This window comes from Sinomonas humi, assembly GCF_000802235.1.
Classification (GTDB): Bacteria; Actinomycetota; Actinomycetes; order Actinomycetales; family Micrococcaceae; genus Sinomonas; species Sinomonas humi.
The window spans coordinates 1-57,671 of record NZ_JTDL01000149.1 but is presented as its reverse complement, the minus strand read 5'-3'; the positions used below and the strand labels follow the sequence as shown (position 1 = coordinate 57,671).

Genomic DNA, 57,671 nt, shown 5'->3' with positions numbered 1-57,671 from the left:
TACCTCCTGTATGACATCCAGTCAGCGCAGGAGACCCTCGACGAGATGCAGAACGTCCTGTGGTTCGGCGGCGTGTTCCTCCTCCTGCTGATCGGCGCGATCGTGTGGATCGTGACGCGGAGCCTCGTGAGCCCGGTGAGCCACGCGGCCGCCGTTTCGGAGAAGCTCGCCGCGGGGCAGCTCGAGGAGCGTATGGCGGTCGAAGGCGAAGACGAGGTCGCTCGACTCGCCAAATCCTTCAACCACATGGCGACGAGCCTTCAGGAGCAGATCAACCAGCTGGCTGCGCTCTCGCAGATGCAGCAGCGATTCGTCTCGGACGTCTCCCACGAGCTGAGGACCCCCCTTACGACAGTTCGCATGGCTGCCGAGGTCCTGTACGACGCGCGCGAGCAGTTCGACCCGGTGAACAAGCGGTCCGCCGAACTCCTGTACAACCAGGTGGAGCGCTTCCAGGCACTGCTCAACGACCTTCTCGAGATCTCGCGATTCGATGCAGGGGCGGCCCGCCTCGACGTCGAACCGCAGGACATCGTCGCCGTCGTGCGCGCCGTCATCGAGACGGCAGCCCCCATCGCCGTCTCCTGCGGATCAGAGGTCCGGCTCTATACGAGGGCGGGGAGCATCATCGTGGACATGGACGCGAGGCGTATCGAGCGAGTGCTCCGCAATCTCCTCCTTAATGCGCTTGAGCACGGCGAGGGCAAGCCCGTCGAGATCTTCGTCGCGGCCAATGCCGACGCCGTAGGGGTTTCGGTCCGCGATCATGGCATCGGAATGTCGCCGTCGGAGGCAGCCCGCGTCTTCGACCGCTTCTGGCGCGCCGATCCCGCGCGCGCACGCAAGACCGGCGGCTCCGGCCTCGGATTGTCCATAGCCACCGAAGACGTCAAGCTTCACAACGGCTGGCTGCAGGCTTGGGGACGGCGGCGCGAAGGCTCATGCTTCCGGCTCACGCTGCCCCTGCACGCCGGCGGGACGATTGTGGAATCGCCTGTAGCCCTCGACCCCGGCGGGGCACTTCCCCTCGTCCGCGGGGCGACGCGCGACGTCGTCGTCGGTACGACGACGATGCTCAATTCAGGACCAGCGACCGCCTCGCCGGGCGTAGAAGCCCCGCGCCTGGAAGCCCCACGCATAGAAGCACCCCCCGAATTCGGAGGCCGAACGCCGTGACCGAGCCCTCGTCGTCGTCCGTCTCGCGGCGCCCTGCCACCGTGCTGATGCGCGCGGTCCGCTGGGCGGCCCTTGCCCTCGTTGCGCTTCTCACTGTGTCCGCCTGCGCTCAGATCCCGACCGCTGGCCCTGTCGGGACGAGCAATGACGGCGGTTCGGCGATCGGGAACGCGCCGCAGTACATCCCCCCGGGGCCGCAGACGGGAGCCTCGCCCCAATCGATCATCGAGGGCTTCTTCAACGCAGGCTCGGGCTATCAGAACGACTTCACGGTCGCACGGCAGTTCCTCGCGCCGGCCAATGCCGTCTCGTGGAAGCCGAGCCAGCGAACGCTCGTCTATCGGGGCAGTGCGACCGTGGTCCCTGGGGGCCGCCCGAACGCTTATCGATATGAGCTCGATGTCGCGTATTCCGTCGACCAGGACGGAATCATGACCCAGTACCCCCCGGGGACGAAGCAGTCCATTGATGTGGAGGTCGCACAGGTCGATGGCCAGTGGCGGCTCTCCAAGATTCCAGACGGCACGGTCATTCCCGAGGAGACGTTCAAGGTCTTGTACCGAGCCTTCTCGATCTACTTCTTCGACCCGACGTTCACCGTCCTCGTCCCTGACGCGCGGTGGTTCATCGACAATTCCGGCATCGCCAAGTCCCTCGTGAGCGCACTCATCGCAGGACCTGCGCCGTATCTCAAGCCAGCCGTCGCGAGCGCATTCCCACCGGGAATTCAGCTTGAGCGTGAGTCCGTGCCAATTGTCGGAGGGGTCGCCCAGGTCGACCTGACGCCTGAATTGCGCGACGCATCCTTCACCGATCGGCAGCGAATGCACAGCCAGCTTGTGCGGACGTTCGCGGCACTTCCCTCGGTGGGGGACGTATCACTGAGGACCAATCAGACTGAGGTCGCGATCCAGGATCCCTCCGCGCCGCGGCCGCCGGAGCCGCTCGTGGATCCGAAGGTCCCGTCATGGCAGGTCGGCATCGCTGGCGGACAGCTCGTTCAATACGGCTCGAAACAGGCTTCGAAGATCGACGGTCTTTCCTCGGTCTCGCAGTTGGATCCGTCGGATCCCGCCGCTGCTGCATCCCAACACGTCTACGCGTTCCTGGGCGACGACGGGAGGAGCCTGTATTCGATCGTCCCTGGCCAGCCCGCGCGGCTCCTGGATTCCGGGCAGTCTCTCGCGCCGCCGTCGATCGCGCCCGATGACTGGGTCTGGTCCGCCTCGCCGGATTCGGGTGCAGCGGGACAGATTGTCGCCTTCAGGCCGGTCGGCACCAGCCCGAGCGCGACAGTTCCGCGCGCGAGCGTCTCCGCGCCGTGGCTCGCAGGGCGGACGGTCAAGTCCCTCCGCGTTTCCCGTGATGGGGTCCGCGCACTGGTTCTCTCCGAGGCCGACGGCCAAACCCTCCTTCAGGTCGCTGGCATTGTCCGCGGTGCCGACGGCGCGCCGCATTCGCTGACAAACCCCATCACCCTCCCCGTCACAGCCAAGAACCCCGACATCGCGCTTTGGGTCGACGAGTCGACGATCGTGGTTTCTGAGACCTCGTCCACGGCTCAGGTGGCCCCCGAACTCGTAAGCCTTCAGGGCGGGGAACCGCGCCAGATCTCCCCGTTGACGGGGATCCAGTCGCTCTCGGCTGGCAACGGAGATTCCGCGATCTATGCAATGACTCCAGATGGCATCTTCCTCTTGGTCCGTACGTCGTGGACCGAGCAGGGCAAGGGGGCCACGCAGCTCGCGTTTCCGGGCTGATTGTTCCTCCACAGATTGTTCCTCCACCGAGTCTGCTCAGGCGCTTCGTCCACATCGTCCCTGGATCGGCGGCCGCTCAAGGCACGCGCAGGGCAGCATGGGGTGGTGAGCAGTCCCTCTCGTCACGTCGCTCCCGTGGCCGGCGCCCTTCGTCGGTGTCTGACGGCCGCCGAACGAGGCAGCTCGGCACTCCTTTCGCTCCTCGTGCCTGTGGAATGCGCCGCCTGCCGCGTCCCCGACACGGTTCTCTGCGGGGATTGCGCGCGGAGCCTTCGGCGGGCGACGTCGGTTCCCGCCCGGTGCGAGGAGCTCGCCCCGGCACTTCTTGAGTACGACGGCGGCGTCCTCCTCGCCGCGGTGGCGGCGGGCCTGTATCGGGGCGAGCTCGCGCAGGCATTGCTTGCCTTCAAACGCCATGGGACTCCGGCCCTCCGTGACGAGTTGGCGGCCGCCCTGGGCAGAGCCCTGAGGGCAGCGCTGCCCAAGTCCCGCCCCCACGCTGCAGTCTGGCTGGTGCCCGTGCCCACGACCAGCGCGGCTTTCATCCGCAGGGGTTTTGATCCGGTCCAAGAACTCCTGCGGTGGCTCTCCCGGCACAGCCTGCTGCCGCCCGGGGCGCGACCTGCGCCCGTTCTCGGGAGGCGCCGGGCGGGTTTCGCAGCGACCCTCCGGAGCCTGGCGAGTACGGCGCTATTCGCCTCGCGAGGAGGCCAGAAGGGCCTCGGACGAAGGGACCGAAGAGCGCGACTCGCGGGGAGTTTCTGTGTGCGGATTCCGCTCAGCGCGAGATACCTCGGGTTCTGGCCCGTGGCTTCGCTCGGAAGGAGCCGCATGTCAGGCCGATTGACGGGCCGGCGCGTCGTCATTGTCGACGACGTGCTCACCACGGGCGCTACCCTTCGAGAGGCCAAGCGGGCTCTCGAGGACATTGGTGCAGTCGTGCTTGGCGCGGTTGTCGTCGCCGTGGTGCCCGAAGCGCCCCGCCAAGCGGGTCCTTTGGTGCTCTGAGCGGACATGAAGTGAATTTCAGGGCAAGAAGGGGTGTGCAAACGGTGACGATCAACTAACGTCGGTACTAGGTTCCAGGCTGAGGGGAACCTCTCGATAGCGGCTCAGGAAAGGGGCTCGACTGTCAAGCAGCGGCCCCCACGAGCCCCCGTCGGGCTGACCGAGTAGTCTTCTGGAGGGCACCATGGAGTTCAAGATCAGCGGGCGCAACCTGACTGTGTCGGACCGGTTCCGCGAGTACGCCACCGAGAAGCTCGAGAAGATCGAGAACCTCGCCGACAAGGTGCAACGCGTCGATGCAAAGTGCTCGAAGCAGACGAGTGCCCGATCAGGGGGCGATCAGCTGACCGTTGAACTTACGGTCACGGGGCGCGGTCCGGTGATCCGGGCCGAGGCGACAGCCCCCGACAAGTTCGCGGCCTTCGACCTTGCCTACGGAAAGCTCCTTGAACGTTTAAGGCGGGTGAAGGACAGGCGCAAGGTGCACCACGGCAAGCACACGCCGGTGGCCGTGAAGACGGCAACGGCATCGCTTCCCGTGGTCAGTGGGAGCATCCCTATTTATGCTGGAGAGCCCCTTCAGACCCAGGACCATCAATCCGAGTCCGATGGCCAGTCGCCCTATGAGGTGGAGAACGATATCCCAGCAGGCAACTCGCCCGTTCTGATCCGCCGTAAGGTCTTCCCTGCGGCGACGCTGACCCTCGATGACGCGGTTGACAACATGGAGCTTGTCGGACACGACTTCTACTTGTTCATCGATGCCGAAACCAACACGCCTTCTGTCGTGTACCGTCGTCGGGGGTGGACTTACGGCGTGATCAGCCTCGATCAGGCGTGCGAGCCGGGCAAGGCCGCGGTCGAGGACCGCATCCTTGCCTACCGTTCTGACGATGAAGGAGCGGTCGTCCACTGACGGTGCGAAAGGAGAGCCGATGGGCGGTGGCCTGAGCCTTTCGCAGGGCCGACGCATCGCCCTCTCGGCACAAGGACTTTCAGGACCACGGCCCAAGGCCCCCGCCACGGCGAGGGCCTTGGGCCGGACCTTTGACAGGCTCCAGCTGGTTCAGATCGATTCCGTGAACGTCCTCGTACGCAGCCACTACCTGCCGTTCTTCTCAAGGCTCGGTCCATACGACCGAGAGAGTCTCGACCGCCTGTCGTCGCAGAGCCCCAGAAGAATGGTGGAGTACTGGGCGCACGAGGCGAGCTTCATCAAGCCAGAACACTTCGAGGCGCTCAGACTCTGGCAGAAGCGCGACTGGGTGGGCGCATCCCGCCTCGACCCCGGAGTGCGCGACGAATTGACGGAACGGATTCTGAGCACATTGGCATCGAGCCGCCCGCTCACAGCCGCCCAGCTCACGCAGCGCCTCGGACACGTCGAGGAACGGCGTACCGACAACTGGGGCTGGAACTGGAACGCCGTCAAGCGCGTAGTCAGCCACCTGTTCGAGCAGGGCGTCGTGAGCTCGGCCGGCCGAACGGCGTCGTTCGAGCGGCGCTACGCGCTCACCGCCGCGGTCATGCCACCCGTGGCTCGGGCGACCTCGCCCGAGGCCGAGACGAGCGCGGGTCTCGATCGGCACGAGGCGGCACTCGTCTTGACTCGCGCCGCGCTCCGGGCCCACGGCATCGGTACGGTCCGGTGCTTCGCCGATTACTTTCGCCTTCCTGTGAAGGCCACCGAGGTGGCGCTCGCGGAACTTGTGCGCAGGGGCGAGGCGGAACCAGTGCAGGTTCACGGCTGGGGCGATCGGCTGTTCAAGGACGCCGCGGCGAGTGTCCCGAGGAGTGCTGGGGCAAGAGCGCTTCTGAGCCCATTCGATTCGCTTGTATTCGAACGACGACGGCTCGAGAAGCTCTACGGCTTTCACTACCGGATTGAGATCTACACGCCCGCCGAGCGCCGAAGATACGGCTACTACGTGCTGCCGTTCCTGCTTGGCGAGACGATGGTGGCGAGGGTCGATCTGAAAGCCGATCGTGCAGGCGGAGCCCTCCTCGTCCACGCCGTCCATGGCGAGGCAGACGCCCCCGCAGAGACTGCCGTCGAACTCGCGCAGGAGTTGCGCCTCCTTGCCGATTGGCTCCAACTGTCGGACATCGTGGTCGGCGACGAGGGAAGCCTGGCAGCGGCAGTAGCTCAGGCCCTTGAGGTGAAGCCGCTCGAAGAACAGGCATTCGAGGCGAGGGAAAGGGCTGCCCAGCCCGTTGAGGTTCGGGCAGTGGGGAACCCGGATACGCCCCTACGCGTGTCTCCCGTAGACTAAAAGCCGCCCGCAATACACGGCGTTGCGGGCTCACGCCATTGACAAGGGAGCGAAAGCCACGTGGCAAACCTTCTCGAGAAACTCCTCCGGAGCGGCGACCGCCGGATCCTGAAGCAGCTTCGCGTCTACGTTGACGCGACCAACGCTCTCGAGGAAGAGTTCAAGGGATTCACGGATGCCGAACTCCGGGAGGAGACCGATCGGCTCAAGGCACGCTATGAGGACGGCGAAAAGCTCGACGACCTCATTCCTGAGGCATTCGCAGCGGTGCGGGAGGCTGCCGGCCGTACGTTGGGAATGCGGCATTTCGATGTCCAGCTCATGGGCGGCGCAGCTCTGCACCTCGGCAACATCGCCGAGATGAAGACCGGTGAAGGCAAGACCCTCGTAGCGACGGCTCCCGCTTACCTCAACGCGCTCACCGGCAAGGGCGTCCACGTGGTCACAGTCAACGACTACCTCGCCGAGTATCAGTCTGAGCTCATGGGGCGCGTCTACCGCTTCCTAGGCGTCTCGAGCGGCTGCATCCTGGCAAACATGGACCCGGCAGCGCGCCGGAAGCAGTACGAAGCCGAGATCACGTACGGGACCAACAACGAGTTCGGCTTCGATTACCTGCGCGACAACATGGCGTGGGACAAGAACGAGCTCGTCCAGCGTGGACACCATTTCGCTATCGTCGATGAGGTCGACTCGATCTTGATCGACGAGGCTCGGACCCCGCTCATCATTTCCGGGCCCGCGCAGGGTGATGCGAACCGGTGGTACTCGGAATTCGCCAAGGTCGCGCTGCGCCTTTCCGACGACGGAGACTACGAGGTCGACGAGAAGAAGCGGACGGTCGGCGTCCTCGAGCCCGGCATCGAGAAGGTCGAGGACTACCTCGGCATCCACAATCTCTACGAGTCGGCGAACACCCCCCTGATCGGCTTCCTCAACAACGCCATCAAGGCGAAGGAACTCTTCAAGCGGGACAAGGACTATGTCGTCCTCGACGGCGAGGTCCTCATCGTTGACGAGCACACGGGTCGCATCCTCCCGGGGCGCCGGTACAACGAGGGCATGCACCAGGCCATCGAGGCCAAGGAGGGCGTCGAGATCAAGGCCGAGAACCAGACTCTCGCTACGATCACGCTCCAGAACTACTTCCGCCTCTACGAGAAGCTCTCAGGCATGACCGGTACTGCTGAGACTGAGGCAGCCGAGTTCATGAGCACTTACAAGCTCGGCGTCGTGCCGATTCCGACGAACAAGCCGATGGCACGCGTCGACCAGTCTGACCTCGTCTACAAGAACGAGGTAGTGAAGTTCGACGCGGTCGTGAAGGACATCTCGCGCCGCAACGCGAAGGGCCAGCCGGTCCTTGTCGGCACGACGAGCGTGGAGAAGAGCGAGTACCTCTCACAGGCTCTGGCCAAGGCCGGTGTGCGCCATGAAGTGCTCAACGCAAAGAACCATGCTCGCGAAGCGGCGATCGTCGCCCAGGCCGGGCGCAAAGGGGCTGTGACCGTCGCGACCAATATGGCCGGCCGAGGCACGGACATCATGCTCGGCGGCAACGCCGAATTCATGGCCGTTGCGGAGTTGGCCTCTCGCGGACTCGATCCCGAGGAGGACTCGGAGGCCTACGAGACTGCGTGGCCTGGGGCGCTAGAAGAGGCTCAGAAGGCTGTCAAGGAGGAGCACGACGAAGTCCTTGAGCTCGGTGGACTCTACGTCCTCGGCACCGAGAGGCACGAGTCTCGGCGTATTGACAACCAGCTTCGAGGGCGTTCCGGCCGTCAGGGCGATCCGGGGGAGTCTCGCTTCTATCTTTCGCTCACCGATGACCTCATGCGTCTGTTTGGCACTGGCGGCGCCGAACGCCTCATGGCGAGCAGCCTCCCCGACGACACGCCACTCGAGTCCAAGCTCGTTTCGCGCGCGATCCAGTCGGCGCAGGCGCAGGTCGAGGGCCGAAACGCCGAACAGCGCAAGAACGTCCTCAAGTACGACGACGTCCTGAACCGTCAGCGCGAAGCGATCTACGGCGACCGCCGCCGGATCCTTGAAGGCGACGACCTGCACGAAAAGGTCCAGTTCTTCATTGAGGACACCCTCACCGCGATGATCGAATCCTCGACCGCGGAGGGCAACGGTGATGACTGGGATTTCCACGGCCTCTGGAACAATCTCCGCACCCTCTATCCGGTGACGATCACGCCGCAGGACATCATCGAGGAGGCGGGCGGCAAGGCTCGCGTGACCGTCGAGATGCTCAAGGAGGAGATCCTCTCGGACGCCAAGCTGGTCTACCAGCGGCGCGAGCAGGAGGTGGGCTCGGACAACATGCGCGAGCTCGAGCGGCGCGTTGTCCTGTCCGTCATCGGCCGGAAGTGGCAGGAGCACCTCTACGAGATGGATTATCTCAAGGAGGGCATCGGGCTCCGCGCCATGGCTCAGCGTGATCCGCTCGTCGAGTACCAGCGCGAGGGCTTCGCGATGTTCCAGACGATGATGGAGGGCATCCGCGAGGAGTCCGTGAGCTTCCTGTACAACCTCGAGGTCCAGGCCGCACAGGCAGTTCCCGAGGGCGCGCAGGCACAGGCGTCGGGGGTCGAGGCGCCGGAACGCCCCGCCCAGCTCCAGTACAGTGCGCCCGCCGAGGACGGCTCCACCGAAACCCACGTCGAGCAGGCACGGTCAGCGAAGGCCTCTCAGAACGGCTCGCGTGGCAACCGGTCAGGTGCCATCGGACCGGCGTCCGGCCAGCAGGCGCCTAGGCGGGCAAAGAACCGCCGCCGCTGATTCAACCGATTTCGAGAGCGGTGACACGCCACCCGCTCCCGCGGACGTTTTCGAGCCGGAGGGCGACGGCGCGGCTTCGCAGCCGGTCCGAGACGACAGCCGAGGCCTCATAGACGCCGGGTGACACGAGCGTGGCGCGAGCCGAGGTCACGGTCGAGGCCCGGTGGGCTCGTGCGGACCGGGACGGGGTTGGCGCTGAATCCATCCGGCCGAGATTCGCACGCAGCTGGAGTCTCGCCAGCAAGTCGCGTGGGAGCCAAGGCGCAAGCTGCGCGACTGGACGCTGCCCAGCGAGGACTTCGACGGCCGCACCCGTGATGCGCGCCGCGAGCTGTTCGACGGAGTGGCGTTCGGCGCTTGAGCCGGCCGCATGGAGGGCGCGCGGAGCTAGGGGGACGGGCAAAGCTGCGAGGGCTGAAGTCCCGTCGATCCCTACGGCAGTCTGGGGGAGTGCGGTGATTCCCGCAGGGAGCCGCGGTACGTCTTGGGTCATCATGATTCCTTCGTTGTCGGGTGGCTATGGCGGCTGGAGGCTGTTGGGCGCATTAATGTGGTGGCATAAGCAGCTGACCCGGGCGCAGGACGTTCGGATCATCACCGATCACGTCCCGGTTCGCCTCGAACCACCGGGGCCAAGTCGCGGCCACCTCGACGGCGCCAGCTCCCGGTCCCAGATGACGGGCTGCGATGCTCCAGAGCGAGTCGCCCGGGCGCACTTCGACGGCGGAAGGAGGGTGCGCCGTCGTCCGTAGCTCGGGGCGCGCCAGAGGACCGGGTGACACAGGCTCGACGCTCGGCGCCCATGCCTCCGGCGAGCTGTTCGATTCGGGCCTGGGAACGTCAGTGCGAGCCTCGGGTGGAGCAGTCGAGGGAGCGACGTGGACGGGGGAAGTTTCGATCGGGGCGCTGGCCTGCCATGCCGGATCGAGAGGCGGCTCAGCTGCGTAGGCCGTAGGACCGATGGCGAGAGTCACCCCAAGGACGGCCAACGCCAGTCGCCGCATGAACGGGGGAGCCGCCGCTCCAGTCCACCGAGCCGCGCCTTGACGTCCGGCCGCGTGCAATAGGGCGGCGGTCACCGAGAGCGTCATGGCGAGAAGCCACCATGCCAGGATGACCAAGCCGAGAGCGCTTGCACCTAGTCCGACCAACGCTTCGGCATTCGAAGGGCTTGCGGTCGAAGCGATGGCGTGGCCCGAAGCTGCGAGGATGATCCCGGCCACGAGGACGAGGCCGGCCACCACCGCGTCGTTCACTGCTTGCGCTTTTGCTGACTCCACGGCTGTCCTCCAACATTCCGCCTTATTCAGTGAAAGTGACACTTGATGCTGTTTGGCATCGTTTGGTGTCTTCTGACTTGTTGGAGACAGTCTGACCATGCGTGACAAGCAGTGTCCACTGCCACGGCTCGAGCGATTGCTCCGCAGGCCCGCGCTCCCTAGGGTGAGCCCATGCGTTGGGGGAGGCTTTTTGATGACCTGGAAGCACAAGTAACTGCGGCCCAAGTTGTGGCTTTCGAGTCCGGCGTGAACGAGCTGGTGCGAGCCGAGCAGGGAGCAATCCCTCTGGCTAACCGCCTCAGGGCGCAGTCCGGGCACGTGGAATTCGTCCTTCGCGGCGGCATCCGGTTCCGGGGTCGGATCGTAGAGCTGGCCGACGAATGGTGCGTGGTCGAAGAGGTGCATCGCAGCGTTCTCATACCGATGCGGGGAGTTGCGGCGGTGAGGGGAGTTGGCCGGGAATCGGTAGGGGAAGCCTCGCTGGTCCGCCGCTCGCTCAGCATCCGGTCCGCTCTCAGGGCGCTCGCTCGGGACCGCTCATGCGTCGCCTGTCATCTGGATACGTTCTCCGGCGAGCCACTCGCCGAGCGCGGCCTGATCGACCTGGTGGGGCGCGACTATTTCGAGCTCGTCACTCTCGGTGAAAATGGGTCACGAAGGGGTAGGCGCAGTAGCACGCTTGTTCCGCTGGACTCGCTCGTCGCAGTGGTTTCGCAGCTGTGAGGCCCGGAAGCCGGTGACTCAGGGACGTGGCGAGCGAGAGTCGCGCTGGTCGGCGACCATCCGCTCGGTCTTCGCATAGCTCTCTTGGATGTACTCCTCGAGCTTGACCTCTTCGACCCTCCACTGGCCACGTCCGCCGACCTGAATCGCCTTGAGCTCCCCACCGCGGACCAATGCGTAGGCCTGAGCGGAGCTGATCTGCAGTTGTTCGCAGACGTCGGCGAGAGTGAGGAAACGGGGCATATGGCAATCCTGTCATGCTGGGACGCGTTTTGACCGATATGCCCCTCGTTTGGCGTGATTTGACCCTCTATGTAGGCTCTCCAAGCCTTCAGCTGCACCATGGTCTCCGGAGCCGGTATCGGCCTCTTGAGCATGCTGTTTTGGGGGAGCGCCGCATGAATGCTGCTGGAACGCCGTCGTCGGGACTGAGATTGCGCAGGCCCTCATGGAAGGATCCGAGACTTCTTCTCGGCGTCCTTCTGGTCCTCGCCTCGATGGCCGGCGTCGTTGGCCTGGTGAAGGCCGCAGAGACGAGCATCGTGGTCTACGCAGCCAAGGACGACATTCCCGTGGGCCAGTCCGTGAGTCTGGAACTGCTCATGCCCGTCGAGGTGAAGCTTGGCGCAGTGGCTTCTCGCTATTTGACGGAGGGAAGCGTCCAGACCGGACGGGTCGCGGTCCAAAGAGTGTCCAAGGGCGATCTTGTCCCGGCGTCCAGTCTGGGATCAGCAGACTCCCTCGGCCGGAGTCCTGTCTCCATCAGCCTCCAAGAGCCGCTTCCGGCAGAGGCAGTGGCAGGCACGCGCGTGGATATCTGGATTGCCTTGCCGGACGGGCGAAACGGATTCGCCGAGCCTCGCCTCATCATTCCCGCTGCAGAGATTGCCCATGTGCAGACCGCTGCTTCAGGTCTCGGAGGCCCCAGGGAAACGCTCGTCCATGTGCTTGTCGAGGCCGAGAAGCTGCCCCAGCTGCTGGGAGCACAAGCCAACAAGGCAAAGGTTTCAGTCGTCTGGAATCCGTCAGGTCGCGCGCGATGAGGCTTCCCATAGCGGTCATCGGCAGGGACTTCAGCGAGGTGGGTGAGCGGGTCAACCAAAGCGGCAGCTCCGTCACCGTCGTCCGGGAATGCGACGAACTCGCGGAGCTGATAGCCGCCTGCCAGAGCGGAGCGGCTCGAGTCGCGGTGGTGGCTGGCGGCACAGACGAAGTCACCATGACGCTCGTAGACCGGCTCCTCGCCGTCGGCGTGGGTACCGTCGGCCTATCAGACGACGACGGTGAGAGACGCAGACTCGAGGGGTTAGGCGCCTTCGCCGCTCCCGTCGATGTTGCAGCCGAACAGTTCGAGGAGCTTGTTGCCGTCGCGGCCGACCATGCAGTCAAGTCGGCAAGCGCTGACGCGAGGCGGCCTTCTTCTTTTTCCCTCGCCGGCGCCTTCCCGGGGGTGCCCTCCGGAGCCCGGTCTCACCGTGAGGCTCAAGGTCCGACGGCACCGGGCCAACCGGCGGTCGATGAACCGGGCGCGAGGCACGGCGGGATCCTCGCGTTCTGGGGACCCATCGGCTCTCCGGGGTGCACGACGCTTGCCGTAAACGCGGCGGCCGAGCTCGTAGCGCAGAACCGGAAGGTGATCCTCGTCGATGCGGACACGTACGGACCGAGCGTTGCGCCGCACCTCGGACTGCTCGATGAGTCTGCGGGCCTCGCCCAGGCGTGCCGGCTCGCGGATCAAGGTCAGCTCGACGCTCACAGCCTTGAGCAGCTCGCCGTGCCGGTCGTCACCCAGGGCGGAGAGCTTCGGGTGCTCACAGGCGTCACGAGGGCTGACCGTTGGAACGAGCTGCGCGCCGCCTCCCTGTCAGCCGTGCTCGAGGCCTCACGTCGCGCGGCGGATGAAGTCGTGGTCGATGTTGGGTTCTGTCTCGAAGCGGACGAGGAGCTCTCCTTCGACACCATGGCGCCTCGGCGAAATGCCGTGACGCTTCGCGTGCTTGAAATGGCGGATCGGATCGTAGCAGTAGGCTCGGCCGACACCATTGGCATGCCTCGGCTTGTTCGTTCCATCGATGAATTGGCTGCTGCAGTTCCTAGCGCCGCCCCGGACATTGTCTTCAACAAGGTCAGGAGGAGTGCTCTGGGACGCTTCCCAGACAGGGCTCTGCGTGAGGCCTGGGAGCGTTTCGGACCTACCCGTCCCATAGTCGGGCTAGTTCCGTTCGAAGGTGAGACGGTGGACGCGGCGCTTTTTGCCGGGCAGACCCTGCTGGAAGCTGCGCCTCAAAGTCCGGTTCGGAGGGCCATCGCAGACCTCGTCTGTTCGCCCGTCCAACGAAAACGAAGATTCGCTGTACCAAGTGCTAGGGCAGGCATCAGGGGAGCGCGCTAGGCTCGAGTCAGCGCTGCAACGCGGCAGCGCAGAACTCGTTCCTCTGGAGGCGATTTTCACCGTGTCGACCGGAACCGCGCAGGAGACACCGTTCCCCACGGCCGAGCAGGAAGCCCGCTTCCTGGCGGACTATTACGAGCATCTCGCCGAAGAAGACCGACAGTCGTATCCGGCAAGCACTCTTGCCCAGCGAGCTCGCCATCACCGGTCCCTAGCGGAGGAGAGACGCCCGGGCGAGACCAAGGTCGAAGTAGTCGATGAGGGCGGCCGGAGCGTCGTCTACATCGTGACGGACGACATGCCCTTCCTCGTTGACTCCGTCAGCGCCGAACTCGTGCGTGAACGCTGTGCAATCCATTTGGTGGTGCACCCCATGTTCGTCGTCACTCGGCAGCGGAATGGGGGCTCTCTCGTCGAGGTCCAACGTGTCCCGGCCCAGTGGGGGCTCACGAGCGGCGACACGGCTGCGCTCCCGAAACTCAGCCATCTCGTAGCGGATAGCGACCTCGTGACCCATATGGAGTCGTGGATCGCTATTGAGATCGACCGCGTCCCGGGTGCCCGCAAGACCGAACTCAGAGAGGGGCTGCTCCGTGTCCTCGCCGACGTGCGGGCAGCCGTCGACGATTGGCAAGCCATGCGCTCGAAGGCCCTCGAGATAGCTCGCGGCCTCGACAATGTCGTCGGCGGCGAGGACATTCCCGACCTGAAACCGACTCAAGAGCTCCTGCAGTGGCTCGAGGGCGGGAACTTCACGTTCCTCGGGTACCGCGAATACGACCTCAAGAAGGAGAACGGTGAGGACGTCCTCGAGCTCGTCGATGGCAGTGGCCTCGGCTTGCTGCGGGGGGATGGCGCCCACGCCCTTCAGCACCTCACGGCCGAGGGTCAGGCGCATGCGCGCGAGCGGCGCGCGCTCGTGATTACGAAGGCGAACTCGCGCAGTACCGTGCATCGGCCCGCATACCTCGACTACATCGGCATCAAGCGCTTTGATGCTCAGGGCAAGGTCGACGGAGAACGTCGATTCATCGGCCTCTTTGCTTCCTCGGCCTACACGCAGTCAGCGAGTAGCGTCCCGATCGTCAAAGACAAGATCGAAGCGGTCATGCGCCGCTCCGGGTTCCCGGCCGATTCCCACTCAGGCAAAGACCTCCTCGCGATCCTCGAGACCTACCCGCGCGACGAGCTGTTCCAGATGAACGCGGACCTGCTCTTCGACACGGTCACCCGGATTCAGCTCCTACAGGAGAGGCGCCGCACCCGTCTCTTCCTCCGTCCTGACGTCTACGGACGGTTCATGAATGCAGTCGTCTACCTGCCGAAGGATCGGTACAACACGGCTGTTCGGCGGAGGATCGAGGCGGAGCTCGAGCGGGAATTCCACTCGGATCAGATCGACTACGACGCCCACCTCAGCGATTCTGCCCTCGCTCGGCTTTACTTCCGCATCCGCCTTCCCAAGAACGCTGACGTCGCCTCCGCGGACGCCGTGGCGCTCGAGCAGCGGCTCGTCACGGCTACTCGGTCATGGGCAGAGGGGATCGCCCAAGCCCTGCACGAGAATCGGCCCCTCGACGAGGCCGAGCACCTCGCGGCCGTGTGGCAGGACGCGTTCCCCGCCTCGTACCGCGTGGACTACAGCATCGAGGACGCTCTCGAAGACATCGAACGGTTCGAGATGTACGCGCAGGAGCGGGCCGCCGCGGAGAAGGAGGAGGGCGAAGAGCTCGCCGAGCGTCCATCCGTCCGCGTCTACGTACCTGCGGGGGTCGGGGCGGAACTCGAGGAAGACGCTCGCGTCAAGCTGTACCTCCTCGAGCCGAAGAGCCTGAGCCAGATTCTGCCGTTCTTCCACAACCTGGGACTCGAGGTGCTCGACGAGAAGCCCTTTGAGATCGAGACCGCCGATGCGAGGGACTTCTTCCTCTACGACCTTGGGCTCAAGTACCCGGCTGGCATCGACCCTTTGGCCACGGGTGAGCTCCTTGCCGATTCCTTCAGCTTGTCCCTTTCAGGGGAGACCGAGTCCGATTCATTGGACCGGCTCGTGCTGCGTGAAGGAATGCGCTCGCGCCAGGTTGTGATTCTGCGCAGCTATGCGAAGTACATGCGGCAAATGGGCAACACGAACTCGCTCGAGTTCATCTCGGATACGCTTCTCGCCAACCCCGCGGTGGCCCGGCGTCTCGTCGCACTGTTCGAGGCTCGGTTCGACCCCAGCCTCAGCGCGGAGACGCGCGAGGCATCGATCGAGCGCCTCCGCGAGGAGCTCGCCGAGGCGCTCGACCAGGTGCCAACGCTCGACGCCGACCGCCTTCTTCGGACGTTCATCAACCTCATTGAGGCTTCGCTCAGGACCAACTACTACCTCGGCAAGTCTTACCTGAGCATCAAACTCCGGCCGGCGGAGATCGAAGGCCTGCCGTCGCCGAAGCCGATGTTCGAGATCTGGGTCTATTCGCCTCGCGTCGAGGGAGTCCACCTCCGCTTCGGCAAGGTCGCGCGCGGTGGTCTTCGGTGGTCGGATCGCCGTGAGGACTTCCGGACCGAGATTCTCGGCCTCGTCAAGGCGCAGGTGGTCAAGAACGCGGTCATCGTTCCGACTGGTGCCAAGGGCGGTTTCTTCGCCAAGCGGCTCCCTAACCCCTCCCTTGATCGGGCGGCATGGCTCGCCGAGGGCATCGAAAGCTACAAGACGTTCATCCGCGGACTGCTCGATCTGACAGACAATCGGGTGTCGACGCCAGAGGAAGGCGAGAGCGTCGTCCCGCCGTTGGGCATCGTCCGGCACGACGACGATGACCCGTACCTCGTCGTTGCTGCGGACAAGGGAACCGCGAGCTTCTCGGATATCGCGAACGGAATTTCGGCTGAGTACGGTTTCTGGCTCGGCGATGCATTCGCCTCAGGCGGATCTGTCGGCTACGACCACAAGGCTATGGGCATCACTGCCCGTGGGGCGTGGGAGTCGGTCAAGCGGCACTTCAGCGAGCTCGACGTCGACACCCAGAGCGAGGATTTCACAGTCGTCGGCGTGGGGGACATGTCTGGCGATGTATTCGGTAACGGCATGCTGCTTTCGGAACACATCAGGTTGGTCGCGGCGTTCGACCACCGTCACGTATTCCTCGATCCGAATCCCGATCCAGCTACTTCGTTCGCCGAACGGGAACGGCTTTTCAAGCTTCCCCGTTCGTCCTGGGACGACTACAACAAGGAGCTGATCAGCACCGGCGGCGGTGTGTACCCACGTACGGCGAAGTGGGTCCCAGTGTCGGAGGAAGTCAGGGAAGCACTTGGTCTCCCGGAGGGGATGAAGCAGCTGAGTGTCAACGAACTGCTGCGTTCGATTCTCCTTGCGCCAGTCGACCTGCTCTACAACGGCGGGATCGGCACATACGTCAAGGCGAGCAGTGAAACAAACGCCCAGGTCGGGGACAAAGCCAATGACGCGATTCGCGTCGATGGACGGGACCTGCGCGTCAAGGTCGTCGGCGAAGGCGGGAACCTCGGCTTCACCCAGCGGGGTCGTATTGAGGCTGCGTTGCAGGGGGTCATCCTCAACACGGACGCGATCGACAACTCAGCCGGCGTCGACTGCTCCGACCACGAGGTCAACATCAAGATCTTCGTCGACCGCATGGTTGCAGCGCGTAAGCTCGGCGCGGACGAACGAGCCGAGTTCCTGGCCTCGATGACGGACGAAGTCGCCAAGCTGGTACTGCGAGACAACATCGATCAGAACATCCTCCTCGTCAACGATCGGGCCCTCGTCGCTCCATTGAGCCCGGCACTCGAGCGGTTGATGGACTGGCTCGAGGTTCACGCGGACCTCAACCGTGAGCTCGAGGCGCTCCCGACGGCGGCTGAGCTTCACCGTCGACTCGAGCAGGGCCAGGGCCTGACTTCCCCAGAACTGTCTGTCTTGGCCGCCTACGCGAAGATCGAGCTCACCGAGTCGTTGCGGGAGAGCGACCTCGCCGACGACCCCTGGTTCAAAGCCACGCTGCGGAACTACTTTCCCGCTCAACTTCGGGAGCGGTTCGGGGACGAGCTCGACCTTCATCCACTCCGTCGCGAGATCATCGCGACGATCGTGGCGAATGACATGGTCAATATCGGTGGGATCACGTTCGCGTTCCGCGCGATCGAAGAGACCAGCGCAACGGACGCCACGGTTGCCAAGGCCTTCGTGGCCCTCCGCGAGGTCTACAAGCTCGACGAGCTCATCGACTCCGTCAACAGCCTCCCGGCGTCGTTCCCGACTGAGCACTGGACCACGATCCATCACGACATTCGGCGCCTGCTGGACCGCACAGTCAGGTGGCTCATTCATCAGGGCACGGGCAATCACACCATCGGCGAGGTCGTAGAGCAATACGGCCCGACGATGAACGCGCTGCGTTCGCGGCTCCTTGATTTCCTGCGCGGCCAGGATGCAGACCGGGTGCGGGAGTGGCTCGAGCGGGGCTTGTCATGGGGCCTTCCCGAGGAATTCGCCCAACGCTGGGCCGAGCTTTTCGAGAGCTACGCCCTCTTGGACATCGCACGGCTGTCGCAGACGTCCGAGGAGACGGTCGAGGAAATCGCAGGTGTCTACTACACCGTCTTCGATCGGTTCAACGTGGATGCGCTGCTTGAACGAATCACGGCCCTTCCGCGCAAGGACCGCTGGCAGGCCCTCGCAAGGGCAGCTCTCCGCGACGACCTCTACAGCACGGTCGCGGACATGACGAGGTCGATCATGGAGATGTCCCCGGCAGGGGAGTCGCCCGAGGAGCGGCTCGCTGCTTGGGAAGCCGAGAACGCTGAATCGCTCAGCCGAGCGTCGACCATGTTCCAAGAGGTCAATGCCCTCGAGAGCGACGACATGGCTTCGCTCTCGGTAGCATTGAGGCTGCTTCGGTCGATTGTGCGCCATTAGGCGCAGCGAAGGTCGAAGGCCGCGCGGGTGGTGACACCCGCGCGGCTGGTTCTTTCTCTAGTGACAAGGCGGTAGCGTGGCGCTCTTCACGGACACGATCCGGGAGCAGGCTGATTTCGGTCCAGGCGACGCCGAGTGGCTCCATCTGCTCGTCGGCGATTGGCAGCTCGTGGCCGACCTGGCCTTCGCGGATTTGGCACTGTGGTTCCCGGATCCGAGCGAGGGCTACACCGCCTTGGCCCACGTGCGTCCATCGACGACGCACACGGTCTTCCATGAGGACATCGTCGGGGAGCGGATCCGAGGTGACCTCAGGCCCCTCGTCGACCGCGCATGGACAACACAGTCGATCGAGCGCAGTCACGAGACAAGTTTCAATTCGGAGATGGCCCTGCGCGTCGAGGCCGTCCCGTTCGTCCGGAACGGGCGCACGCTTGCGGTTGTCACTTCCCACATGGATCTCTCGAGCTCGCGCATGCCATCGCGTCTCGAACTCACCTATCGCCAGTGTGCCTACGACCTCCTCCGGATGGGCACTCTCGGGCTCTGGCCCGATTTCGCGTCCCCCACGGGTTCTCGCCGAGGCGCACCTCGCGTGGGGGATGGCCTCATTCGTCTCGACGCTGAGGGCATCGTCCAGTATGCGAGCCCGAACGGGGTTTCTGCGTTCCGTCGTCTGGGCGGTTTCGACTCACTTGAGGGACGGTCCCTCGCCGAACTCACCAGCAATCTGCTCAAGGATCGTCGGCTGGTCGACGAGACACTTCCGCTCGTGGTGACGGGGCGCATGCCGTGGAGGAGCGAGATCGAATCGCGTGGGGTCAGCCTCTCGCTGCGCGCCATTCCGCTTCGTGATGAGCGGGAGCGCTTCGGAGCGCTGGTCTTGTGCCGTGACGTCTCTGAGTTGCGCCGGCGCGAGATGGAGCTCGTCACCAAGGACGCCACGATCCGTGAGATCCATCATCGAGTGAAGAACAACCTGCAGACGGTCGCGGCCCTCTTGAGGATGCAATCGCGGCGTATGAAGAGCGAGGAAGGGCGCCAGGGACTCGAGCAGGCGATGCGCCGTGTCGCGACGATCGCCCTAGTCCACGAGACGCTTTCTCAGGGGCTCGCGCAGAATGTCGATTTCGACGAGCTGATCGATCGCCAGTTCCGCCTGTCGGCGGAGGTCGCCACGGGAAATCAGCATGTTGCGACCGAACGCGAGGGCGAATTCGGCGGCCTTCCGAGCGATTTAGCCACTCCGTTGGCGCTCGTCATCAACGAACTCGTCACAAACGCCGTGGAACACGGTCTGGAGGATCGTTCTGGGACCGTATGGCTCATAGCGCGGCGCGGAGTCGATGATTCGGGTGAGGAGACTCTGCAGGTCACGGTCGCGGACGACGGCGTGGGGATGCCTGAGCAGCAGAACCGCCACGAAGGTTTGGGCCTCCAGATTGTTCGTACTCTCGTGACGAGCGAGCTGGGAGGATCCATCCACTGGGGGCCACGGGCTGGTGGCGGCACGGAAGTGACGATCACGCTGCGACCTGGCCACAGCTGACATCCCTACACTGAACCGCCCGCCGGGCCCAAACTGAACCGGCCGCCGGGCCCAAACTGAACCGGCCGCCGGGCCTAAACTGAACCGCCCGCCGGGCTCGGAGCGCGGCGGGCGGAAAGCGTTCTGCCAGAGGTCCTGGCTCAAGGCTTTAGGAGGAGGCTAGGGGCCCTAAGAGGCGCGGCGAGCCCGGGCGGCGCGGCGCTTGAGGGCCCGACGCTCGTCTTCGCTCATTCCGCCCCATACCCCTGCGTCCTGACCAGACTCGAGCGCCCACTGGAGGCACGTGTCGATCACCGGGCATCGACGGCAGACGCTCTTGGCTTCCTCGATCTGGAGGAGTGCCGGGCCGGTATTCCCAACGGGGAAGAACAGCTCGGGATCCTTGTCGAGGCATGCAGCACGATCACGCCAATCCATGGTTCTTGAAGTACTCCGTTCCCGGGGGACGCTGCCTTTGTGAACTTTTTCACGAGGCGTCCCAAAGCAAAGGGGCCTTATCTGGGCCCCACGGTCAACTCCAATAAGGTTGTCACGTTAACTGTGTGTAAACAAGGGGGAAGAGGGAGGATTTGGGCCCGCAGAGCGAGGGATGCATCACATCTGAAGGCTTCTGCGACGCCCGCTTGGCATCGCTTATGCGCCGTGCCGGGTAGTCTCGCCCTGTGCAGTCTTCCAGCTCCTCGGACCAGCGTCCGTCCAAGCCCCCGCAGCTCACGATCCTCGTGGCGCTCGTGCTCATCGAAGCACTTGCGCTCTTGGTCATCGCGGGAATGTACGCGGTCGAACTCGCCACCGGGCAGGCGCACGTATCCCCTGGCGGGGCCGTTTTCACCATGGTTCTCCTTATCGTCCTGGGTGCAGGAATCGGCGCCGCTGGCATTTTGCTGTGGCGGGGCTACCGGTGGACGCGTTCAGTCGTGTTGGTCGTCCAGCTCTTTGCTGGGACCATCGGGCTCCCAACCATGTCCGGGGGATACGTCCTCTACGGGCTACTTATCCTCGTCCCGGCCGCTGCGGCGCTCTACCTCCTTTTCTCACGCCCGGTCTTCGCCATTACGCAGCGGCCCATTCACGAGAATGACGGCGAGTAAATAGAGACTGCCGGTCTGCCGCTCCGCCGAGCCAGCCAAGTTGGACCTCGGTCTGACGCCCCCTGACTACAGCGATAGCGCGCCCCGGCACTAGCCGTTCCAAGGGCTCGAGGCGCACGCCGAAGGCGTCTCCATCTGTCGGGGACCGAGGTCCGAGGGCGATCCCCGTCTCGGTTCTGATCGCCTTTGCACGGAGAGCAGGCGGCAGCGTGCTGAGAAGTGGGGCCCCGTAACCCGCCGTGACGATCACCGAGGCCCCTTCCTCGAGCGCGAGACGGACCGCTTCGCCGTCGCGCATGCTCAAAGCGTCTGCATCGTCCAAGAGGAGCAGGGGCATCTCTCCAGCTCGGGCTGAAGTGAGCGCATCGGCCACCGCCTTCTCGATATTTCCTCCCCCCAGTCCTTCGCTCAGCCACGGGCCGACGGCGGGATTCATGCTCGGAAGAGCCTCGAGGAAAGATGTCTTCCCGGAGCCAGCGCGCCCAAGGGCCAACAGGAGATCGCCCGGTTCGAGAGGGACGAGGAGTGGTTGAGCTCTGTCCTCATGGAGCCCGATCGCTATCAGCCGACGTTGCGCTCCCCGTGCCTGAGGCTCATGATCGCCGCTCGCCATTGCTGCCTCTGCTACCTCGGTCGCGGTGACCACACTGGGAAGCGGGAGGATCCGCAACAGAGGCTGGGAGGAGCGAGGAACGGACAACGGCTGCTGAGCTGAGGGAGGGGCTGTGAAGCATTCAACCAGAATCGGATCTCCGTTCTCCAGAAGGCCAGTTGCTATACCTCGCAATGGGCCGCCGGAACAGGAGGGGAGCCGGGGCCACCCAAGCCGGGCATCATCTGGCATTCCATGGGGGAGGAAGATGCGGCAGCGGAATTCGCCGAAGGCACGGGAGGCAACGAGGTCTCCTTCGTCCGCGATGAGCAGGACAAGACCAGAGGAACGGGCCGTCCGGATAAGTTCGAAGAGCTCTCCCTCTGCTTGAGGATTCGGGCTGTTCCGGAAGGCCGAGACCCAACGGCTCCAACCCGAGACCACGAGGATCAGGCTCGCACGCTCTGAGCCTCTCGCTGCCTTGGGACGCCGGCTCGACACTTCCTCCGAAAGCCGTGAGATGATCCGGGCTGCATGGCCGAGGTCGCCAAGCCGAACGTAGGCACCGATTCGCTCATGCTGTTCCAGATGGGGGAGGGCATCACATGCATCGAGAACGTACAGGTGCCGAAGCCGCATGCCATCCGCTAGCTGGCATGCGACAGTCGTGAGAATCTGTCCCGATCCAGAGGCCGCCCCGACGATGGCGAGATGTCCTTGTTCCTCAGGCGCCCACCGCAGCGCTGCAAGACGTTGCTCATGCGGTAGGTCGGCGATTCCCAACAGGACGCGGCGCCCCGGTTTCGGCGCTGGCCCAGCGTCGTCGGGAGGGGAGTCGGCTACTGGTCGCCGCGGAGGAGTGCCGCCAAGGGTGGCCCAAGCCGCCCGAGCCGTCTCGACAAAATGGCTCGTCGAACGGTCAGCCTTCTCGTCCTGAAGCCGGGGCATGGTGCTGCCCCTAAGCCAGTCGACCGCTGATTCGAGCCGGACTGCCGAAAGTTCGGGGTCTGGCGCGAGTGCGAGGGAAGCGGTCTGGAATTCGATCGGTTCGCCTCCTCCGATGGCAAGATAACCGCGACCCGGGAGAGCTGTTGGCACCCGCGCAGCCAGATCAGAACCGATCACGTCTCGCGACTCAACGGCTCCGCTGACCCGCAGGGCGATCGCACACCCGACGTTTGCGCGAATGTCCGCGGAAATCGCCCCGTGGGGCCGTTGGGTCGCCATGATCAGGTGAATTCCGAGTGACCGGCCCACGCTCGCAATGCGCAGAAGTTCGCGAAGCGAGTCCGGCTCCTCCTCCACGAGGACTCTGAACTCGTCCACCACTATGGCCAACCGCGGCAATGTCTCCTTCCCCCTGGCGGTATAGGCGGCGATATCCTCGCAGTCTGCTTCTGCAAGCAGTTGTTCGCGCCGGACGACCTCTGCGGACAGTGAGACGAGGACACGCCCCAGCCCTCCGCTCAGGTCAGTCAAGAGGCCTACGCAATGGGGGAGCGGCTCTAGCGGTGCGAGGCCCGCTCCTCCTTTGAAATCGATGAGGAGGAACGTGAGCTCATCTGGCGAGTGAAGTGCGGCTCCGCCGGAAATCATGGTGCGCAGGAGCTCCGACTTGCCAGCCCCCGTGGTTCCAGCCACGAGAATATGGGGACTGTCGCCGACTAGGTCAATGGTGAGGTGGCCGGATTCGGCGACTCCCAGCGGGAGCCGGCAGCCCTTTCGCTGAGTCGAATTGCTCCAGGCTTCGACCAGCTTCACCCTCGTCAGGCCGGCGAGAACCTCAAGGCCGCACGCATCTGGCAGCGGGAGGCCCCGTCCCGTGCTGCTCAAGGCGTCAGAGTGGTGCGATGCGCTCTCGCGCGCTACCTGCTCGAAGGGAACGTGACCGAGCAAGTCGGGCGAGAACTTGCAGTGAAGAGATCCTGAAGCCATGTGGCCAGAGGATTCGCTCACTTGGACTACGGCGTCGTGGGTACCGAGCGCACCGACGGCGTCGACCACGCAAGAGCCCTGTCTCTGCAACTCTTTGGCAAGCTCGGTGGCTTTCGAGCTTGGTGCACCTGGCATGAGAAGCGTGAGGGCTCGTCCTGCTCCCGGCCACATGCCGGCAGGGGTGAGCGATTCCACGTCGCCGTCCCTGACAACGCGGACGCGCGGCAGGTAACGCGCGGCAAGCCTGAGCTTGTCCGAGCCTCCTATGAGCTGGACGCGGAGCCGCTGAGCGGAGGGAAAGACGGCGAGTTGCACCAGCAGGAAGCGCGCGAGTCCTTCGATTTCGGCGTTGCGTCCCTCAAGGCGGACAGTCCCCTCCAGAGCCAGGACGAGTGGTGCGCGGGGATGGCTGGGAGGAAGTGCGTCGAGGGGAGGGTCGACCGTGATGTCGGCTGGAAGCTCCGCAGTGCCCAGACGGACCAGGATTGGAGCCTCGCTCTCGCGCAGTGCTACCGGGCTGGAAGCTGAGACCGCACCGGAGGCCAGACAGAGTTGCGCGGCGTCCGGCGCCGCGGCCGTTCTCCGTTCAAGATCCTGCTTGACTGCAGCCTCCAGATCGCGCTGGAACCTGCGGCGCTCTCGCCGTCCTTCGGCGAGTGGGAGGGCTAGAGAGACGAGCGACATGCTCGAGAAGGCGAGGAACATCCACTGGCCGAAGAACAACGCCAGCCCGACGCCCATGGCGAGCGGTGCCAAGCCCAAGGCGAGCGTCGTCGTCGTCCGCTGGGGCGGGATGCGGCGCACGACCTTGAGCGGGTCTCCATGAGGCGACCCAGCGCGTGGGTCGACCACCGCTTCCCCCGCGAACTCGAGGCTGCAGACGGTTCCGCCCACCCGGAACTCCTGCTGGGCCTCTAGGACCGTCGCGCGCACGCGCTGCATGCCGAGCCACGTTCCGTTGGAGCTCCCACAGTCGACCAGGCGGACAACCGTGTCAGTCACATGTAGCTCGGCGTGACGACGGGAGAGCTCCGGATCTGGAAGGCCTATAGTCCCCGGCGCGTCCCTGTCGGTGCCGTCGCGCCGTCCTATGCAGTGAAGTCCGCGCTCGAGAGGGATGATCCGGCCCGCGGCTGGACCGCTTCGGACGGCGAGGAGAAGAAGCTCGGCCCCGTCCGCCGTCGTCGTCGAATTCGCCTGGCCGCCCAGCAAGAGGGCCCCGTTCACCAAGGGCGGCTCGCCGATGACGAGCGAATGGAGCGGGGCGCCATCCACGGTGATTCCCGTCACCCCGCGGCGGGCGTCGATGAGGTCGGCGAGGGCGCTCCCGCTCGCGCCGTCCGGCAGCGTCGCCACGAGCTCCTCGCTCGTCTGAAGCCCCCGCCCTGCCCCCGGGGCTATCAGCGTGACGTGCAGTTCCATGTGTCCCCCCAAAGCTCAGTTCCTCCTACGAGGCTATGCAGTCTGAGCCGTGGCAGTCCGCTGTCGAGGAGCTTATGTGGACAACTGAAGGATGAGGGGAATCACCGCTGCTGGAGAGGGGCTTCGGCGTCGTCCGGTAGTCTTGGACCGCAGGAAGGCCGGTGCCCGTGGCATCGGCGTGCCCCGAATACAGGAGAATTTGTGGACGCTGATCTCGTCGTCGTCGGATCCGGCTTCTTCGGCCTCACAGTGGCCGAGCGCGCAGCCAAGGAGCTCGGACTCAAGGTCACGGTGATCGACCGTCGCCATCACATCGGGGGCAATGCCTATAGCGAGGATGACGCCCAGACTGGCATTGAAGTGCACCGCTACGGTGCCCACCTCTTCCACACCTCGAACAAGCGAGTGTGGGACTACGTCAACCAGTTCACGACATTCACCAACTACGTGCACCGGGTCTACGGCGTCCACAAGGGAGAGGTCTTCCCCCTGCCGATCAACCTCGGCACGATCAACCAGTTCTTCCGTGCCAACTACTCACCCTCCGAGGCACGCACCCTCATTGAGGAGCAGGCGGGGGAACTCGCGGGTACCGATCCGCAGAACCTCAATGACAAGGGGATCCAGCTCATCGGGCGTCCGCTCTACGAGGCGTTCATCAAGCACTACACCGGCAAGCAGTGGCAGACGGACCCGAAGGATCTGCCGGCTGGGATCATCTCGCGGCTTCCCGTTCGCTACACGTACGACAATCGCTACTTCAACGACACGTACGAGGGTCTCCCCACCAATGGGTACACGGCGTGGATCGAGCGTATGGCCGACCATCCGAACATCAGCGTGCAGCTCAACACGGACTTCTTCGACGAGTCGCAGCCTGTCAGCAAGGGCAACGTGGTCGGCAACGTTCCCGTCGTCTACACCGGTCCGGTTGACCGCTATTTCGAGTACAAAGAGGGCGACCTCTCGTGGCGCACCATCGACTTCGAGGAAGAGGTCCTGGAAGTCGGTGACTTCCAGGGGACCTCGGTCGTGAACTACAACGACGCCGACGTGCCCTTCACGCGCATCATCGAGCCGCGCCACTTCCATCCTGAGCGCAACTACCAGACCGAGAAGACGGTCATCATGCGCGAATTCTCCCGATTCGCGGAGAAGGGCGACGAGCCCTACTACCCGATCAACACCGAGGCTGACCGCGCGAAGCTTCTCGCGTACCGCGACTTGGCAAAGTCCGAGAACTCTGTCCTGTTCGGCGGCCGTCTGGGCACATACAAGTACCTCGACATGCACATGGCCATCGGCTCGGCTCTGAGCATGTTCGACAACAAGATCAAGCCGCATTTTGAGGGCGGCGAAGCACTCGTCAGCGGAGGCGTGGACGAATGACGGCGGTCGACGTTAAAGAAATCGTGAACGAGGAGTCCGAGCAGGAGTGGCAGACGCTCCAGCGGGTCATCCTGCCGCCTCAGGAGCAGATGGACACGGTTCCGCTCTACGTGGACATGGGCACCGCTACTGGGGTCCAGCTCCCGACGACGGGCGACGCGAGCGATCGGGAGCGCAAACCGCGCGCTATCAGCAGTCCGGCCCGGGAGGCGCATTCCGAGGACTTCGTCTCGCGCTTCTCGATGATGGTCCGCCCTGGTGACCGCGTCTCTTTCGGCACGTACTTCAACGCCTTTCCGGCCAGTTATTGGCGGCGCTGGACCAATGTCGAAGCCGTCCGGCTGAGCGTGACGACATCCGGCGAGGGCGCCGTCGTGGTCTACAAGTCCAACTCGCGCGGTTCGCTTCAGCGCGTCGACTCCCAGCGGGTCGAGGGCCAGACGACGACGACGTTCGACCTCTCGCTCAAACCCTTCGGCGACGGCGGGTGGTACTGGTTCGACATCGTCGCCGGTTCCGAGCCTGTGGAGATCACCCGAGCCGAGTGGCAGGCAGCCGGCCCAGCGCCCCAGCGCGGAACCGTGACGCTTCAGATCACGACGCTCAACAAGACGGATTTCTGCCTCAACAACCTTCGTCTCCTCGCTGCGGACTCTGAAGCACTCGAGGCCCTCCAGGAAATCCTCATCGTTGATCAGGGCACCCAGAAGGTCGCCCAGGCGGATGGTTTCGACGAGGTCAAGGCGGAGCTTGGGGGACGGCTCCGGATTATCGAGCAGAGCAATCTCGGCGGGTCCGGCGGCTTCTCGCGCGGCATGTACGAGGCGGTGGCCAATGGCAGTGACTATGCGCTGCTCATGGACGACGACATCGTCGTGGAGACGGAGAGCATCCTTCGCCTCGTGACCTTCGGCGATCGTTGCAAGACTCCGACCCTCGTGGGCGGCCATATGTTCGACCTCTTCAACCGCACGGTTCTCCACACCTTCGGTGAGATCGTCAACCCGTACCGCATCCAGCCGGCCTTGCCGAGCGACGAAATGGAACTGGGCCACGACTTCCTCGTTTCCAACCTCCGCCAGACCCCGTGGCTGCACCGTCGTTGCGACGTCGACTACAACGGCTGGTGGATGTGCCTCATCCCGACGTCGGTAATCCGGGAAATCGGGCTCTCACTCCCCATCTTCATCAAGTGGGACGACGCGGAATACGGGCTCCGGGCCAAGGAACGGGGCTTCCCGACGGTCTCTATGCCGGGCGCCGCCGTTTGGCACGTTTCGTGGATCGACAAGGACGATCTGGTCGGGTGGCAGGCTTACTTCCACACTCGGAACCGCGCCCTCACTGCTTTGCTGCACAGCCCGTATGAGCTCGGCGGACGAGTGATCCGAGAGCTCCAGCAGGATGACATCAAGCATCTCGTCTCGATGCAGTATGCGACTGTGCAAGGCCGGGAGTGGGCGATTCAGGACCTCCTCAAGGGGCCGGGTTCGCTTCGCGGACTCCTCGAGACGAAGCTTCCTGAAATCCGCAAGATGCTCTCAGAGCACACTGATGCTGTTTTCAAGCCCGACCCCGACGAGTTCCCCGCGCCTCGCATGGCAAAGCCGCCGAGGCACGGTCAGGGCTTCAGCCGACCGGGCAAGGCTGTGCTCGTGCCGTGGGCTCTGAAGACGGTCGCGCGTCAGCTCGTCAAGCCGGTAGTTGATACGAGCAGGGAACGCCCGCAGGCGAACGTCCCCCACATGGACAACAAGTGGTGGCGAATGTCGCAGTACGACTCGGCCGTGGTTTCGAACGCTGAGGGGACGGGTGCGTCCTGGTACAAGAGGGACCCACGGGTCATGCGGCGAATGCTTGCCGAGAGCGCCAAGCTTCACGGTGAGCTCCTCGCCCGCTGGCGTTCGTTGTCTTCCGAGTACAAGAGCGCTCTGCATGATCTGACGTCGTTGGACTCGTGGAAGAAGACGTTCGACGAACACACATTGAGCGACTCCCGGTGAGTACTGCTCAACAGTTGGTCAGGCCCGGAGTAGGAGCGGGTCTGGCCGACACCTTCCGTTCGCGATTCCTGCTCAAGCTCCTCGTGCGCAAGGAGCTCAAGGTCCGTTACCGAGGCTCGGTTCTTGGCCTGCTCTGGTCCTACGTGAAGCCGGGCGTCCAGTTCATCGTGTTCTATCTGGCCATGGGTGTGTTCCTCGGCCTTAACAAGGGCACTGAAAACTACGCGGTCTACCTCTTCTCCGGAATCGTGCTGATCAACTTCTTCACGGAGGCGCTCGGCAACGCGGCCCGGTCGATCGTGGGCAACGGGAACCTGATCAAGAAGATCTATCTTCCTCGCGAACTGTTCCCCGTCGCCTCGGTGTGGGTTTCGGGGGTGCACTTCTTCCCGCAGCTCGTGGTGCTCATTGTCGCGTGCGTCTTCTCGGGTTGGCATCCGTCGCTGCTGCAGCTGGCGGCCGCCGTGTGCGGGTTCATCCTTGTGGCGCTGCTCGCAACGGGTCTTGGACTGTTCTTCGGGGCAGTCAACGTGTATTTCCGCGATTTCGAGAACATCGTCGACCTCCTCCTGATGGTGGTCACGTGGGCGTCGCCCGTGCTCTACGTGTGGACCCAGGTCCGCAACACCTTGGGAGCGGGTTTCTTCGCGTTCTATCAAGCCAACCCGATAACGATCGCGGTGGAGATCTTCCATTACGCATTCTGGTATCCGACCACGAGTGGTACGGCTGAGCTCCCGCCACACCTCGTGACCATTTGGCTCCCCGTGGGCCTCGCAGTATCTCTCGCGGTGGTCGTGATCGGGCAATTCACCTTCCGGCGGCTTGAGGGCCGTTTCGCGCAGGAGCTCTGAGCGTGGCGACCGCAATCGAAGTCAGCAAGATCAGCAAACAGTTCGTGCTCCGCCACACCCGGTCGCTCAAAGAGGCCCTCGTCTGGTTGATCCGGGGACGCCGCGGAGATCTGAGCCAGAAGTTTTTCGCCTTGCATGACGTCTCTCTGACCGTTGAGCAGGGGGAGAGCGTCGCGCTCCTTGGCTTCAACGGCTCAGGGAAGTCCACGCTCCTCAAGCACATTTCGGGCGTCATGACGCCGGATTCTGGAACCGTGCGGACGCGTGGACGCGTCGCGGGTCTCATCGAGGTGGGAGCGGGCTTCCACCACGACCTCACCGGCCGCGACAACGTGTACCTCAACGGCGCAATCCTTGGCATGAGCGAAGAACAGATCAATGAGCGCTTCGACTCAATTGTCGAGTTCTCGGAGATCGGCGAGTTCATCGATACCGAGGTCAAGTTCTATTCGTCCGGCATGTACCTGCGTCTTGCCTTCTCAGTCGCCGTCCATACAGATCCCGAGGTGTTCCTCGTCGATGAGATCCTTGCGGTCGGGGACGAGCCTTTCCAGCGGAAGTGCATAGCGAAGATCAAGGAGCTCGCCGCAGAGGGTAAGACTCTTGTGGTTGTGAGCCATGATCTGAACCTGATCCCGGAGATCTGCCAACGTGGCATTCTGCTGGAGAAGGGACGGGTCATGTTCGACGGAAAGGTCGATGACGCGATTCACCTGATGCGAGCGGAAAGGACGTGAGCCGGGGCGGGGCCTCTCAGCGCAGCGACATCCAAGGACTTCGCGCGCTTGCTGTGAGCCTTGTCGTCGTCTATCACCTGCGGCCAAGTGTCCTGCCGGGTGGCTTCATTGGGGTAGACGTCTTCTTCGTCATCTCAGGCTTCCTCATTATTGGATCTCTGGTCCGGGAGGCCGCGCGGGACCAGACGGTGGATATTGTGACGTTCTACTCACGGCGCATCCGTCGGCTTGTTCCCGCAGCCGCAGTCGTGCTTCTCGCCGTCGTTGCGGCTACCGTGGTCCTCCTGCCGGGGAGCCGTTGGCAGGCCGTTTCGTCGGACGTGTTGTTTTCCTTGCTTCAGGTGCAGAACTGGCATCAGGCGTTTTCCAGCACCTCCTATGCTGGCGCCACCGCGGCGGTGTCGCCGATTCAACACTTCTGGTCGCTCGCAGTCGAAGAGCAGTTCTACCTGCTCGTGCCGGTCTTGCTTTGGGTTGTCCTCCGTCTGTCGTCGCGGCGACCAGACCGGTCCATTGCAGGCCGCGCGGTTCTTGTGCTTGCACTGATAGCCAGCGCCTCGCTCGTCTATAGCGTCTTCCTGAGCAACGCGGCGCACACGCTCGCCTATTTTGCGACAACCACCAGGCTTTGGGAGCTGGCCGTCGGCGGCTTGGCAGCTCTCGTCCCGCAAACCGCGCTCGAACAGATTTCCGGCTGGTCGGCCCTGGCGACTTGGACCGGATTCGCCGCAATCGTCATTGCGGCGAGAACGCTCTCCACGGACATGGCGTTTCCGGGCTACATTGCTCTCGTGCCGGTTCTTGGCACAGTGCTGCTGCTCAGGTCGGGAGATGGTGCTCGCCTTCACAACCGCTGGTCAGCTGGCCGCATATTGAGCTGGAAGCCGATCGTCTTCGTCGGAGATGTCTCCTACTCGCTCTATCTATGGCATTGGCCGTTGGTGGTCTTCACCGTGGCGATCCTCGGCAGGGAACTTCGGATTCGGGAAGCCATCGTTCTTGCAACGTTGAGCCTTGCCCTCGCTGCCGTTTCCTACTACCTCATCGAGGAGAGGTTTCGGCGCCCGAGGCCGGAGTCACGGTCGGGGAGATCGAGGACCATGGGTTCTTATCGCATCGCCGCGGTCACTTCGCTCGTCGTCGCCCTCACGGCATGGGGGCCGTGGCAGGTGATCGAAGGCAAGCGGGCCGAACTGCAGGCAGGACTCTCAAATCAGGACTACCCGGGTGCGATGGCTTGGGGAAGCAATCCTCGGCCGGTCTCGAGCGGCCTTCCTGCCCGGCCCGACCCGGCGGTGGCCGCTCAGGACGTACCCGTTACGTACACCACCGATTGTGGTGTCTACGATCCGGAAAAGACCCCCGACGATCAGTGCTGGTATGGGGCTCCCCGCGAGTCCTCGGCTCCAACCGTGGCTATCGTCGGTGACTCGCATGCTGGTCAATATGTCGATTCGCTTGTCGAGATCTCCAAGCGCGTTCCGCTGAAGATTCACGCGATGGTGCGCAACGGGTGCCCCTTTTCCACAACTCCGCCTCGCTCAGGCACCACGAGCTTTGCCAATTGTTCGGATCAGAATAAGGTCACCCTTCAGAGGCTCCTGCGGGATCGCCCCGACCTTGTGCTGCTGGCGGGAATGACCAGCAGCGGATACAAGAACGCACTCGGATGGACCTGGGACGCGAGCCAGCCTTTGACGTCCGGATACGTCGACGCCCTCACTACGCTGGGCAAGGCGGGTATCCGAGTGCATGTCCTGGCAGACAATCCTTTCCCACCGAGCAGCCCCGCGGAATGCTTACAGCGAGCAGGGGCAGGTGAGTCCTCCTGCAGCTTCCCCGATCAACGTCCTGAAGACGATCTCGTCTCAGCCGCGCGGCAGGTCGATGGTGTGAACGTGCTCGACTTGCACCCCTACTTTTGTCGTAACGGCACTTGTCCGGCTGTCATCGGGAATATCGTCGTTTACAGGGACAACCACATGACCGCCACCTTCGCGAAGTCGTTGGCGGGGCTCCTAGCAGATCATCTCGGGGTGGTCTCGTGAGTGGGGTTCGGTTTGTGGATCAACTGCACCGTGAGTTTTGTCATGAGAAGGGGAAGAGATCATGAGTTGGCTTGGAGCGGTCCCGGCGATAGGCATTGCCGTGCTCGTGCTGGTGGTTCCGGGTCTTCTCGCGAGCCTGGCGTTTGGACTTCGAGGGTACGCGCTCGTCGGACTCGCACCAGCATTCTCGATGTCTTTCATCGCGATCGCTTCCACGCTCGCCCCGCTGGTCCACCTGCGCTGGGGAATCCTGCCGCTCGCAGTCGCGACGCTCTTGGGCGGGCTCGTTGTCTGGGCGCTGCGTCGGCTGCTGCGCTGGCCGCTCACCGGGGAAAGACTTCTCCCGCGTTGGAGAGGGCATCGGATCCACTACGCCGCATATGTGCTCGGCCTGCTATTCACCGCCGCTCTCATTGGTCGCAGCCTGCTCATCGCCTTCGTCAGCCCTGACAGCTTTTCCCAGACATTCGACAACGTCTTTCATCTGAATGCGCTGAGGTACATCCAAGACACGGGCTCTGCATCCTCGCTCACCGTTGGCCTGATGGCGGGGTCGTCGTTCTACCCTGCTGGTTGGCATGCACTTGCTTCCCTCGTGCAAGGGCTGGCAGGCGTTCCCATACCTCTGGCCGTGAACGCCACAAATCTCGCCATCGGAGCTATGGTCTGGCCCGTATCCGTCGTATTTCTCGTCCGTACCATCTTTGGAAGCAGACCGCTCGCGATTTTCACGGGAGCTCTCCTGTCAGCGGGGTTTGCGGCGTTCCCCCTGTTGATGATCGACTTCGGTGTCCTCTACCCGAATTATCTCGGTCTCGCTCTTCTGCCAGCTTGTCTCGCCCTGTTGTTGCGGGCAATGAGGTTGTCCCATGCGCCGAACATTCCGGCTCTGCGCGAGTGGTTGATGTTGGGCGCTGCGATGATCGGCATGTCGGTTGCGCACCCCAATTCTGCGATGGCGCTGTTGGCCTTCAGCATTCCGCTGTTCATCCTGGTGTACGCGAGGCACGTGCTGGGCGTCCTGCGCTCGAGCGTGAAGAGCCGCCGGCGGATTGTCGGCCCGTCGGTTCTTCTGCTTGTCTTCCTGATCCTGTCAGTGGTGGTGTGGAAGGCTGTGCGTCCGCCACTGTCCGCCGCATTTTGGCCTCCTACGCAAACTATCGCCCAGGCGGTCGGGGAAGGATTGCTCGGCGCCCCTATGCGTATGGCCCCCACATTCGTCATCGTGGTTCTTCTGGTCGTCGGCTTGTTCTACTGCGTTCGTAACCGGCGGATGTGGCCTGCACTCATCACCTTCCTTATGGGGCTTGGCCTCTATGTGATCGTTTCCGGCTACCCTGCAGGCAGTTTCCGCAATTTTGTGACGGCGGTCTGGTACAACGACAGCTACCGTCTAGCCTCACTCTTGCCCATGGTTCTCATTCCGGTGGCTGTGGGGGGAGCGCTGGCATTGGCTCGAGCGTGGGGGCGAGCGGCCGCTCGAATTTCGGGCTCGCCGTCGAACATTGATGCGTCGACCGCCGGTGACACGACTCGGTTCCCAGCTGTTTCCGCCTCGGCGGGGGCCGCGCTCGGGGCGGCACGTCGCAGCAAGCCCCAGCGAATGCAGATCCAGCCCCTTCTCAGCGGCGCCGGTCTCCTCGTGCTCACCGTTCTTCTTGTCTTGGCCTCCCAATACGGGCAGGTGGCCACTGAGCGAGTGAATGCGAGAGGTCTCTACGACCTACGAGGGAACTCGCCTCTTGTCACTACCGACGAGATGGCGATTTTGGACCGGCTCGACACGCATGTTCCATCGAACGCGGTCATTGCTGGTTCGCCCTACACGGGAACGGCGCTGGCCTATGCCCTCGCTGACCGGAAGACCCTTCAGCTTCACATTCTCTCCCCGATCACTCCGCAGATTCAGGCCGTCGATACCGGCCTGCGCGATGCTCCAGCAAACTCGGCTGCGTGCACCGCAATCAAGGACCTACATGTGCAATATGTCCTTGACTTCGGCACCCAGGAGATTCACCACGAGAACCACCCGTACCACGGCGTGGAAGACCTGCAAGGCTCGCACGCCGTTCAGCTCATCGACCAGCAGGGTGCCGCGCGGCTCTACAAGGTGGTTGCATGCCAAGGGTGATCTGCAAAGGTGGCTCACAGGTCCGCTGGTAGGCTGGACAAGGTCGCTTCGGCAGGTGGACGCGTTGTGACCCGATAATTGTTCAGGTTCAAGGTGGTTGGCTTATGTCCCTTCTCGAGGGTTCGTCCGTTCTGATTACGGGCGGCACAGGATCTCTTGGGAAGGCGCTCATCCGAGAGCTTCTGGGGCGCCACAACGTTCGTAGGCTGGTCGTGTTCAGCCGTGACGAGCTGAAGCAGCTCGAGGTCCGGAACATGTTCGAGAACGATCCGAGGCTGCGCTGGTTCATCGGGGACATCCGTGATCGTGATCGGCTCCACCGGGCGTTCCACGGGGTGGACTACGTGATCCACGCGGCGGCCCTGAAGCAGGTGGACACGGCGGAGTACAACCCGTTCGAGTATGTCCGGACGAACGTCGGGGGATCCCAGAACGTCATCGATGCCGCGATCGATGCGGGGGTGAAGAAGGTCGTGGCCCTTTCGACGGACAAGGCCTCGAGCCCGGTGAACCTGTACGGGGCTACGAAGCTGTGCGCCGATCGCCTGTTCATCTCCGGCAACCACTACGCGGCTGCCTATGACACGCGCTTCTGCGTGGTGCGGTACGGCAACGTGATGGGCTCGCGGGGCTCGATCGTGCCGATCTGGCGCCGTCTGGCCGCTGAGGGGAAGTCCCTTCCGGTGACTGACAAGCGCATGACCCGTTTCTGGATCACTCTGGAGCAGGCGGTGAAGTTCGTCCTTGATTCCTTCGAGATGATGCAGGGCGGGGAGCTCTACGTCCCGAAGATCCCCTCGATCCGCCTGATGGACTTGGCTGCGGCGGTGGACCGCAACGCGGCGACCCATGAGATCGGGATCCGTCCGGGGGAGAAGCTCCACGAGGAGATGATCGCGGCGGATGACTCGCGGCGTACGGTCTCGGTCGAGGGCCGCTACATCGTCACGCCGCATCTGGTGGGCTGGCGGTACGAGGTTCCGGAGGGGGCGGTGCCGGTCCAGGACGGGTGGAGCTACCAGTCCGACGGCAACGAGGTGTTCCTCTCCGTGGAGGAACTCGAGGCGATGATCGCAGCAGAGGGGTTCTGAGCCGAATGCTGCCGTACGGGCGCCAGTCGATCAACGAGGCCGACATCGAAGCGGTCGCCGAGGTGCTGCGAGGGGACTGGCTGACCACGGGGCCGAAGGTGGACGAGTTCGAGCGCGCGCTCTCCGAGGTCGCCGGCGGCTCGGAAGCGGTTGCCGTGACCTCGGGCACTGCGGCGCTCCATGTCGCATACGTCGCCGCGGGGGTCCGGACGGGCGACGAGGTTGTCACGACTCCCTTGACGTTCGTTGCCACCGCTGCCGCCGCGGCGATCGCAGGGGCGAAGATCGTCTTCGCGGACATCGATCCGGCGACCGGAAATCTGGACTTGGACTCAGCCGAGGCCGCTGTCACGCCGCGAACCCGGGTGGTCACGGCCGTGGACTATGCCGGGCTTCCGGTGGACTCCGCCGCCTTCGCCGCGATGGCCCACCGCCACGATGCGCTCTTCGTGGAGGACGCGGCGCATTCGATCGGGTCGGTCCTGAACGGCGTGCCCGTGGGTGCGGGCGCCGACCTCACCACCTTCTCGTTCTTCCCCACGAAGAACATGACGACGGCGGAGGGCGGCGCGGTCGTCAGCCCCGACCCCGAACTCGCGGCCCGCGCGCGCCGTTTCAAGGGGCAAGGGCTTGTGCGGGACCGCGACGCGCTCCGGTTCCCCGACGAGGGGCCCTGGCACCAGGAGGTGCATGACTTCGGCCTGAACTACCGTCTCCCGGACGTCCTGTGCGCGCTGGGCATCAGCCAGCTCTCGCGCCTCGAGGGGTTCCGGCGTCGCCGTCAGGAGATCCACGACGCGTACAACGGAGCCTTTGCCGGCAACCCGCACCTCACGGTGCCGGGAACCGTCGAGGGTGCCGCCCCTGCATGGCATCTCTACCCGCTGCGGGTCGAGGCGGATCGCCGGAAGGCGATCTTCGAAGAACTCCGTCGGCGGGGGATCGGGGTGCAGGTCAACTACATCCCGGCGTACTGGCACCCGGTCTTCGAGGATCTCGGCTACCGCCGCGGCATGTGCCCCGAGGCCGAGAAGTACTACAGCCAGGAGATCTCCCTGCCGCTGTTCCCGGGGCTGAGCGACGAGCAGGTCGGCATGGTGATCGAGAACGTCCTTGAGGTCGCAGGATCATGACGACGGCGCAGGCAACCTCAGGCCGGGTGGTCGCCGTGGTGCAGGCTCGGATGCAGTCGACCCGCCTGCCGGGCAAGGTGCTGCGCGACCTCGGCGGCGAGCCAGTCCTGGCGTGGGTGCTGAGGGCTGCGCGGGCGGCGCGGGGCGTCGACGAAGTCCTTATCGCGACCTCGACCGAGCCTGCTGACGACCCCGTTGAGGCCTTCGCCGACGCGCATGGGACGCGGGTCGTCCGGGGGAGTCAGGACGACGTTCTGAGCCGCTTCCTGTTGGCAGCCCGAGAGTCCGGGGCGGACGCCGTCGTCCGGCTCACGGCCGACTGCCCCCTGCTGGACCCGGAGATCATCTCCCAAGCCGTCGCGCTGTGGAGGATCGACCCGGCCCTCGACTACGTCTCCACAACGCAGAACCGCTCGCTTCCACGCGGGCTGGACGTCGAAGTGGCGGCCGTTTCGGCCCTTCGTGCAGCTGACGCCCGGCACGAGTCGCATCACCGCGCTCACGTCACGAGCGCCCTGTACGAGGAGGGCTCAGGCTTCGGGCTTGCTTCCCTCTCCTTCCGCCCGCCCTCGGACCACCTTCGAGTGACCTTGGACACCGAAGAGGACGCTCGGCTGTTGGACGAGCTCGTCGCCCTGCTTCCGTCGCGGCCGGCGAGGTGGCGCGACGTGGTCCGAATCCTGACGGACCGTCCGGACATCGTCGCGCTCAACGCACACGTAGAGCAGAAGGCTCTGCTGGAGGGCTGACGTGCGCGTTCTCCTCCGCTGTGATTCGACGAAGAGCCAGGGGCTCGGGCACGTCGTGCGCTGCGTTTCCGTCGGCGAGGCGGCACATGAAGCAGGGTGGGACGTATTAGCGGCGGGAGACGTCGAAAGCCCGCTGGGCCGCCGACTCCTCGAAGGAGTGGCCGGCGAACTCTTCCCTCGGCCTGCTGATGCCAGCGCTTTGGCGCGCCTGGCGCAGCAGGAGGGCGCCGACGTCGTCCATCTCGACACGTACGACGACGAGGGCGACGTCCGCGGACAACTCGCCGAGGTCGGGGTCCTGCTCTCCTCGATGGAGGATGGCTCGTTCGGCAGGCGTCCTGCAGACTTGGCGGTCGATCCGTCGGCGGGCGCCGAACTCGAATGCCGCCCCGACGATGGGACGCTCCGCCTCGCGCGGGGTGCGGACTTCATCCCTGTCCGTGCCCTCGTCGGTGAACTGCGAGCGGGGGCCCGCAGGCCGTCTGAGAGCCGGGGGAGCGACGCCAATGTCCTCGAGGTTGTCACGGTCATGGGCGGAACGGATGCCCGAAACGCGACGGCGGCGGCGGTCCGCATGTGGGCCGAGGCTGGCGTGGCCTCGCATTGCACGGTCGTGGCTCCCTTTGGCCAGGCACCGGAGACGGGCGAGCTGCCCCAAGGCCTCAGCCTCGACTCGGTCGAGCAGTCGAGTGACCTGCCGCGTCTCTTCGCCGCTGCCGATCTCGTGATCAGCGGAGCCGGAACGACGATCTGGGAACTCGCCGCGCTCGGCACGCCGATGGCGATCATCCAGCTCGTGGAGAATCAAAGCCAGAACTATGGCTTCGCGGTCGAACGCGGAATGGCCGCGGGTCTCGGCGCCTTCGGTGACGATCCGGAAGGGTCTGTGCAGACGCTCAGAGGAGTCCTGACGGATTCCAGCCTGCGCGCCAGACTCGCAGGCGCCGCGCGTTCCATCGTCGACGGCGCCGGCGCCTCCAGGATTGTGAGGCTGTGGGAGGAGCTTTCAGTTAGCGGTGGGGGTGTCTCGGTGCGGCCTGCCACGCTCTCGGACGCCGCTCAGCTTTTTCACTGGCGCAACGATCCGTCGGTTCGGGCTGCCTCACGCTCAACCGGGGAACTGCAGTGGGACGGCCACGTCGCGTGGCTCGAGCGCGCTTTGCAGCGTCCCGACGTCGTGCTCCTCTTGGCCGAGGCGGAAGGACTCGCCGCTGGGACCGTCAGGTTCGACGCGCATGGCGATCGCGACTGGGAGGTTTCGATAACCCTCGCGCCGCCCGCCCGCGGCCGGGGTATCGCGAGGACGATCCTGAATAAGGCGGAGGAGCGGTTCCGCCGCGACCATCCCGAGGCGACCCTCCACGCCGTCATGCGCACGTCCAACGAACCGTCCTACCGACTGTTCGTGGGTGCTGGCTATGAAGGTGGCGTTGCCCGGCGTGAGACCAGTGACGACGGCGGGTGGTACCGGCTCGTGAAGGCCGCAGCCCGGCGTCCCTGACCCGCTGCGGCGACATGAGACCGGGTGAATAGGTGCCCCAAATGCTGGGTTATCCTTTCCTTGCTGCCTGTTCGAGTCAAAGGAACTCATGTCAGATCGTTCCCGTCCACACCTATCTCGCCGAGAGGCGCTGGCACTCTCGGGAGTGGCTGCTCTTTTCGGTCTGACAGTGGCGTCGTGCGGAGTATCGCAGCCCTCGAACGATAAGCCGAAAAGCACCGGGGGGACCCTCCGGCAGCCTTCGGCAGTCACCGCAGACCTCTCGCTCTCGAAGTCCTTCGGCCGCCCCCTCAAGATCAGTGACGGGGAAGACAACTACCTCATTCCCGCCATGGTCGACGCCGCCAACGGTCACTATGTGCTTGCGTATCGCGCTGGGAGTGCCCATGCATTTGCGTACGGCAGCGATCCGGGCAAGCTGTATGTGCGGCGTTCGGCGGATGCGGGCGTGACCTGGGGTTCTCCCACGCTCGTCTCCAGCTTCGCTGCTGAGAAAATCGATATCCGGGACCCGTTCCTCTACAGGGAGCCACGGGGCTCAAGGATTTGGCTGACCTTCTTCACGGGGGCGCGCAGCCTCAACGGGGCCACCTGGATAACCTACAGCGACGATGACGGCGTGACGTGGGCTCCCTCTCAAGAAGTCCTCTCGTCGGCCCTCACACCGGGAGGGCTTCGTCGCTCAGCAGACGGTCTTTGGCGGATGCCGGTCTACCGCAAGGTGGCGGGCTATTGGAGAGCGTCCCTCGTGACCGCGAAGAACCCGCTCGGGCCGTGGTCGTCGCCCGTAGACGTTCTGGCCCCACACCGCTCAGACGCGACCGAATGGGACTTCGCCGAAGTCTCGCCCACGAATTGGGTTGCTGTCGTCCGGGGATCAGCGCGCACCAATGCCTACGTCACCCAGTCCAAGGATCGGGGACGCACGTGGGCCGCGCCCATCCAACTCCCCAGCCCCAGCCCTGGGCTGCGCTACGACGCGTGGCCCGCCTTGCGCATTGCGCACAACGGGCGCGTCCTGTGCTTCATCCGAGCTGCCGGCGGTGGCCAGAGGCTCGTGCAGCTGTTCGACCCGTCCAAGCCGCTCGTGCAGTCGAACTGGAGCGAGCAGGACGGCGGGGGGCTCCTCGAGTCGAGCCTTCGTGGGACTTGCGGGAAGTTCCAGCCGTTTCTCCGGGGCACCAAATGGGTGGGAACGTACTACGCGGAGACGGACGGGAAGCTCGCTGCCGAGATCGGGATCGGACAGTACGACGAGTCGAACCTGCGCCCCCGGACCTCTGGCAACATCGCCGCCGCCGCTCCAGTGAACAAGCCCGAGGGCTGAGGGCTTCTAGCGTCTCGACGGCTAAGCCCGCTTCCCCTGGGCTGCTAGACGAGCTCCCAGGTCAGGGGCGTGCCGGCCTCGCAGTCGATTCGGAAGGCCCGTCCCATCACCGACTCGTAATGGGCAGGCGCGAGACCGCCAGCAGGTCGGATCGACCGAACGTTTTCCGGAGTGACCAGGTCGCCGGCCCGTACGGGCTTGACCACGTAGAGCGAGCGTCGCAGCCGCTGGCTCTCGCCCTCGCTGCTCGTCGGGGTGATGGCCGCCGAGCCGAGAGCCTCCCACGCCGTGCCGCTCTCCGTGACGAGGGCGGCGAGTTCATGGGGCTCTAGCGAGAAGTCCGAATCGACTCCGCCGTCGGCCCTCCGCAGGGTGACGTGCTTCTCGACTACGCTTGCGCCGAGAGCCACCGCCGCAATAGCTGCACCGATCCCCATCGTGTGGTCCGAGAGACCGACCTGGACCCCGAACGCATCGCGCAGCACAGGAATGGTGCGGAGGTTCGATTCGGAGGGGGAGGCGGGGTAGGACGAGGTGCAGGCCAGCACGACGATCTGGTCGTTGCCCTCCGCCCGGATGGTCCGAACGGCGGTGTCTATGTCGCTCAGCGATGCGGCCCCGTTGGAGAGGATGACGGGCTTGCCGGTCTGCGCCACACGGCGCAGCAAGGGAAGGTCGCCGATTTCGAGGGAAGCGATCTTGTACAGGGGAGCATCGAGGGACTCGAGAAGCTCTACGGCGGTTGAATCGAACGGGCTCGAGAAGGGGACAAGCCCATGTTCACGGGCGCGCTCGAAAAGGGGAGCGTGCCAGTCCCAGGGGGTGTGCGCTTCGGTATAGAGCTGGTAGAGGTTGCTTCCGCCCCAGAGAGGGTGATCGGCGCTGATGCGGAATTCGGGCCGATCAGAATCGATCGTGATCGTGTCCGCAGTGTAGGTCTGGAGCTTCACCGCCTGCGCGCCTGAGGCAGCCACGGCGTCCACGATTTCGAGCGCGCGCTCGAGACTTCCGTTGTGGTTGCCCGAGACCTCGGCGATGATGAACGGTCGATTTGCGGAACCGATTTCGTGGCCGGCGACATCAATGGAGGGCTGCATGGAGGGGTGCAATCCTTAGGATCGTGGCGTCCTGGGACGCCTGGGCGGGTGTCTACGATGCTAGTCCGCGCCGTCGTACTGCCCAAAAACCGGCTCCGGCGAGACCCAGGCCGATCACCAATGTGATCACCCCGACGAGGACGGTCGTGGGGAGCAGCAGATTGGCGGCGATGGCGACGGCGACGAATACGAGGGCGCCTATGAACGGGCGCAGGGGAATGACGTGGTGTGCTTCCCGCAGAGCGAGCGCGGCGTACACGGCGCCTAGCAGCGCGAAGACGAGAACACGGATGGCTCCCAGCTGCCAGTACTGAGGAGACTGCGCGGGGAACCAAGCCAATCCAGCAGCGACCACGACGACGAGCGGGGTCGCCCACGTGAGTGCCTTGGTTCGGCCTACTGCGAAGAGGGTCGACATGCCGACGAGGTAGAGCGCGTAGCCAACTGACACGCCGGGCAGGACCTTGGCGAGCTGAATGGCCTCGTGGTCAAGACCCTTGAGGACAACCATTCCCACGGTTGCCGCAGCTGTGCCGCAGAGCCCCAATCCGGCCGCCACGAGGGCGACCTCCCGGCCGACGGCGCGTACATTCGGCACGAGCTTCGCTCCATGGGCGGCTTCGAAGATGCGAGTCGTCCAGACGTTGTTGAGTCCGGAGAGGACGGCGAAGGGCCCAAGCGCGAAGGCCGCTGCAGCGACGTACCGCCCTACTGAGGTTGCGCCCTGAAAGTGCTGGACGAGGAAGGTGTCACCTTGGAGCAGCAGGATGATCGCGATGCTGTGCGGCAGGACGGGGAGACCGAGCCGAAAGGCCGCCGAGACCGCTGCGCGCTGACGCCAAGGGAGCGACGGCCGCGTCAGGATCAGCGATATGACAGCCGTAGCCACCATCACGACTGTGAAGGAAGCCAGGTAGATGGTCGCCGTGTGACCGAAGGCAAGGATCCCGACCAGTCCTCCCAAATGGGCGCCCAACGAAGCGCCACCGCTCAGAAGGACGAAGGAGAGGGCGCGATGCTGGCTCCGCAGCAGAGCCTGGGAGCTGACGACGACGCTGAGGAACCCGGTTGCAGCGAGCGCCCAGGCGAACCCGCCAGCGCTTGACTTGTCGGGCGCCGCGGCGAAGTAGCCGACGGCTGCAAGGATGGCGAGACCTGTTCCAAGGATGATGTTGGCCCCGTGAATCGCACGCGCCTTCGCAGGGCCGCCCGACGGGTCGAAGTAGGCGCGGCTGATGGCGAGGGGTAGGCCTGCGGACAACACGACTTGGCCAATCTGGAGCAGGACGATGGAGACGCCGACACGCCCCCATTCCGTCGGGCTCAGTATGCGGATCGAGAACGGCTGGACAACGAGGGCGCCCGTTCCTTGGAGCGCCGCTCCAAGGAGGTAGTACAGGGATTGCCGCGCGTTGCTGGGGCGCGTCCCGACCGCGGCGTCAGTCACGGTCGAGCGAGGGCGCCACGAGGGTCGTCGAGGCGGTCCGGGGGAGGGCGCCGGGGAGGTGCTCGAACGGGTTCTTGAAGAATTGGAAGGGCGAGACCTCGACCTCGTTCACGAGCGGACCGACTTTCCTGTCGCGGAGCCCAAGGATGGCCTCGGCCTTCGCGAGTGGTGAACGCAACCAGTAGTCGATGAAGGGCCGGGGGTTGCGCTTGTCCCAGCCGAGGACCTTCCGTAGCTCGAGAGGGGAGCGCAGGTAGGCCTCTCCGAGCTCCTGCTCGGCGATCTTCCTGAGCTGAGCCGTGTTCGGCTCCTCCTCGTAGAACTCGGGCCAGAGCTCGCGGAGATACTCTTCGGACGATGTCTCCTGGATGCCCGCGATCTGGAAATGAGGGCCATAGATATGGACAGGAGTGTCGACGGCGGCCGCATAGACCAGTGCAGTTGCGAGACGGTTGGAGACGATCTTCTTGGCGCTCATGACGAGCCACATGACGCGAGCGAGGAACAGCGGGTCGCGCCGCTCTCCCGCCGTCGTGATGATGTGGCCGGCGTCTTTCCACGCCTTCACGATCTCGGGCTTCTGCATATCGTCCACGTGCATGCAGACCACCGCGGAGCCTTCGCGTTCGAAGACCTCTCGGGCAAAGCCGGCTTGGTCCCCTTCGACCGAAACGAGGCGGGTTCCGTGGAAGGGGAAGACGACTGAGTCAATAGATCTTTCGGGAAGCATGCCCGATTGCTCGACATGGCGGGCGAGATATAGCGCGGCCGCACCGATCGGCGTGCTGGAGAATCCGGTTTCCATCCGTGACTCGCGCTCTGTCCACCCCCGCGAGTCGTGGGACCAGACGAAGAGATTGCCGGGAGGCGTGGCGTGTGCGAGGTCTGCGAAGTGTGTCCGGAGGGGAGTAACCGGGGTCCATCCATGCTGATAGAGGCCAGGGATATGCCGGGGTGCACGGAGCCCCGCATGGCCTGCGAGGACAGCCGAGTGCCCGTAGAAGTGATTCTGGATGTCCATCCGGACTTACTTCTCCTTCAAGGTGCGATGCCGCGACCGCGACCATACAAGGCTAGTGGATGGCCGCCGAAGCTTCCTCCCAGATCGTGCTTGCGCAGAGAGCTTCACAGCTGATCCATAACTGTTCCGACGTCCCCACGTCCCGGCTATCTCAGCATGTCGCACGGCAGAAGGACCTTGTCGTAGGTCCATCCAGTCGGTGCAATAGGCACGCGTTCCACGGTGGCTGCAGGGGTGTCGCGACACTCCGAGCGCGCCGTCTGGACCCCCGTCGACCACGTGGGCCCGTGATCCCTGCCGACCGTGGGCGGGAAGAAGTAAACGGCAAGGACGACGGCGAATGCGCCGAGGATCGCCGGAAGTGCAACTCCGCTGATCCGGGTTGCGACGACTGCGACGAGGGGTGCGAGGTCAAGGAGGAACATTGACGGCGCCAAGGTGTAGCGCGAGAGGAAGAAGCTCTGCCACTGCGTCGCATTGAATCGGGCGTAGTCGAAATACGGCTGGAAGTTCATGGCCTGAGCGGCTGACCACACCCCAATGGAAGCGAGGAGGAAGACGCACGCCATGAGGCGCTCCATCCGGCTGCCCCTCACGAGCGCCATGACGAACGCGGTGAGGAACGGTACAGCTGCAAGCGCGACAGGCACCCATCCGAAGCGCGTGACGGTCAGAATGATTTGCTGTGACGAGCCGTACACGATGGCTGAGCTGCTGTTGAGGAACCAGCCTTCGATGACCGACCACCAATTGACGGATGGGTCTGTGGGAGCACTGCGGGGGAAGACCAGGTCCGTGATGATCTGGCACGCAACCCCGACTAGGAGTGCGAGCCGCGGCGGCCAGAAGGCGCGGTCCTTGAACCGGAAGAGGAACAGCGGAATGAACAGCGCCGTCTGGATCTCAGTGAACGCCGAGAAAAGCGTGGCCAGCGTGAGGAGGACGTTCTCGCGCACTGACGCGGGGCGCTTGATGAGGAGCCAGGGCATGAGGCAAAGGAGATACCAGTGTAGGTTCGCGAAATTTCCAAGGGTCTCCCGCGGCCCGGCGGCTACGAGAACGGGAATTGCGGCCCACGCCAGGCGGACGTATGTGTTGCGTGAAAGGGCGCTTGAGCAGTGCCAGATGAGGGCGGCGACGACGCCGACGGCGAGGCAGCTGAGCGCAGTAAAGGCCAACGCATACGAGTTCGGCGGCAGGAATGTGACGGCAAACCATGCGGCGAATCGGGGGATCACATGAAGATAGCCCTGATAAGGGGCAAATATCTGGGAGAGGCTGCGGTTCCGAAGTGCACCGTTGAGGAAGATGCCTCCGTCCTCGGCCCACAGGGTGTCTTGGGCGGTTGCCGGCAGCCGGAAAAGCGAAAGGGCTGTTCCAGCCATCACAATGGCAACCGGGATTGCGACGCCGGAGAGCCGTCCTGTGCGGGGACGTACGGGCCCGCGCGTCGTGGACGAGACTGTCATCGCCCTTCGGCTGCCTCGTTGTCGATCGGCGGGGTCGCCTTGCGGCCGGGTCCGCTTTCCTTCATCCGACGCCCGAGCGAGGCGTATTGGTAGACAAGCACTGCAAGCTCCGAGATAGCGAGGGCCCATGCCACTCCAACCGCACCGCTCAATGCCGCACCCAGGGCGATGAGAGGAATGCCGCACAGCGCACCGACGAGCGTGGATTGGGCCAGCGCCCGGGTTGCTCGGAGCTGGACGAGGCAGGCGAGTCCGATGACTTGGGTGACCGCGACGGCCGCGAAGACAACGCCGAATGGAACGGAAAGTGCGGGGCCGAAGTCAATCCGGTGTGCGGAGAGGATCGCGGCGGCCCATGGGCCGAGCGCGGCGATGGCGACGCCGCCGCCAAAGCCGATCACCGGCGTCATCCGTGCTGCCTGCCTGATCCGATGGCGGAGGTTCTCGGGGCCGCCCTCCGGAAGCCAGCCTTGGACGAGCTGGAGGAACGGACCAAAGGCCGTCAGCGCGAAGCGGAAGAGTTTGTCCCCCATTGCGTAGAGGCTCAAGGAAGCAGGCGCGACGGCGTTGATGATAAGCAGCGGCAGCGACACGTATAGCGCGGCTGTCGCCGAGGTTGCGACCGCGTGACGCTGATGGCCCAGCCGGCCGAAAGCCGATCGCGGTGAGAGATCGAAGTGTGGCGACGCCGTGCTCGAGCGGAAGATATGACGTGCAGCGATCGTCACGGCCCCGAGGTTGAAGAGGAGCTGGGTCGCGAGCACCGCGACGAGGTCGTGGGTCATGATCATGACGACGACGCTCACCGCGACGCCGAAAGTCTGGGGGAACCCGTCGAGCCAGAAGAGCCTCGCTGGCCGAGCCTCACCGACGAAGTACCAGGAGGCTCCGAGGAACGGCATGAGGAACGTAGCCGCCCCGACCGCGACCAGGGCGAGGTGGTGTGGATTCAGTATTCCCATGACGCAGAACATCACCGGGTACACGGCCAGCATCAGGTAGGCGCGGCTCACGAGGGAGTTCGCGTACTCCTGCGGCCGTTGGTCAACCGGAAGTCCTGCAATCTCGGCCGCCCCCGTGGTTCCCCAGCCGAACGAGACACCGACACCGAACAAGGTCGCTGCCGTCTGCAGTGCCGCCTGGATGCCCCAGAGCTCGGGACCGGCGCCAGCGATGATGATCGGAACTGCGACGAGACCCACGAGGCTTGAGAGCCCAATCGTGAGCGCGAAGCTCACCAGCCTCTTGACCATCGACAACCGTGGGCCCAAGGCCGGACTCCTCCTTTTCCTGCATGCGCGGCGCGGGGCCACGGCACGGAGCCCACGCGGGCCTTCAACAGTCTACCGGGGATCGATCGCGAGGCCGTCGTCGCACCTCCGCTACTATTGGGGGCGATCGCTCTAGCCTGAAGACAGGAACTTCTGTGTCCATCGCCGCAGTCGTCGTATCGTTCAACCGCCTCGGCTTCCTCAAAGAATGCCTGTCCGCCCTCAAGGGGCAGACCCGAATGCCAGACGAGATCATCGTGGTTGACAACGGGTCAACCGACGGAAGTGCCGAGTACATCCGCGACGAGCACCCAGATGTGGTCCTGTTCGAGACCGGCGAGAATCTCGGTGGGGCTGGGGGCTTTGCATGGGGCGTGGAGATCGCGATCGCACGCGGACATGAAGCCGCTTGGCTGATGGATGACGACGCGTGTCCGGAGCTCGACGCCCTTGCTCCTCTCGCTGACCTCTTTGCGACGATGAGCCCCAAGCCTTCGTTCCTTGCGTCGCTGGTCACCGCAGGTCGCGACACGTTTAACCGTCGGAACCCGCCCGTCATCAGTCAGGACGCGGGCAAGCAGGTTGAGGCACATGAGTACGATGCGATTGCCATCGAAGCTGCGACTTTCGTGGGTGTCCTCATAAACCTAGAACTCGCAAAGACCACCCATCTGCCATTCTCTGACTTCTTCATCTGGATCGATGACTCGGAGTACACCCACCGGCTCTCTCAGATGGCGCCCGCAATGGTTGTCCCCGCCAGTCAGGTCAACCACCCCGATGTCGCGGCGAAGGCAAAGGACCTAGGTCCACGAATCTTCTACCACATCCGCAACAACCTGTGGTTCATTCGAGAGCGCAAGGCTCTGCCGGCAACCAAGGTCGTCGCACTGGGCAACCTGCTCCATCAGACGGTCTACTACGGCCTCAATTCAACGGATAAGAAGCAGTGGGCCGCAGCGGTGGCAAAGGGATACGCACAGGGCTGTGCTCGTCGCCCGCGTCGTGTCCATCCTGGGGAGATGCTGGCCACGCTGCCTGAGGATGTCCGTCAAAAGCTCACGCAGCCTCTCCCGTCGGCTGGAAAGCGCTGATCTCGGGCCCCTCTGCGACGAGGGCTTTGGCGCTTATTGCGTCCGGGACGACAGCTTCGCGGCGAGATGGTTCCCGGCCTTGCCGCTTCGACGACGGAGGCCGTCGGTGAGTCCATATGCGACGGCCTTCGCGGATTTCCACTTCGCAGGGCCGAAGACGACGTTTCGGCCGGCAAAGATGGCGTCGTCAATGACGCGGTGAAGCACCCATGACGGGTAGTGGCGAGCGTACCGAGCATTCGTGATCACTCGATTGCGGGTGACGTAGTAGAGCCGGATGGGGCTGTGGGCCGCGAAGAAGACGGGAGCGCCCTCGTGCATGAGGGTTCGCCCGAGGAGTCTCTTGGGGGTCTGTTCGCCCAAGCCGTGCTCGAGGTCGGTGCCGTCGGCGAACTCGACCGTCAGGCCTGCGTGGCGGACGCGCAGGGTGAACTCGGAATCCACGGCGTCGATGAAGAGAGCTTCCTCGAAGAGGCCGACGCGGCGGAAGGTCTCCGCGGGGATCAGCATGCCCGACTGCATCGGGTCATAGGGCTCAATGCCGTTCTTCCCGCGGAACTCAGGCACATCGATACCGTTCATACGCCGCGCGCAGACGAATCCCACCCGTCGCCCCGCACCTGCCGCGGCATCCAAGGCTTCCAGACAGCGTTCGACGTAATCCGCGGTAAGCGTCGAATCCTGGTCAAGGGTCAGAATCGCCTGTGCGTCGTGGGCCAGGCCGGCACGCACACCGGTGTTGAGTGCCGCTGCGATACCTGAGTTCTCCTCATGATGGAGCACCTGGGCCCCGAGCCGCTCGAGTTCGAGGAAGATGTCCGAGGAGCCTTCCGGTTGCGACCCGTCATCGACGACGATCACGAGATCCACCTGCGATTGGAGGGACTCAACTCGTTGCGTCAGGTCAGCAGGTGGGTTCAGCGCGGTGATGACGGCAACGACTCCGTGGGACCCCTCAGGGGAGTTCGAAGAAGGTTGCTGTTCATCCATCCGTGATGCCTCTCTGCGGGTGCCGAGCGTCGGTCGCGACTGAGAGTCTAGCCGAATGCGCTTTGGCTGCTGGTATAGAGTTGTGGCGCCCGGACGCGGGCGGCTTCATGTGCTGCCTGCAGGAATCTGAGGGCTCGGCAACCGTGAGGAATGGGTAGAGCGAAGGGGAGATGTGAAGGGTCCGCAGGTGCAGAAAACGCAGACGTACACCGGTTTCGGCGCTATCGTCCTAGCGGCCTACAAACCCGACGTGTCCTTGTTCCGAACGCAACTGCTGTCGATCGCGCAGCAAACCCACACGGATTTTGTGTGCCTCATCACAGCAGACGGTGGTGACGCAGAGGTCCGCGAGCTTGTTCACCAAATCGTTCCCGGCGACGCCCGGTTTCGAGTCGTGGGGTTCGAAGAGAGGCTTGGCTTCTACGGCAACTTCGAGCGTGGGTTGAGCCATGTGCCAGAAAATGCCGAATGGGTAGCACTCTCGGATCAGGACGATTACTGGTACGAGGACAAGCTGGAAAAGCTCCTGCCGCAACTTGCCGAATATGTGCTGGTCTCTGGTCAGGCCCGCGTGGTGAGTGACGACGGTCGCGTCCTTGAACCGTGGACGGGCAGGACGAACGCCTCGTTCCTGAATCTCTTCGTCCAGAATCAGTTCACCGGCGGCCTCTTGGTGTTCCGCCGGTCATTGCTCGTCGATGCGCTGCCATTCCCCAGAATGAACAATCCGTCGCAGCTCCACGATCACTGGCTCGCTGTCTGCGCGTACGCCGTCGGATCTGCGAAAATCGTCGACGAACTCGTTCAGGATTACATTCAGCACGGAAACAACGTGGTTGGCGAGGCCGTGAAAGGCCTTCATCCAGTTCAGTCGTACCGGCGAGCCCGTGAGCTTGCGCTGCGCTACGAGGGCTCTCCTACCGTCGGCTCAATCCTGAAGCTGACGAACTCCCTGAGTTTCGGTTGGCGAGGGGTGATGGCGGACGCCCTGGCCCGGCGTCTTTCGTCTTCGAACACGAAGGTCTTCCAGGCAACTTCGACTTTTGGAAACCGGCACGACTGGGGCCGCCTGTGGTTCGTCTTCGCTTCCGGACTCCGGCACGGCACAATCTCAGTGCCCGTGGCGCTCACCTTTGCGGTAGGCGGCATCGTCGAGGTTTTCCGCAGAAGCTAGCCGGTTTCCCCTCGGCGCCGGTTTCGAGGCTTTAGGGGTCCCTATTCTTCGGACTTCGTTGCGGTACGGGCAGTCAAGGAGCGAGCCGTACCCTCTGGGATTCTTCCGAGGCGGCCGGCGGCGAAATCGCTCGCTCCCTTCAGGATCGCGATCACGCTCGCGAGGCGGCGGGGGCCAAACACAAGCCGGACGGCGTTGCTTTCAACTTCCATCAGCACTCGGCGTGCGACCCAATTGGGCTGTCGGATGGCGTAGCGCTTGGCAATCGTCAGGATGTTCCGCGTGATGTAGTACACGCGAAACGGTTGATGTTCGTAGACGAAGAGCTTCTTGTCTCCGAGATGTGCTTCCCAGCCGAAGATCCGCATGGGGCGTGACTTCCCGAGGGAATGGACCAAATCGACGCCATTTCCGACGGCGATGTGATAGCCGACGTTGCGGAGGCGGGCATTGAAGTCCGAGTCGACGCAGTCGATGAAGAGTCCTTCATCGAAATAGCCCACACGGTCGAAGGCTTCGGCGCGGTACAGCGTTCCGGACTGCATCGGGTCGAGTATCTCCAGATGTTCTCGGACCGGAAGCGTGGGAAGCGGCTTGCCGTTGTGGCTTTCTGGGGAAATGGCCCCTACCGTCTCAGGCCGCACCGCCGAGTCGGACACGGATGCGAGGGCTTTCGACACGTAGTCGGCGGTGAGGCGGGAGTCCTGATCCATGGTCATGATCCAGGCCGGGTCCCAGTCCTCGCGTGCCCGTCGCACCCCTGCGTTGAGCGCGGCAGCGATACCCGAGTTGCGCTCAAGCCTGATCACCGTGGCCCCTAGGGTCTCGACCTTCGCCAGAACAGTGCTGACATCCAAGGGAGAACCGTCATCGACGACGACCACGTTGTCGACCTGGGCCAGGAGGGATTCGACGTGCGTGGGTAGGGTGTCGTCCGGATTGTAGGCAGAGACGACAGCGGCAGTTTCGCTTCGATGGGAAGCGGTTGAGAGCCCCCTGAGGGTCGGAGTGGCCTGGGATGCGCGCGTTCGGGCTATCGCAATGCCAAGCTCGGCGACGAACTCGCCGCGCGCACGGAGAATCTTCCGGATTGACCGCGGCCTCTTCGGCGTCAAATTCTCGTCGTGGAGCCGGTGCCGGACGGTGTTGGCTGCAAGGTAAGTGACGCTGCGGCGAACGTTTGCAACCATGGCCAACCACTGATCGTGCGACTCGGTCATGACTGCGGGGAACGGCAGTGCATCGTCGAGAAGGCTTCGAGTGACAGCCATCGCGGAACCCCAGTGAAGCCGGTAGCCGATCAGGATGCCGAGCAGGTTCCGGGCATGGCGGCTGGAGAAGCGAGCGTCGACCCGCAACCGCTGAAAGTACCCCGGGGTGCCTCCGAAGTACTCGCAGTTCCCAACGGCCGCGTCCGCGTGCTCGAGCCCGGCGACGAGGGTCTCGACACGACCCGGGATCCAGATGTCATCCTGATCGGAGAGCATGACGATGTCCCCGGTGCTGAGGCTGAGGGCCTTCTCGAAATTGCGGACGTACCCCAGGTTCTTCTCGTTGAAGACGACGCGAACCCGCGGATCATCCACGGACGCGAGGATCTCGCGCGTGCCATCTTCAGAGCCGTCGTCGACAACGATGACCTCGTCGCCGGGTGCGAGTTCGGCGAGGATGGAGTCGAGCTGCTCCTGAATATGATCCGCGCCGTTGTACGCGGCCATGCAGACGCTGACGCTCGGACGAGATGGCATGGGGGGCAGGTCTTCCTTAGCTCTCGAGGCAACTCGGTCATCATACCGGTGGAAGATGGGGCCACGGTGTGGGTCAGCGGGCACGGATATAGTGGTATCGCCGTGGCACTGTGAAGCCACATGCCCTCGCCCATGATGCGCACCGAAAGGCCCCTGTCCACGATGACCTCAGTCGATGTGATGCTGCCCTACTACGGCGACGTCGAGCAGATGAAGCTTGCCGCCCGCAGCGTGATGAGCCAGCACTACCAGGACTGGAAGCTCCATGTCTTCGATGACGGGTACCCGAGCGACGAGCCGGCCGCCTTCTTCGCCGAGATCACCGACCCGCGAGTCTCGTATGAGAAGAACGATGCGAACCTCGGAGCGAACGGAAACTACCGGAAGGCCCTTGCAAGGGCCGAGGCTCCCATCGTCGTCATCATGGGTGCCGACGATGTCATGCTTCCCAACTATCTCGACGTCGTCGTCCGCAACTTCGACGCGCACCCCGAGGCTGACGTCGTTCAGCCTGGCGTTCAGGTTATTGATGAACTGGGAATCGCCCGGATGCCTCTCCCGGACGCGGTCAAGTGGGCCTACGCACCGAAGACTCGCGTGCCGCTCGTCCTGGCCGGGGAGCGCATGGCAACGAGCCTTATCCGCGCGGACTGGGCTTACTTCCCCTCGCTTGCATGGAAGACGGAGACGATTCAGCGCATCGGATTCACCCAGGGCCTTGACGTCGTACAGGACCTGGCCCTGCTCCTCGACATCGCTGCCGGGGGCGGGACGATGATCTTCGACCCCGAGCTCTCCTTCCTCTACCGCCGGCACTCAGCGTCCGATTCGTCAGTGCGTGCCCTCGACGGACGCCGGTTCGACGAGGAGCGCCGCTTCTTCGAGAGCCAGGCAGAGCGGTTCCGCGCGCTCGGCTGGACCTCGGCTGCCCGCGCCGCCTCCAATCACCTCACGAGCCGCTTGAACGCAGGGTCGCTCGTCATCAAGTCGCTTGCAAAGCGCAAGACCGACTCTCTCCCGAGGCTCATCAAGCACATTGTGAGCTGATTTGGTCTTCGAACGCAGACGACGGCGGCCGCGCACCTCGCGCGGCCGCCGTCGGCCTTCATGAGCTATTGAACGGGTCAGCGAATTGGACGTGACTCCGGGTCCTTCGGGAGCTGATCTTGGATGTCGCGAAGATCTGCTCGGAGGATTGCGACCTCTTCCGCGAGGGCCCGGATCTCGTCTTCACTGGCGGACACCTCGCGTGAGAGGTGCAGCGTCACTCCCATCAGCAGAATGAGGGCGATCGCGAAGAGGAGGTTCGAGGGGATCTGGACGCCCACGACGTGCGCGGCCCAGATCAGAAGATCGGGGAACACGGCGAGGATTAGCGTGGCGAGCCCGATCACGATCCAGAGGACCGCGTACTTCTCTCGGATCTTCTCGCGCCGCAGCATCTCGATGACGAAGATGAGCACCGCGACGACAAACAGGACGGCAAGTACGGTCATCGGTTCTCCTAGTCGCCGACGGGCGACGACTTCTTCCGGGTGAGGGCGAAGACAAGGGCGAGTCCAGAACGGACAAGGTACACCGCGGCCTTCAGCGGATGGTGGCTCGGCGTCCCGCCCTGGCGGGGGCGCATGTTCACCGGGACCTGGACGACTTTGCAGCCGGACCTGACGGCGACGACGAGCGAGTCGATAGTGTCGCCAAGGTACTCGGCAGGGTAGTGGGCAACGTATTGGCGGATAGCGCGACGGTTGGCTGCACGAAAGCCCGAAGTCACGTCGGTGAGGCGCGTGCCCGAGATCTTCGAAAGGACGCCTCCGAGGACGATCATGGCCCACTTGCGGGGGCCCTTAACTTCGTACTCGGCGCGGTCCTCGAACCGCGAACCGATGACGATGTCCGCGTCGGAAAGCCCCTCGAGCACCCGCTTGATCTCGCGTGGATCGTGCTGCCCGTCGGCGTCCACCTGGATCGCCTGGTCGTAGCCGTGGAGCAGCGCGTACTTGAATCCCGTGCGCATCGCACCGCCGACCCCCATGTTGAAGGGGAGGCGGATCACTCGGGCGCCGGCCTCCGCCGCGATGCGCGCCGTCCCGTCCGTTGAGCCATCGTCCACGACAAGGACGTCGCACGGCGGTGCGTAGGCGAGGACCTCGCGCACGGTAGAGCCCACCGACTCGGATTCATTCCACGCGGGCATGATCACGAGGGTCTTGGCGCGAATCCCTGCGGTCACGGCGCAGCCACCTCCTGCCCGAGGTATCCCTCGAGGCGAGACTGGCCGCTCGGTGCCTCGAACCCCGTCTCCCGAAGTTTGGCGAGGTCGAGGACGCTGTTCGCGGGCCGAGGCGCTGCCTCCTTGCCCTTGAAGTACTCCTCCGATGAGACGCCGGTGACGTCTGACGCTTCGTGCCCTGTCAGCGCATACACCGAGCTGGCGACATCCGCCCACGACTGGGGGTCGCCGTCGTTCGTCAGGTTGTAGACGCCGAAGGGGGCCTGGCTCTCCAAGAGGTGGCGGATGCCCGCCGCGATGTCGGTGGTGAAGGAGAGACGGCCGATCTGGTCATCCACAACGGACGGCTTGACGCCCTTCTCGGCAAGGCTGGCCATGGTGCGTACGAAGTTTCCGCCCTCACCGATGACCCATGAGGTGCGGACGATGTAATGCCGGGGGACGACCGAGACAACCGCGTCACCGGCGGCCTTCGTCTGACCGTAGACGCCGAGCGGGGAGAACGGTTCATCCTCGGAGTGGAGCTCTGACGTCCCATCGAACACGTAGTCACTCGAGACATGGACGAGAGTGAGTCGGTGTTCGACCGCGATCTGCGCGAGGCGTGCGACCGCGCTCACGTTGATAGCCCAAGCCGCCCGACGGCCCTCTGCCGTCTCAGCCTTGTCGACCGCCGTGTACGCGGCAGCGTTGATGATCGTCGAGTAGTTCTTCCAGTTCCGACCCGAGTAGGAAGCCGGGTCCGTCAGGTCGAACTCGAGGCGAGTCGCGAACTCAACGTTCGCATCGCCGTCGTAGGCTGCCCGGAGCGCGCGACCGAGCTGGCCGTCAGCGCCGAGCACGAGCGTCTTGCGCGGCGCCATCGGGGTCACGTCGGCGAGGCGCGGATGCGCGCGGTCCTTGTCGGAGAGTTCAGCCTGCTCCAGGGGGATCGGCCACGGGATCGACACGGTCTCATCGCTGAGATTGAGGAACGTGTACTGGCTCTGGGCGTCTGCCGACCAATGATCGTTCACCAGATACGTGTAGGCCGTGCCGTCCTCGAGCGTCTGGAACGCGTTGCCGACGCCCCGCGGAATGAAGATGGCCTTGGAGGGGTCGAGCTCGGCGGTGAAGACAGAGCCGAAGCTGGGGCCCTCCCGCAGGTCCACCCAGGCGCCGAAGATCCGGCCCGTGGCGACTGAGACGTATTTGTCCCACGGCTCGGCATGGATGCCCCGAGTCGTTCCGGCCTTCTCGTTGAACGAGATGTTGTTCTGGACGGGGCCGAAGTCCGGCAGGCCGAGGGCGAGCATCTTTTCCCGCTGCCAGTTCTCCTTGAACCAGCCGCGGTTGTCCCCGTGTACGGGGAGGTCGTAGAGGACGACGCCGGGAATGGGCGTCTCGTGTGCCGCAAGGGGCTTGGAGAACTCGATGCCGGTCACTGGCCCTGCTCCTTGTACTTCGCTTCGGTTTCGGCCTTCTGAGGGCGCCACCAGGCCTCGTTGTCGCGGTACCACTGGGCAGTCGCCTCGAGCCCGGCTTCGAAGTCCTGGTACTGCGGCTGCCAGCCGAGCTCCTTGCGGAGCTTAGTCGAGTCGATCGCGTAGCGCAGGTCATGGCCCGGCCGATCGACGACGTGATCGTAGGCGTCCGCAGGCTGTCCCATTGCCTTGAGGATGAGTTCGACGACGGACTTGTTGTCCTTCTCTCCATCGGCGCCAATGAGATACGTCTCGCCGATGCGGCCCTTCTCGAGGATCGTCAAGACAGCTGAGGAGTGGTCGTCGGCGTGAATCCAATCGCGCACGTTCTCACCCTTGCCGTAGAGCTTCGGCCGGACACCGTCGATCACATTCGTGATCTGGCGCGGGATGAACTTCTCGACGTGCTGGTAGGGGCCGTAGTTGTTCGAACAGTTGCTGATCGTCGCTTGAAGGCCGAAGGAGCGCACCCAAGCGCGCACGAGGAGGTCGGACCCCGCCTTCGTGGACGAGTACGGACTCGAGGGGTTGTAGGGAGTCTGTTCCGTGAACCGTACTGGATCGTCGAGTTCGAGGTCGCCGTAGACCTCGTCAGTGGAAATGTGATGGAAGCGAGTGCCGTGCTTCCGCGCAGCCTCGATCAGGGTGTATGTGCCGATGATGTTCGTATCGAGGAAAGGTCGGGGGTTGTGAAGGGAGTTGTCGTTGTGGCTCTCCGCAGCATAATGCACGACGGCGTCTGCCGAACTGACGAGCTCGTCGACCAAGGGGGCATCGGCTATGTCCCCCTTGATGAAGCGGAATCGCTGGCCCGGGAGGCCTTTGAGGGACTCGAGATTGCCCGCATACGTCAGCTTGTCGAGAACCGTGACGTGGTGGTCCGTGTGGCTCAGGACATAGTGGACAAAGTTCGAGCCGATGAACCCGGCGCCGCCGGTGACGAGGAGTCGCTGCATGCGTCCTAAAATACCGGATTTGGTATCGGTACTCGGCCCTAGGGATCATGGGGACCATGCGTGGAATCATCTTGGCAGGCGGCACAGGATCCCGGCTTCACCCGATCACACTGGGGGTGAGCAAGCAGCTGGTTCCCGTGTATGACAAGCCGATGGTCTACTACCCGCTCTCTACGCTGATCCTCGCGGGCATCAGGGACATCCTCGTCATCACGACGCCGCACGACGCCGAATCCTTCGAACGGCTCCTTGGGGACGGCTCCCGATTCGGCATCAACCTCACATACGTGCAGCAGCCCTCGCCCGACGGGCTTGCGCAGGCCTTCATCCTCGGCGAGGACCATATCGGCTCGGAGACCGTCGCACTTGTCCTCGGCGACAACATCTTCTACGGGCAGGGAATGGGCACTCAGCTCCGGCGCCACGAGAATATCGACGGCGCGGCGGTCTTCGGCTATTGGGTCAAGGATCCGACGGCTTACGGTGTCGTCGAGTTCGACGGCGGCGGCAAGGCCGTCTCGCTCGAGGAGAAGCCTGCGAAGCCGAAGAGCCACTACGCGGTTCCTGGGCTCTACTTCTATGACAACGACGTTGTTGGAATTGCCAAGTCGCTCAAGCCCTCGCCTCGAGGCGAGCTTGAGATCACGGATGTCAATCGGACCTACCTGGAGGCCGGGAAGCTGAAGGTCGAGGTGCTTCCGCGCGGTACCGCTTGGCTCGATACAGGTACTTTTAGCGACCTCAACGATGCCTCCAACTTCATCCGCACGGTCGAGAACCGTCAGGGGCTGAAGATCGGGGCGCCCGAAGAGATCGCCTGGCGGCTCGGGTTCCTCTCGGACGATGAGCTGCGCGAGCGGGCGGAGCCCCTCGTGAAGAGCGGCTACGGGAGGTATCTGCTCGAGCTACTCGGCTGAGTCCCGAGCGGCGCGGTTGGCTCTGGCCCCAACGCCCGGAGAAGAAGGAGGGCCGTCCACCGCTAGATGCGGTGGACGGCCCTCCTTCTTCTCCGGTACTAGGTTCTTTTGGTGCTAACTCATCCTGGTACTGAATGGCGGAACCGTGTCAGCCTTTGATCCCCGAGGTGCTGCTCCAGGAGATCGTGCCGCTTTGGAACGACTGCGAGCACGAGGTTGCCGCGCTGTTGCAGGTCTGCCCCGACGTCGGATATCCATAGCGGCCGCGCTCAGCACCAGAGTTGAGCCAATAGGTGCGGATCGGACCGTTGGGGGAGAGCTGGGCTCCCGAGGCCTGGGACCAGATGATTGCCCCGTTCTGGTAGTTCTGGTACGTCCCCCCGTTGACGAGGCCGGTGACGACGTCAGTCGTGGGGTAGGCGAGAGGGCCTTTCTCGGCTCCCGAGGTGAGCCACGCGGTGCGGATGGGGCCATTCGGCGAGGGCTCGACTCCCGTCGCTTGGGTCCACAGGAGGGCACCGTTCTGGAAGTTCTGGTAGGAACCGCCGCCGGTCAAGCCCGAGACTAGCCCGCTTGTCGGGTAGCCGAACGTCCCTTGCTGTGCCCCGGAGTTGAGCCAGTACGAGCGGACGGGCCCGTTGAGGGAGACCTGTGCACCAGTGGTTTGGCTCCAGATGATCGCGCCGTTCTGGAAGTTCTGGTACTGGCCTCCGTCGGAGAGGGTCACCACTCCGGTTGTCGGGTAGCCGAGCGGTCCGGTCTGGAAGCCGCTGGCCTGCCACGCGGTGCGGATGGGCCCGTTGAGGGAGACCTGGGCGCCGGTGGCCTTGTTCCAGATGATCGCGCCGTTCTGGAAGTTCTGGTACTGGCCTCCGTCGGAGAGGGTCACCACTCCGGTGGTGGGGTAGCCGAG

The 57,671-nt window shown here is 64.2% G+C and carries 44 protein-coding genes (1 of these 44 running past the window's edge); 27 read left to right on the top strand and 17 right to left on the bottom strand.

Annotation, left to right across the window (positions count from 1 at the left end; all coding sequences use genetic code 11):
* From mtrB to secA, 6 genes are all read left to right on the top strand, one after another.
* A protein-coding gene (mtrB, locus tag LK10_RS19155; RefSeq protein WP_081998693.1) for an MtrAB system histidine kinase MtrB crosses the window boundary here: on the top strand, positions 1 to 1,176 show its 3' portion. 690 nt of this gene lie to the left of the window's left edge; the window shows 1,176 of its 1,866 coding nt (coding positions 691–1,866); the start codon falls outside the window, past its left edge; the stop codon is at positions 1,174 to 1,176.
* Positions 1,173 to 2,936, top strand: coding sequence for an LpqB family beta-propeller domain-containing protein (locus tag LK10_RS19150; RefSeq protein ID WP_231567849.1), 1,764 nt, complete (start codon positions 1,173 to 1,175; stop codon positions 2,934 to 2,936). Before mtrB ends, LK10_RS19150 begins: the two co-directional genes overlap by 4 nt.
* Positions 2,937 to 3,041: 105 nt before the next feature.
* Entirely contained in the window at positions 3,042 to 3,944 is a 903-nt protein-coding gene (locus LK10_RS19145; RefSeq protein WP_156144270.1) for a ComF family protein, read from the top strand.
* 184 nt (positions 3,945 to 4,128) lie between these two features.
* Entirely contained in the window at positions 4,129 to 4,860 is a 732-nt protein-coding gene (hpf, locus tag LK10_RS19140; protein WP_043127437.1) for a ribosome hibernation-promoting factor, HPF/YfiA family, read from the top strand.
* A gap of 19 nt (positions 4,861 to 4,879) precedes the next feature.
* Positions 4,880 to 6,217 carry a winged helix-turn-helix domain-containing protein gene (locus LK10_RS19135; protein WP_081998692.1) on the top strand — a complete coding sequence of 446 codons (1,338 nt, stop codon included), beginning with the start codon at positions 4,880 to 4,882 and terminating at the stop codon, positions 6,215 to 6,217.
* Positions 6,218 to 6,277: 60 nt separating this feature from the next.
* A complete protein-coding gene (gene secA, locus LK10_RS19130) occupies positions 6,278 to 9,004 on the top strand; it encodes a preprotein translocase subunit SecA (RefSeq protein WP_043127435.1) in 2,727 nt (908 codons plus the stop codon).
* Between the two features lies 1 nt (position 9,005).
* Here secA and LK10_RS22770 read toward each other — a convergent pair whose 3' ends face one another.
* Both LK10_RS22770 and LK10_RS22460 read right to left on the bottom strand, forming a co-directional pair.
* Complete coding sequence (locus LK10_RS22770; protein ID WP_231567848.1) at positions 9,006 to 9,500, bottom strand: Rv3235 family protein; 495 nt, start codon at positions 9,498 to 9,500, stop codon at positions 9,006 to 9,008.
* Positions 9,501 to 9,549: 49 nt separating this feature from the next.
* On the bottom strand, positions 9,550 to 10,284 hold the full coding sequence (locus tag LK10_RS22460; RefSeq protein WP_197062004.1) for a LysM peptidoglycan-binding domain-containing protein: 735 nt from the start codon (positions 10,282 to 10,284) through the stop codon (positions 9,550 to 9,552).
* 246 nt (positions 10,285 to 10,530) lie between these two features.
* Here LK10_RS22460 and LK10_RS22455 point away from each other — a divergent pair, with 246 nt between their 5' ends.
* Positions 10,531 to 11,007 (top strand): hypothetical protein, encoded by a 477-nt coding sequence (locus tag LK10_RS22455; RefSeq protein ID WP_197062003.1) that lies wholly within the window; start codon positions 10,531 to 10,533, stop codon positions 11,005 to 11,007.
* Positions 11,008 to 11,025: 18 nt separating this feature from the next.
* Here LK10_RS22455 and LK10_RS19110 read toward each other — a convergent pair whose 3' ends face one another.
* Positions 11,026 to 11,250, bottom strand: coding sequence for a helix-turn-helix domain-containing protein (locus LK10_RS19110; RefSeq protein ID WP_043127429.1), 225 nt, complete (start codon positions 11,248 to 11,250; stop codon positions 11,026 to 11,028).
* 155 nt (positions 11,251 to 11,405) lie between these two features.
* On the opposite strand from LK10_RS19110, the gene LK10_RS19105 reads away from it, so the two are divergent.
* The 4 genes from LK10_RS19105 to LK10_RS19090 all read left to right on the top strand — a co-directional run bounded on the left by LK10_RS19105 (position 11,406) and on the right by LK10_RS19090 (position 19,875).
* Positions 11,406 to 12,050 carry an SAF domain-containing protein gene (locus tag LK10_RS19105; RefSeq protein WP_043127427.1) on the top strand — a complete coding sequence of 215 codons (645 nt, stop codon included), beginning with the start codon at positions 11,406 to 11,408 and terminating at the stop codon, positions 12,048 to 12,050.
* Positions 12,047 to 13,399 (top strand): AAA family ATPase, encoded by a 1,353-nt coding sequence (locus LK10_RS19100; protein WP_043127424.1) that lies wholly within the window; start codon positions 12,047 to 12,049, stop codon positions 13,397 to 13,399. Before LK10_RS19105 ends, LK10_RS19100 begins: the two co-directional genes overlap by 4 nt.
* Before the next feature lie 61 nt (positions 13,400 to 13,460).
* The gene (locus tag LK10_RS19095) at positions 13,461 to 18,326 is read left to right on the top strand and encodes an NAD-glutamate dehydrogenase (RefSeq protein ID WP_043127504.1); all 4,866 of its coding nucleotides are present in this window, start codon (positions 13,461 to 13,463) and stop codon (positions 18,324 to 18,326) included.
* Between the two features lie 76 nt (positions 18,327 to 18,402).
* On the top strand, positions 18,403 to 19,875 hold the full coding sequence (locus LK10_RS19090; RefSeq protein WP_043127422.1) for a sensor histidine kinase: 1,473 nt from the start codon (positions 18,403 to 18,405) through the stop codon (positions 19,873 to 19,875).
* 168 nt (positions 19,876 to 20,043) lie between these two features.
* Here the strand turns inward: LK10_RS19090 and LK10_RS19085 are convergent, their stop codons facing one another.
* Complete coding sequence (locus LK10_RS19085; protein ID WP_043127419.1) at positions 20,044 to 20,292, bottom strand: WhiB family transcriptional regulator; 249 nt, start codon at positions 20,290 to 20,292, stop codon at positions 20,044 to 20,046.
* Between the two features lie 245 nt (positions 20,293 to 20,537).
* Between LK10_RS19085 and LK10_RS19080 the strand changes: the two genes are divergently transcribed.
* Entirely contained in the window at positions 20,538 to 20,966 is a 429-nt protein-coding gene (locus LK10_RS19080; protein ID WP_043127416.1) for a hypothetical protein, read from the top strand.
* On the opposite strand, the gene LK10_RS19075 is transcribed toward LK10_RS19080, so the two are convergent.
* A complete protein-coding gene (locus LK10_RS19075; RefSeq protein ID WP_043127414.1) occupies positions 20,929 to 24,915 on the bottom strand; it encodes an FtsK/SpoIIIE domain-containing protein in 3,987 nt (1,328 codons plus the stop codon). The genes LK10_RS19080 and LK10_RS19075 overlap by 38 nt on opposite strands.
* Positions 24,916 to 25,116: 201 nt before the next feature.
* On the opposite strand from LK10_RS19075, the gene glf reads away from it, so the two are divergent.
* The 11 genes from glf (at position 25,117) to LK10_RS19020 (ending at position 39,878) form a co-directional block, all read left to right on the top strand.
* Positions 25,117 to 26,304: a UDP-galactopyranose mutase gene (gene glf / locus LK10_RS19070; protein ID WP_043127411.1), complete on the top strand. Its 1,188-nt coding sequence runs from the start codon at positions 25,117 to 25,119 to the stop codon at positions 26,302 to 26,304.
* Positions 26,301 to 28,307, top strand: coding sequence for a glycosyltransferase (locus LK10_RS19065; protein WP_052207594.1), 2,007 nt, complete (start codon positions 26,301 to 26,303; stop codon positions 28,305 to 28,307). Before glf ends, LK10_RS19065 begins: the two co-directional genes overlap by 4 nt.
* A complete protein-coding gene (locus LK10_RS19060) occupies positions 28,304 to 29,161 on the top strand; it encodes an ABC transporter permease (protein WP_043127408.1) in 858 nt (285 codons plus the stop codon). The genes LK10_RS19065 and LK10_RS19060 overlap by 4 nt, the downstream gene beginning before the upstream one ends.
* A gap of 2 nt (positions 29,162 to 29,163) precedes the next feature.
* Positions 29,164 to 29,898: an ABC transporter ATP-binding protein gene (locus LK10_RS19055; RefSeq protein ID WP_043127406.1), complete on the top strand. Its 735-nt coding sequence runs from the start codon at positions 29,164 to 29,166 to the stop codon at positions 29,896 to 29,898.
* Entirely contained in the window at positions 29,895 to 31,946 is a 2,052-nt protein-coding gene (locus LK10_RS19050; protein ID WP_052207593.1) for an acyltransferase family protein, read from the top strand. Before LK10_RS19055 ends, LK10_RS19050 begins: the two co-directional genes overlap by 4 nt.
* Positions 31,947 to 32,007: 61 nt before the next feature.
* Positions 32,008 to 34,077 carry a DUF6541 family protein gene (locus LK10_RS19045; protein ID WP_043127403.1) on the top strand — a complete coding sequence of 690 codons (2,070 nt, stop codon included), beginning with the start codon at positions 32,008 to 32,010 and terminating at the stop codon, positions 34,075 to 34,077.
* A gap of 104 nt (positions 34,078 to 34,181) precedes the next feature.
* On the top strand, positions 34,182 to 35,168 hold the full coding sequence (pseB, locus tag LK10_RS19040; protein WP_043127401.1) for a UDP-N-acetylglucosamine 4,6-dehydratase (inverting): 987 nt from the start codon (positions 34,182 to 34,184) through the stop codon (positions 35,166 to 35,168).
* Positions 35,169 to 35,173: 5 nt separating this feature from the next.
* Positions 35,174 to 36,301 carry a UDP-4-amino-4,6-dideoxy-N-acetyl-beta-L-altrosamine transaminase gene (gene pseC / locus LK10_RS19035; protein WP_197062001.1) on the top strand — a complete coding sequence of 376 codons (1,128 nt, stop codon included), beginning with the start codon at positions 35,174 to 35,176 and terminating at the stop codon, positions 36,299 to 36,301.
* Positions 36,298 to 37,050 carry a cytidylyltransferase domain-containing protein gene (locus LK10_RS19030; protein WP_081998691.1) on the top strand — a complete coding sequence of 251 codons (753 nt, stop codon included), beginning with the start codon at positions 36,298 to 36,300 and terminating at the stop codon, positions 37,048 to 37,050. The genes pseC and LK10_RS19030 overlap by 4 nt, the downstream gene beginning before the upstream one ends.
* A 1-nt stretch (position 37,051) precedes the next feature.
* A complete protein-coding gene (locus LK10_RS19025; RefSeq protein WP_052207592.1) occupies positions 37,052 to 38,551 on the top strand; it encodes a bifunctional UDP-2,4-diacetamido-2,4,6-trideoxy-beta-L-altropyranose hydrolase/GNAT family N-acetyltransferase in 1,500 nt (499 codons plus the stop codon).
* An 88-nt stretch (positions 38,552 to 38,639) separates the two neighbouring features.
* Positions 38,640 to 39,878: a sialidase family protein gene (locus LK10_RS19020; protein WP_081998690.1), complete on the top strand. Its 1,239-nt coding sequence runs from the start codon at positions 38,640 to 38,642 to the stop codon at positions 39,876 to 39,878.
* 44 nt (positions 39,879 to 39,922) lie between these two features.
* Here the strand turns inward: LK10_RS19020 and pseI are convergent, their stop codons facing one another.
* The 5 genes from pseI to LK10_RS18995 form a co-directional block, all read right to left on the bottom strand.
* A complete protein-coding gene (gene pseI, locus LK10_RS19015; RefSeq protein ID WP_043127396.1) occupies positions 39,923 to 40,975 on the bottom strand; it encodes a pseudaminic acid synthase in 1,053 nt (350 codons plus the stop codon).
* Between the two features lie 52 nt (positions 40,976 to 41,027).
* A complete protein-coding gene (locus tag LK10_RS19010; RefSeq protein ID WP_043127394.1) occupies positions 41,028 to 42,422 on the bottom strand; it encodes a lipopolysaccharide biosynthesis protein in 1,395 nt (464 codons plus the stop codon).
* Positions 42,415 to 43,443 (bottom strand): hypothetical protein, encoded by a 1,029-nt coding sequence (locus LK10_RS19005; protein ID WP_052207591.1) that lies wholly within the window; start codon positions 43,441 to 43,443, stop codon positions 42,415 to 42,417. Before LK10_RS19005 ends, LK10_RS19010 begins: the two co-directional genes overlap by 8 nt.
* 146 nt (positions 43,444 to 43,589) lie before the next feature.
* Positions 43,590 to 44,912, bottom strand: a complete 1,323-nt coding sequence (locus tag LK10_RS19000; protein ID WP_043127392.1) for a hypothetical protein — start codon at positions 44,910 to 44,912, stop codon at positions 43,590 to 43,592.
* Positions 44,909 to 46,183: a lipopolysaccharide biosynthesis protein gene (locus LK10_RS18995; RefSeq protein WP_156144268.1), complete on the bottom strand. Its 1,275-nt coding sequence runs from the start codon at positions 46,181 to 46,183 to the stop codon at positions 44,909 to 44,911. Before LK10_RS18995 ends, LK10_RS19000 begins: the two co-directional genes overlap by 4 nt.
* A 23-nt stretch (positions 46,184 to 46,206) precedes the next feature.
* Here LK10_RS18995 and LK10_RS18990 point away from each other — a divergent pair, with 23 nt between their 5' ends.
* Entirely contained in the window at positions 46,207 to 47,277 is a 1,071-nt protein-coding gene (locus tag LK10_RS18990) for a glycosyltransferase family 2 protein (RefSeq protein ID WP_081998689.1), read from the top strand.
* 33 nt (positions 47,278 to 47,310) lie between these two features.
* On the opposite strand, the gene LK10_RS18985 is transcribed toward LK10_RS18990, so the two are convergent.
* Positions 47,311 to 48,267: a glycosyltransferase gene (locus LK10_RS18985; protein WP_052207589.1), complete on the bottom strand. Its 957-nt coding sequence runs from the start codon at positions 48,265 to 48,267 to the stop codon at positions 47,311 to 47,313.
* Positions 48,268 to 48,439: 172 nt separating this feature from the next.
* Here LK10_RS18985 and LK10_RS18980 point away from each other — a divergent pair, with 172 nt between their 5' ends.
* Positions 48,440 to 49,441, top strand: a complete 1,002-nt coding sequence (locus tag LK10_RS18980) for a glycosyltransferase (RefSeq protein WP_052207588.1) — start codon at positions 48,440 to 48,442, stop codon at positions 49,439 to 49,441.
* Positions 49,442 to 49,482: 41 nt separating this feature from the next.
* Here LK10_RS18980 and LK10_RS22450 read toward each other — a convergent pair whose 3' ends face one another.
* The gene (locus LK10_RS22450) at positions 49,483 to 51,189 is read right to left on the bottom strand and encodes a glycosyltransferase (RefSeq protein ID WP_197062000.1); all 1,707 of its coding nucleotides are present in this window, start codon (positions 51,187 to 51,189) and stop codon (positions 49,483 to 49,485) included.
* 162 nt (positions 51,190 to 51,351) lie between these two features.
* Between LK10_RS22450 and LK10_RS18965 the strand changes: the two genes are divergently transcribed.
* Positions 51,352 to 52,236: a glycosyltransferase family 2 protein gene (locus tag LK10_RS18965; RefSeq protein ID WP_043127387.1), complete on the top strand. Its 885-nt coding sequence runs from the start codon at positions 51,352 to 51,354 to the stop codon at positions 52,234 to 52,236.
* Positions 52,237 to 52,313: 77 nt separating this feature from the next.
* Here the strand turns inward: LK10_RS18965 and LK10_RS18960 are convergent, their stop codons facing one another.
* The 4 genes from LK10_RS18960 to rfbB are packed head-to-tail and all read right to left on the bottom strand — an operon-like array spanning position 52,314 to position 55,841.
* Entirely contained in the window at positions 52,314 to 52,685 is a 372-nt protein-coding gene (locus LK10_RS18960) for a DUF2304 domain-containing protein (protein WP_043127383.1), read from the bottom strand.
* An 8-nt stretch (positions 52,686 to 52,693) separates the two neighbouring features.
* Complete coding sequence (locus tag LK10_RS18955; RefSeq protein WP_052207601.1) at positions 52,694 to 53,386, bottom strand: glycosyltransferase family 2 protein; 693 nt, start codon at positions 53,384 to 53,386, stop codon at positions 52,694 to 52,696.
* A gap of 32 nt (positions 53,387 to 53,418) precedes the next feature.
* On the bottom strand, positions 53,419 to 54,846 hold the full coding sequence (locus LK10_RS18950) for a sugar nucleotide-binding protein (RefSeq protein WP_197061999.1): 1,428 nt from the start codon (positions 54,844 to 54,846) through the stop codon (positions 53,419 to 53,421).
* Positions 54,843 to 55,841, bottom strand: coding sequence for a dTDP-glucose 4,6-dehydratase (gene rfbB / locus LK10_RS18945; protein WP_043127375.1), 999 nt, complete (start codon positions 55,839 to 55,841; stop codon positions 54,843 to 54,845). Before rfbB ends, LK10_RS18950 begins: the two co-directional genes overlap by 4 nt.
* 56 nt (positions 55,842 to 55,897) lie before the next feature.
* On the opposite strand from rfbB, the gene rfbA reads away from it, so the two are divergent.
* Complete coding sequence (gene rfbA / locus LK10_RS18940) at positions 55,898 to 56,758, top strand: glucose-1-phosphate thymidylyltransferase RfbA (protein ID WP_043127372.1); 861 nt, start codon at positions 55,898 to 55,900, stop codon at positions 56,756 to 56,758.
* Between the two features lie 148 nt (positions 56,759 to 56,906).
* Here the strand turns inward: rfbA and LK10_RS18935 are convergent.
* Positions 56,907 to 57,671 (bottom strand): LGFP repeat-containing protein (locus LK10_RS18935; protein ID WP_043127370.1); only part of this gene is annotated, 765 nt, incomplete at its 5' end.

Bases quoted from the DNA above. Each gene is read 5' to 3' on its own strand.
- LK10_RS19005 (WP_052207591.1), bottom strand. From the start codon at position 43,443: ATGGACATCCAGAATCACTTCTACGGGCACTCGGCTGTCCTCGCAGGC.
- LK10_RS19135 (WP_081998692.1), top strand. From the start codon at position 4,880: ATGGGCGGTGGCCTGAGCCTTTCGCAGGGCCGACGCATCGCCCTCTCG.
- LK10_RS22770 (WP_231567848.1), bottom strand. From the start codon at position 9,500: ATGATGACCCAAGACGTACCGCGGCTCCCTGCGGGAATCACCGCACTC.
- LK10_RS19045 (WP_043127403.1), top strand. From the start codon at position 32,008: ATGAGTTGGCTTGGAGCGGTCCCGGCGATAGGCATTGCCGTGCTCGTG.
- LK10_RS18985 (WP_052207589.1), bottom strand. From the start codon at position 48,267: ATGGATGAACAGCAACCTTCTTCGAACTCCCCTGAGGGGTCCCACGGA.
- LK10_RS18960 (WP_043127383.1), bottom strand. From the start codon at position 52,685: ATGACCGTACTTGCCGTCCTGTTTGTCGTCGCGGTGCTCATCTTCGTC.
- LK10_RS18965 (WP_043127387.1), top strand. From the start codon at position 51,352: ATGACCTCAGTCGATGTGATGCTGCCCTACTACGGCGACGTCGAGCAG.
- LK10_RS19030 (WP_081998691.1), top strand. From the start codon at position 36,298: ATGACGACGGCGCAGGCAACCTCAGGCCGGGTGGTCGCCGTGGTGCAG.
- rfbA (WP_043127372.1), top strand. From the start codon at position 55,898: ATGCGTGGAATCATCTTGGCAGGCGGCACAGGATCCCGGCTTCACCCG.
- LK10_RS19020 (WP_081998690.1), top strand. From the start codon at position 38,640: ATGTCAGATCGTTCCCGTCCACACCTATCTCGCCGAGAGGCGCTGGCA.
- rfbB (WP_043127375.1), bottom strand. From the start codon at position 55,841: ATGCAGCGACTCCTCGTCACCGGCGGCGCCGGGTTCATCGGCTCGAAC.
- LK10_RS19110 (WP_043127429.1), bottom strand. From the start codon at position 11,250: ATGCCCCGTTTCCTCACTCTCGCCGACGTCTGCGAACAACTGCAGATC.
- pseB (WP_043127401.1), top strand. From the start codon at position 34,182: ATGTCCCTTCTCGAGGGTTCGTCCGTTCTGATTACGGGCGGCACAGGA.
- LK10_RS22450 (WP_197062000.1), bottom strand. From the start codon at position 51,189: ATGCCATCTCGTCCGAGCGTCAGCGTCTGCATGGCCGCGTACAACGGC.
- LK10_RS18955 (WP_052207601.1), bottom strand. From the start codon at position 53,386: ATGCCCGCGTGGAATGAATCCGAGTCGGTGGGCTCTACCGTGCGCGAG.
- LK10_RS19100 (WP_043127424.1), top strand. From the start codon at position 12,047: ATGAGGCTTCCCATAGCGGTCATCGGCAGGGACTTCAGCGAGGTGGGT.
- LK10_RS19085 (WP_043127419.1), bottom strand. From the start codon at position 20,292: ATGGATTGGCGTGATCGTGCTGCATGCCTCGACAAGGATCCCGAGCTG.
- LK10_RS19000 (WP_043127392.1), bottom strand. From the start codon at position 44,912: ATGACAGTCTCGTCCACGACGCGCGGGCCCGTACGTCCCCGCACAGGA.
- LK10_RS19105 (WP_043127427.1), top strand. From the start codon at position 11,406: ATGAATGCTGCTGGAACGCCGTCGTCGGGACTGAGATTGCGCAGGCCC.
- pseC (WP_197062001.1), top strand. From the start codon at position 35,174: ATGCTGCCGTACGGGCGCCAGTCGATCAACGAGGCCGACATCGAAGCG.
- hpf (WP_043127437.1), top strand. From the start codon at position 4,129: ATGGAGTTCAAGATCAGCGGGCGCAACCTGACTGTGTCGGACCGGTTC.
- pseI (WP_043127396.1), bottom strand. From the start codon at position 40,975: ATGCAGCCCTCCATTGATGTCGCCGGCCACGAAATCGGTTCCGCAAAT.
- LK10_RS18990 (WP_081998689.1), top strand. From the start codon at position 46,207: ATGCGCGGCGCGGGGCCACGGCACGGAGCCCACGCGGGCCTTCAACAG.
- LK10_RS19065 (WP_052207594.1), top strand. From the start codon at position 26,301: ATGACGGCGGTCGACGTTAAAGAAATCGTGAACGAGGAGTCCGAGCAG.
- LK10_RS19075 (WP_043127414.1), bottom strand. From the start codon at position 24,915: ATGGAACTGCACGTCACGCTGATAGCCCCGGGGGCAGGGCGGGGGCTT.